At 70.1% G+C, this 55,497-nt stretch carries 52 protein-coding genes, 1 tRNA gene and 2 pseudogenes (2 of these 55 cut by a window edge); 34 read left to right on the forward strand and 21 right to left on the reverse strand.

Annotation, left to right across the window (positions count from 1 at the left end; genetic code table 11):
- On the forward strand, window positions 1-175 hold the end of the coding sequence (locus tag ACGFZF_RS02840) for a peptidoglycan-binding protein (protein WP_393550727.1). 1,151 nt of this gene lie to the left of the window's left edge; only the last 175 of its 1,326 coding nucleotides appear in the window; the start codon falls outside the window, past its left edge; the stop codon is at window positions 173-175.
- Between the two features lie 135 nt (window positions 176-310).
- Complete coding sequence (locus tag ACGFZF_RS02845) at window positions 311-979, forward strand: HAD-IA family hydrolase (protein ID WP_393550728.1); 669 nt, start codon at window positions 311-313, stop codon at window positions 977-979.
- A 123-nt stretch (window positions 980-1,102) separates the two neighbouring features.
- Here the strand turns inward: ACGFZF_RS02845 and ACGFZF_RS02850 are convergent, their stop codons facing one another.
- Window positions 1,103-1,873, reverse strand: a complete 771-nt coding sequence (locus ACGFZF_RS02850; protein ID WP_393550729.1) for an ABC transporter permease — start codon at window positions 1,871-1,873, stop codon at window positions 1,103-1,105.
- A gap of 273 nt (window positions 1,874-2,146) precedes the next feature.
- Here ACGFZF_RS02850 and ACGFZF_RS02855 point away from each other — a divergent pair, with 273 nt between their 5' ends.
- The 4 genes from ACGFZF_RS02855 (at window position 2,147) to ACGFZF_RS02870 (ending at window position 5,931) form a co-directional block, all read left to right on the forward strand.
- Window positions 2,147-2,809 carry an HNH endonuclease family protein gene (locus tag ACGFZF_RS02855; RefSeq protein WP_147977825.1) on the forward strand — a complete coding sequence of 221 codons (663 nt, stop codon included), beginning with the start codon at window positions 2,147-2,149 and terminating at the stop codon, window positions 2,807-2,809.
- A gap of 67 nt (window positions 2,810-2,876) precedes the next feature.
- Window positions 2,877-4,556, forward strand: coding sequence for an alkaline phosphatase D family protein (locus tag ACGFZF_RS02860; RefSeq protein WP_393550730.1), 1,680 nt, complete (start codon window positions 2,877-2,879; stop codon window positions 4,554-4,556).
- A 139-nt stretch (window positions 4,557-4,695) separates the two neighbouring features.
- Window positions 4,696-5,157, forward strand: coding sequence for a DoxX family protein (locus ACGFZF_RS02865; protein WP_393550731.1), 462 nt, complete (start codon window positions 4,696-4,698; stop codon window positions 5,155-5,157).
- Window positions 5,158-5,307: 150 nt separating this feature from the next.
- The gene (locus tag ACGFZF_RS02870; protein WP_356598324.1) at window positions 5,308-5,931 is read left to right on the forward strand and encodes a VTT domain-containing protein; all 624 of its coding nucleotides are present in this window, start codon (window positions 5,308-5,310) and stop codon (window positions 5,929-5,931) included.
- Here ACGFZF_RS02870 and ACGFZF_RS02875 read toward each other — a convergent pair.
- Together ACGFZF_RS02875 and ACGFZF_RS02880 are read right to left on the reverse strand one after the other, a co-directional pair.
- Window positions 5,891-6,139 (reverse strand): DUF2277 domain-containing protein, encoded by a 249-nt coding sequence (locus ACGFZF_RS02875; protein WP_356598326.1) that lies wholly within the window; start codon window positions 6,137-6,139, stop codon window positions 5,891-5,893. The two genes, ACGFZF_RS02870 and ACGFZF_RS02875, sit on opposite strands and share 41 nt — an antisense overlap.
- Window positions 6,140-6,352: 213 nt before the next feature.
- On the reverse strand, window positions 6,353-6,574 hold the full coding sequence (locus tag ACGFZF_RS02880; protein ID WP_393550732.1) for a hypothetical protein: 222 nt from the start codon (window positions 6,572-6,574) through the stop codon (window positions 6,353-6,355).
- 194 nt (window positions 6,575-6,768) lie between these two features.
- On the opposite strand from ACGFZF_RS02880, the gene ACGFZF_RS02885 reads away from it, so the two are divergent.
- Window positions 6,769-7,527, forward strand: a complete 759-nt coding sequence (locus tag ACGFZF_RS02885) for a GntR family transcriptional regulator (protein ID WP_393550733.1) — start codon at window positions 6,769-6,771, stop codon at window positions 7,525-7,527.
- Here ACGFZF_RS02885 and ACGFZF_RS02890 read toward each other — a convergent pair.
- Window positions 7,469-8,278, reverse strand: a complete 810-nt coding sequence (locus tag ACGFZF_RS02890; protein ID WP_393550734.1) for an MBL fold metallo-hydrolase — start codon at window positions 8,276-8,278, stop codon at window positions 7,469-7,471. The genes ACGFZF_RS02885 and ACGFZF_RS02890 overlap by 59 nt on opposite strands.
- 133 nt (window positions 8,279-8,411) lie before the next feature.
- On the opposite strand from ACGFZF_RS02890, the gene ACGFZF_RS02895 reads away from it, so the two are divergent.
- Window positions 8,412-8,861: a lamin tail domain-containing protein gene (locus tag ACGFZF_RS02895; protein ID WP_393550735.1), complete on the forward strand. Its 450-nt coding sequence runs from the start codon at window positions 8,412-8,414 to the stop codon at window positions 8,859-8,861.
- 56 nt (window positions 8,862-8,917) lie between these two features.
- Here the strand turns inward: ACGFZF_RS02895 and ACGFZF_RS02900 are convergent, their stop codons facing one another.
- Complete coding sequence (locus tag ACGFZF_RS02900) at window positions 8,918-9,463, reverse strand: DUF4231 domain-containing protein (RefSeq protein WP_393550736.1); 546 nt, start codon at window positions 9,461-9,463, stop codon at window positions 8,918-8,920.
- A 77-nt stretch (window positions 9,464-9,540) separates the two neighbouring features.
- Window positions 9,541-10,086: a flavoprotein gene (locus tag ACGFZF_RS02905; RefSeq protein ID WP_393550737.1), complete on the reverse strand. Its 546-nt coding sequence runs from the start codon at window positions 10,084-10,086 to the stop codon at window positions 9,541-9,543.
- Between the two features lie 224 nt (window positions 10,087-10,310).
- On the opposite strand from ACGFZF_RS02905, the gene ACGFZF_RS02910 reads away from it, so the two are divergent.
- From ACGFZF_RS02910 to ACGFZF_RS02960, 11 genes and pseudogenes are all read left to right on the forward strand, one after another.
- Window positions 10,311-10,865, forward strand: a complete 555-nt coding sequence (locus ACGFZF_RS02910) for a hypothetical protein (RefSeq protein ID WP_393550738.1) — start codon at window positions 10,311-10,313, stop codon at window positions 10,863-10,865.
- Window positions 10,866-11,403: 538 nt separating this feature from the next.
- The gene (locus ACGFZF_RS02915; protein WP_393550739.1) at window positions 11,404-12,255 is read left to right on the forward strand and encodes a S8 family serine peptidase; all 852 of its coding nucleotides are present in this window, start codon (window positions 11,404-11,406) and stop codon (window positions 12,253-12,255) included.
- Window positions 12,252-12,488, forward strand: coding sequence for a hypothetical protein (locus ACGFZF_RS02920; protein WP_393550740.1), 237 nt, complete (start codon window positions 12,252-12,254; stop codon window positions 12,486-12,488). The genes ACGFZF_RS02915 and ACGFZF_RS02920 overlap by 4 nt, the downstream gene beginning before the upstream one ends.
- 33 nt (window positions 12,489-12,521) lie before the next feature.
- On the forward strand, window positions 12,522-13,442 hold the full coding sequence (locus tag ACGFZF_RS02925) for a hypothetical protein (protein WP_393550741.1): 921 nt from the start codon (window positions 12,522-12,524) through the stop codon (window positions 13,440-13,442).
- A gap of 10 nt (window positions 13,443-13,452) precedes the next feature.
- Complete coding sequence (locus tag ACGFZF_RS02930; protein WP_393550742.1) at window positions 13,453-14,049, forward strand: hypothetical protein; 597 nt, start codon at window positions 13,453-13,455, stop codon at window positions 14,047-14,049.
- A gap of 53 nt (window positions 14,050-14,102) precedes the next feature.
- Window positions 14,103-14,664 (forward strand): annotated as a pseudogene (locus ACGFZF_RS02935) (IS5 family transposase); the annotation flags it as partial.
- A gap of 319 nt (window positions 14,665-14,983) precedes the next feature.
- Window positions 14,984-16,456, forward strand: a complete 1,473-nt coding sequence (locus ACGFZF_RS02940) for an ATP-binding protein (protein ID WP_393550743.1) — start codon at window positions 14,984-14,986, stop codon at window positions 16,454-16,456.
- Between the two features lie 67 nt (window positions 16,457-16,523).
- Window positions 16,524-19,310: a Z1 domain-containing protein gene (locus ACGFZF_RS02945; RefSeq protein ID WP_393550744.1), complete on the forward strand. Its 2,787-nt coding sequence runs from the start codon at window positions 16,524-16,526 to the stop codon at window positions 19,308-19,310.
- Window positions 19,307-20,308 (forward strand): PD-(D/E)XK motif protein, encoded by a 1,002-nt coding sequence (locus tag ACGFZF_RS02950; RefSeq protein WP_393550745.1) that lies wholly within the window; start codon window positions 19,307-19,309, stop codon window positions 20,306-20,308. Before ACGFZF_RS02945 ends, ACGFZF_RS02950 begins: the two co-directional genes overlap by 4 nt.
- Entirely contained in the window at window positions 20,301-22,304 is a 2,004-nt protein-coding gene (locus tag ACGFZF_RS02955; RefSeq protein ID WP_393550746.1) for an AIPR family protein, read from the forward strand. The genes ACGFZF_RS02950 and ACGFZF_RS02955 overlap by 8 nt, the downstream gene beginning before the upstream one ends.
- A 594-nt stretch (window positions 22,305-22,898) precedes the next feature.
- Window positions 22,899-24,872: a DNA cytosine methyltransferase gene (locus ACGFZF_RS02960; protein WP_393550747.1), complete on the forward strand. Its 1,974-nt coding sequence runs from the start codon at window positions 22,899-22,901 to the stop codon at window positions 24,870-24,872.
- 17 nt (window positions 24,873-24,889) lie between these two features.
- Here ACGFZF_RS02960 and ACGFZF_RS02965 read toward each other — a convergent pair whose 3' ends face one another.
- Complete coding sequence (locus tag ACGFZF_RS02965; protein ID WP_393550748.1) at window positions 24,890-26,209, reverse strand: ATP-binding protein; 1,320 nt, start codon at window positions 26,207-26,209, stop codon at window positions 24,890-24,892.
- Between the two features lie 352 nt (window positions 26,210-26,561).
- Here ACGFZF_RS02965 and ACGFZF_RS02970 point away from each other — a divergent pair, with 352 nt between their 5' ends.
- The 3 genes and pseudogenes from ACGFZF_RS02970 to ACGFZF_RS02980 all read left to right on the forward strand — a co-directional run bounded on the left by ACGFZF_RS02970 (window position 26,562) and on the right by ACGFZF_RS02980 (window position 28,225).
- The gene (locus ACGFZF_RS02970; protein WP_393550749.1) at window positions 26,562-26,882 is read left to right on the forward strand and encodes a hypothetical protein; all 321 of its coding nucleotides are present in this window, start codon (window positions 26,562-26,564) and stop codon (window positions 26,880-26,882) included.
- Window positions 26,879-27,089: pseudogene (locus ACGFZF_RS02975) on the forward strand (excisionase family DNA-binding protein). The gene ACGFZF_RS02970 and the pseudogene ACGFZF_RS02975 overlap by 4 nt, the downstream one beginning before the upstream one ends.
- Window positions 27,089-28,225: a tyrosine-type recombinase/integrase gene (locus tag ACGFZF_RS02980; RefSeq protein ID WP_393550750.1), complete on the forward strand. Its 1,137-nt coding sequence runs from the start codon at window positions 27,089-27,091 to the stop codon at window positions 28,223-28,225. The pseudogene ACGFZF_RS02975 and the gene ACGFZF_RS02980 overlap by 1 nt, the downstream one beginning before the upstream one ends.
- A gap of 100 nt (window positions 28,226-28,325) precedes the next feature.
- Here the strand turns inward: ACGFZF_RS02980 and ACGFZF_RS02985 are convergent.
- A tRNA-Val gene (locus ACGFZF_RS02985) sits at window positions 28,326-28,400 on the reverse strand.
- A 165-nt stretch (window positions 28,401-28,565) separates the two neighbouring features.
- On the opposite strand from ACGFZF_RS02985, the gene ACGFZF_RS02990 reads away from it, so the two are divergent.
- The 3 genes from ACGFZF_RS02990 to ACGFZF_RS03000 all read left to right on the forward strand — a co-directional run bounded on the left by ACGFZF_RS02990 (window position 28,566) and on the right by ACGFZF_RS03000 (window position 31,078).
- Entirely contained in the window at window positions 28,566-29,333 is a 768-nt protein-coding gene (locus tag ACGFZF_RS02990) for a DUF4097 family beta strand repeat-containing protein (protein WP_393550751.1), read from the forward strand.
- A 71-nt stretch (window positions 29,334-29,404) separates the two neighbouring features.
- Complete coding sequence (locus tag ACGFZF_RS02995) at window positions 29,405-30,802, forward strand: hypothetical protein (RefSeq protein WP_393550752.1); 1,398 nt, start codon at window positions 29,405-29,407, stop codon at window positions 30,800-30,802.
- A gap of 60 nt (window positions 30,803-30,862) precedes the next feature.
- Complete coding sequence (locus ACGFZF_RS03000; RefSeq protein ID WP_393550753.1) at window positions 30,863-31,078, forward strand: zinc ribbon domain-containing protein; 216 nt, start codon at window positions 30,863-30,865, stop codon at window positions 31,076-31,078.
- A 66-nt stretch (window positions 31,079-31,144) separates the two neighbouring features.
- On the opposite strand, the gene ACGFZF_RS03005 is transcribed toward ACGFZF_RS03000, so the two are convergent.
- Both ACGFZF_RS03005 and ACGFZF_RS03010 read right to left on the reverse strand, forming a co-directional pair.
- The gene (locus ACGFZF_RS03005; protein WP_393550754.1) at window positions 31,145-31,801 is read right to left on the reverse strand and encodes a response regulator; all 657 of its coding nucleotides are present in this window, start codon (window positions 31,799-31,801) and stop codon (window positions 31,145-31,147) included.
- Window positions 31,792-32,946, reverse strand: coding sequence for a sensor histidine kinase (locus ACGFZF_RS03010; RefSeq protein ID WP_393550755.1), 1,155 nt, complete (start codon window positions 32,944-32,946; stop codon window positions 31,792-31,794). Before ACGFZF_RS03010 ends, ACGFZF_RS03005 begins: the two co-directional genes overlap by 10 nt.
- A 110-nt stretch (window positions 32,947-33,056) precedes the next feature.
- Here ACGFZF_RS03010 and ACGFZF_RS03015 point away from each other — a divergent pair, with 110 nt between their 5' ends.
- Window positions 33,057-33,674: a DedA family protein gene (locus ACGFZF_RS03015; RefSeq protein WP_393550756.1), complete on the forward strand. Its 618-nt coding sequence runs from the start codon at window positions 33,057-33,059 to the stop codon at window positions 33,672-33,674.
- Here ACGFZF_RS03015 and ACGFZF_RS03020 read toward each other — a convergent pair.
- The 3 genes from ACGFZF_RS03020 to ACGFZF_RS03030 are packed head-to-tail and all read right to left on the reverse strand — an operon-like array spanning window position 33,637 to window position 38,153.
- Window positions 33,637-34,506, reverse strand: coding sequence for an HAD family hydrolase (locus ACGFZF_RS03020; protein ID WP_393551009.1), 870 nt, complete (start codon window positions 34,504-34,506; stop codon window positions 33,637-33,639). The two genes, ACGFZF_RS03015 and ACGFZF_RS03020, sit on opposite strands and share 38 nt — an antisense overlap.
- Before the next feature lie 11 nt (window positions 34,507-34,517).
- Entirely contained in the window at window positions 34,518-36,959 is a 2,442-nt protein-coding gene (locus ACGFZF_RS03025; RefSeq protein ID WP_393550757.1) for a phosphoribosyltransferase, read from the reverse strand.
- An 18-nt stretch (window positions 36,960-36,977) separates the two neighbouring features.
- Entirely contained in the window at window positions 36,978-38,153 is a 1,176-nt protein-coding gene (locus ACGFZF_RS03030; protein WP_393550758.1) for an HpcH/HpaI aldolase/citrate lyase family protein, read from the reverse strand.
- 179 nt (window positions 38,154-38,332) lie between these two features.
- On the opposite strand from ACGFZF_RS03030, the gene ACGFZF_RS03035 reads away from it, so the two are divergent.
- Window positions 38,333-39,181 carry a TerD family protein gene (locus ACGFZF_RS03035; protein ID WP_393550759.1) on the forward strand — a complete coding sequence of 283 codons (849 nt, stop codon included), beginning with the start codon at window positions 38,333-38,335 and terminating at the stop codon, window positions 39,179-39,181.
- 9 nt (window positions 39,182-39,190) lie between these two features.
- On the opposite strand, the gene ACGFZF_RS03040 is transcribed toward ACGFZF_RS03035, so the two are convergent.
- From ACGFZF_RS03040 to ACGFZF_RS03065, 6 genes are all read right to left on the reverse strand, one after another.
- Complete coding sequence (locus ACGFZF_RS03040) at window positions 39,191-39,928, reverse strand: Tellurium resistance (RefSeq protein ID WP_393550760.1); 738 nt, start codon at window positions 39,926-39,928, stop codon at window positions 39,191-39,193.
- A 113-nt stretch (window positions 39,929-40,041) separates the two neighbouring features.
- Complete coding sequence (locus ACGFZF_RS03045; protein ID WP_393550761.1) at window positions 40,042-41,190, reverse strand: DUF475 domain-containing protein; 1,149 nt, start codon at window positions 41,188-41,190, stop codon at window positions 40,042-40,044.
- Window positions 41,191-41,220: 30 nt separating this feature from the next.
- A complete protein-coding gene (locus ACGFZF_RS03050) occupies window positions 41,221-41,796 on the reverse strand; it encodes a TerD family protein (RefSeq protein WP_356598402.1) in 576 nt (191 codons plus the stop codon).
- Window positions 41,797-41,932: 136 nt separating this feature from the next.
- Entirely contained in the window at window positions 41,933-42,508 is a 576-nt protein-coding gene (locus ACGFZF_RS03055; RefSeq protein ID WP_356598404.1) for a TerD family protein, read from the reverse strand.
- A 172-nt stretch (window positions 42,509-42,680) separates the two neighbouring features.
- Window positions 42,681-43,139, reverse strand: a complete 459-nt coding sequence (locus tag ACGFZF_RS03060) for a peroxiredoxin (RefSeq protein ID WP_393550762.1) — start codon at window positions 43,137-43,139, stop codon at window positions 42,681-42,683.
- Window positions 43,140-43,237: 98 nt separating this feature from the next.
- Entirely contained in the window at window positions 43,238-43,660 is a 423-nt protein-coding gene (locus tag ACGFZF_RS03065; RefSeq protein ID WP_147977839.1) for a DUF3052 domain-containing protein, read from the reverse strand.
- Between the two features lie 400 nt (window positions 43,661-44,060).
- Between ACGFZF_RS03065 and aceE the strand changes: the two genes are divergently transcribed.
- Both aceE and ACGFZF_RS03075 read left to right on the forward strand, forming a co-directional pair.
- Window positions 44,061-46,793 carry a pyruvate dehydrogenase (acetyl-transferring), homodimeric type gene (gene aceE / locus ACGFZF_RS03070; protein ID WP_393550763.1) on the forward strand — a complete coding sequence of 911 codons (2,733 nt, stop codon included), beginning with the start codon at window positions 44,061-44,063 and terminating at the stop codon, window positions 46,791-46,793.
- 167 nt (window positions 46,794-46,960) lie between these two features.
- Window positions 46,961-47,725, forward strand: a complete 765-nt coding sequence (locus ACGFZF_RS03075) for a potassium channel family protein (protein WP_393550764.1) — start codon at window positions 46,961-46,963, stop codon at window positions 47,723-47,725.
- Here ACGFZF_RS03075 and ACGFZF_RS03080 read toward each other — a convergent pair.
- Both ACGFZF_RS03080 and ACGFZF_RS03085 read right to left on the reverse strand, forming a co-directional pair.
- Entirely contained in the window at window positions 47,706-48,098 is a 393-nt protein-coding gene (locus ACGFZF_RS03080; protein WP_393550765.1) for a peptidase inhibitor family I36 protein, read from the reverse strand. The two genes, ACGFZF_RS03075 and ACGFZF_RS03080, sit on opposite strands and share 20 nt — an antisense overlap.
- A gap of 370 nt (window positions 48,099-48,468) precedes the next feature.
- On the reverse strand, window positions 48,469-50,091 hold the full coding sequence (locus ACGFZF_RS03085) for an MFS transporter (protein WP_393550766.1): 1,623 nt from the start codon (window positions 50,089-50,091) through the stop codon (window positions 48,469-48,471).
- Between the two features lie 114 nt (window positions 50,092-50,205).
- Here ACGFZF_RS03085 and ACGFZF_RS03090 point away from each other — a divergent pair, with 114 nt between their 5' ends.
- The 5 genes from ACGFZF_RS03090 to ACGFZF_RS03110 form a co-directional block, all read left to right on the forward strand.
- The gene (locus tag ACGFZF_RS03090) at window positions 50,206-50,847 is read left to right on the forward strand and encodes a TetR family transcriptional regulator (protein WP_393550767.1); all 642 of its coding nucleotides are present in this window, start codon (window positions 50,206-50,208) and stop codon (window positions 50,845-50,847) included.
- Between the two features lie 324 nt (window positions 50,848-51,171).
- Window positions 51,172-52,383 carry an alpha/beta hydrolase gene (locus ACGFZF_RS03095; protein ID WP_393550768.1) on the forward strand — a complete coding sequence of 404 codons (1,212 nt, stop codon included), beginning with the start codon at window positions 51,172-51,174 and terminating at the stop codon, window positions 52,381-52,383.
- Window positions 52,384-52,458: 75 nt separating this feature from the next.
- The gene (locus tag ACGFZF_RS03100) at window positions 52,459-53,322 is read left to right on the forward strand and encodes a DUF4429 domain-containing protein (protein ID WP_393550769.1); all 864 of its coding nucleotides are present in this window, start codon (window positions 52,459-52,461) and stop codon (window positions 53,320-53,322) included.
- 176 nt (window positions 53,323-53,498) lie between these two features.
- Window positions 53,499-54,830 (forward strand): sensor histidine kinase, encoded by a 1,332-nt coding sequence (locus ACGFZF_RS03105; protein ID WP_393550770.1) that lies wholly within the window; start codon window positions 53,499-53,501, stop codon window positions 54,828-54,830.
- Window positions 54,827-55,497 carry the 5' portion of a response regulator transcription factor gene (locus ACGFZF_RS03110; protein WP_356598425.1) on the forward strand. 16 nt of this gene lie beyond the right edge of the window, so the window shows 671 of its 687 coding nt (coding positions 1-671); the start codon lies at window positions 54,827-54,829; its stop codon lies off the right edge, out of view. Before ACGFZF_RS03105 ends, ACGFZF_RS03110 begins: the two co-directional genes overlap by 4 nt.

The following is a 55,497-nucleotide window of genomic DNA, read 5'->3' on the forward strand; positions in this document are numbered from 1 at the left end:
CCAGGACCGGCTGCGGCAGCTCTGGCTGTACAGCGGCCCGTCGGACGGCGAGTACGGCAGGAAGGTCCGCCACGCGGTGGAGGTGTACCAGTCGTACAAGGACATCGACGGGGACGAGGAGGGCGTGTACGGGTCGAACACCCGCCGGGCGCTGGAGGCGGAGACGAGCGGCTGAGGTCCGCGATGCGGACGGATTGGCGGAGCCGCGCCGCTTTTTGTATCGTGAAGGAACAAAGTGGGTCCCGCTCGCATTCCCTGACCGGTGGGCGGGTCCACTTCGTTCTCCTTCCACCCCTTCTGGAGACCGTTGATGCCCGCCAGCACCCCGGCAACGCTCACCGCCCGCGCCCTCCTGCTCGACATGGACGGCACCCTCGTCAACTCCGACGCGGTCGTCGAGCGCTGCTGGCGCCGCTGGGCCGTCCGGCACGGGCTCGACCCCGTGGAGGCGCTCAAGGTCGTCCACGGACGCCAGGGCTACGCGACCATGGCCGTCCTCCTCCCCGAGCGCCCCATGGCGGAGAACCACGCGGACAACAAGGTGATGCTCGCCGAGGAGACGGCCGACCTCGACGGCGTCGTGCCCGTACCGGGCGCCCCCGCCTTCATGACGGCGATCGCCTCCCTCCCGCACGCCCTGGTCACCTCCGCGGACGCGGCCCTCGCGCGGGCCCGGATGGGCGCGGCACGGCTGCCGATGCCGGCGATCCGGGTCACCGCGGAGTGCGTCGGCGCCAGCAAGCCGGACCCGGAGGGCTTCCTCAAGGGCGCGGCGGAACTGGGCTTCGCCCCGGAGGACTGCGTGGTCTTCGAGGACTCCGAGGCCGGGATCCAGGCCGGCCGCGCGGCCGGCATGCGCGTGGTGGGCGTGGGGCCGCGGGCGGCCGCCTTCGGCCCCGACATCCACGTCCGCGATCTCACGGACCTGTCGCTGTCGGTCTCCGAGGACGGCACGATCCGCCTCACGCTCCTGCCGTAGTCGACGGCCTCGGCACGGCGGGTCCGTCACGAGCGGGTCCGTCACGGGCGGGTCCATCACGGGCGGGCGGGAGATGCCCGCCACCCCGTCCACCCCGTCCCGCCCCGCCCCGCCCCGCCCGTCTCACCGGCCGGGCTTCGCGCCCTCGCCGGCGGCCGGCCCGCGCACCAGCCTGCCGCGCGCCACCAGTTCCAGGACCACCGCCACCGCGACCGCCTGGACGACCATCAGCGCCACGAGGACGAAGAGCTGGACGGCGCCCGCCTCCCACGGTGACGCCCCGCCCAGCAGCATGCCGACGAAGGCGCCGGGCAGCGTGACGAGACCGACCGTCCTCGTCTGGTCGAGCCCCGGCAGCAACGCGTCCGCGGCGGCCTCGCGCGCCACTTCGAGGCGCGCCTCCCGCTCCCCCAGGCCGACGGCCAGCCCCGCCTCGACCTCGCCCCACCGGTTCCCGAGTTCGTCCAGCGCGCGCCGCCCGCCGAGGACGGTGGCGGTCAGCGCGCCCCCGATGAGGATGCCGGTCACCGGAATGAGCGCGATGCCGCGCACCGGGACGAGCCCGGTGAGGACGAGCGCGCCGACGACCGGCACCACCCCCGCCGCGATGGGCAGGCCCGCCCACCACCAGCCGGCGCCGGCCCGGGTGACGCGCCGCCCCGCGGTCCACACCGCCACCCCGTACATGAGCAGCAGGAAACCGAGCAGCAACGGCAGGTGCCGCATCACCCACCCGATGACGAGGGACACCGCCACGAGCTGAACGGCCGCCCGCAGGCCGGCGACCAGACTGTCGCGCGGTCTCCCGAGCCGCGCCACCGCGACCACGCCCGCGGCCACCGCGAGCAGAACGGCCAGGACCACCCCGAAAGCGACACCGACGTCGAGAAGCACGCGCCAACCCTAGGGTCCCCGCCGGTGAAGAGCGGCGCCCGCGCGCGGGCATGCGTCGTGGACCAGGTGGGACGTACCGGGCAAGACCCGGCGCCGGCACCCGATCTGGCACTTCGTCAGACCCGCACGACCCCTTGATGTGACGTGCCCATGTCGCCACTCTGTTACCTGGCGCACCCCGCATGGAAACCTCGCGCCGCCACGATGACCGGGCCACCCGGCACCCGCTCGGGGACGGTTCGGCCCAGGTCCCCCCACACCAAGGGAGTTCGCATGCCTCTCGCCAGTGTCTACGCGCGTCGAATAGCCCGCCGCGCCACCGTGCTCGGCGCCACCGCCGCGCTGACCGTGACCGGCCTCCTCGCCACCGCCCCGACCGCCCAGGCCGCGATGCCCACTCCGGTGAGCGCCGCCACCGCGCGCTCGTACCTCGCCTCGCTCACGGTCAAGGCGGAAGGTTCCTCCACCGGTTACAGCCGCGACCTCTTCCCGCACTGGATCACCCAGTCGGGCGCCTGCAACACCCGCGAGACCGTGCTCAAGCGCGACGGCGTCAACGTCGTCACCGACTCCAGCTGCGCTTCGGTGAGCGGCAGTTGGTACTCGCAGTACGACGGCGCCACCTGGACCGTCGCCTCCGACCTGGACATCGACCACATGGTCCCCCTCGCCGAGGCGTGGCGTTCGGGCGCCAGCTCCTGGACCACCGCCACCCGGCAGTCCTTCGCCAACGACCTGACCCGCCCGCAGCTCATCGCCGTCACCGACAACGTCAACCAGTCCAAGGGAGACCAGGATCCGGCGGAGTGGATGCCGTCGCGCACCGCGTACCGCTGCACGTACGCCCGGGCCTGGGTGCACGTGAAGTACTACTGGAACCTGAGCGTCGACTCCGCCGAGAAGAGCGCCCTCCAGTCGGTCCTGAACGGCTGCTGACGCCGGGACCCGTGTGATCCGCCCCGCCGTTCCGTACCGTACGGCGGAACGGCGGAGGGGGATCACGATGACGGCCGGACTCAGGATCGGACCGGTACTGCGGTACGTCGACGGGGTGACGGGCACCTCGGCGACGGTGTGGGTCGAGACGGACCGCCCGTGCACCGCGGAGATACGGTGCGCGGACGGCGCGGGCGGCCGCGCGCGGACCTTCCAGATCGCCGGCCACCACTACGCCCTGGTCCCGGTGACCGGGCTGACCCCGGGCGTGGCGACCGCCTACGAGGTCCTGCTCGACGACCGCCCGGTCTGGCCGGAGCCCGGCTCCGGCTTCCCGCCGAGCACCGTCCGCACGCCGGCCGGCGGACTCCGGGTCGCCTTCGGCTCCTGCCGCTGGGCGGCGAAACCGGCCGCCGGCCACGACCCCGTCGGCCCGGACGCGCTCGACACCCTGGCGACGGCCCTGGTCGCCGACCCGGACCGCGAACGGCCCGACGTCCTGCTGCTCCTGGGCGACCAGGTGTACGCGGACGAGACCTCCGTCGCCACCCGCCGCTGGCTCGCCGCCCGCCGCGACCCGCGCGACGCCCCGGGCTCGGAGGTCGGCGACTACGAGGAGTACACCCGGCTCTACGACGAGTCCTGGCGGGACCCGGAGGTCCGCTGGCTGCTCTCGACCGTCCCCAGTCTCATGATCTTCGACGATCACGACGTGATCGACGACTGGAACACCAGCGCCGCCTGGCTCGCGACGATGCGGTCCACGCACTGGTGGCACGAGCGGGTGGTGAGCGGGCTGATGTCGTACTGGGTGTACCAGCACCTCGGCAACCTCTCCCCCGCCGAACTGGCGGCCGACCCGCTGTACGCCGAGATCCGCGCGGTGCCCGACGGGACCGAGCTGCTGCGCCGGTTCGCGGCGGAGGCGGACGCCGATCCGGCGCGGGTGCGCTGGAGCCACCGCAGGGACTTCGGCCGGACCCGCGTCCTGATGGTCGACACCCGGGCGGCGCGTGTCCTGACGGAGGACTCCCGGGCGATGCTGGACCCGGCCGCGGCGGCCTGGGTGCGCGCCCAGGCGCTGGACGGCCCCGGCACGTACGACCACCTGCTGGTCGGCACCTCGCTGCCCTGGCTGCTGCCGCCGCTGATCCACTACGCGGAGGCCTGGAACGCGGCCCTGTGCCGGGGCGAACGGGGCGGGCCCGCCGGGCGCTGGGCCCGGTTCGGGGAGTGGCTGCGGCAGCGCTCGGATCTGGAGCACTGGGCGGCGTTCCCCGGGTCGTTCGAGGAGCTGACCCGGCTGCTCGCGGAGGCCGCCGACGGCGGATCCCCGGGCGGCCGCGCGCCGGGAGCCGACACCGGGGAGGCGCCGGCCACCGTGTGCGTGCTCTCGGGGGACGTGCACCACGCGTACGTGGCGGAGCCCCGCTGGCCGGACGGCGGCCCCCGGGCCCGGGTGGTCCAGCTGACCTGCTCCCCGCTCCACAACGCCGTCCCCGCGTCGATACGGCTCGGCTTCCGCTTCGGCTGGAGCCGGGCGGGGCGCCGGCTGGGGCGGCTGCTGGCCCGGCACGGCCGGGTGGCCCGGCCCTCGATCGGCTGGCGCAGGACGGGCGGCCCGTGGTTCGGCAACCAGCTCATGACACTGACCCTGCGGGGGCGTTCGGCGGTGCTGACCCTCGATCAGGCGCGGGCGGGGGCAGGGCTGGTGACCGTCGACGAGCGCGTGCTCGACGCGGGGTGACGCTCCCCACAACCGCCCACGTGGCCGAATGTTGAACTTGCAAGTACAGGTGAGGGGTGCCTAACCTGACGGCCTCATCGGTTCCGTCCCCCACGTTCCGTTCCCCCACGAACGGACACGACCGAAGGAGTCCGTCCCCATGAACAACCTGGCGAACCGCCTCCACCGGGCGCAGCCTTACGCGCTCGGCCTGTTCCGCATCGTCGTCGGCCTGCTCTTCGCCTGCCACGGCGCCGCCTCGCTCTTCGGCGTCCTCGGCGGCGCGATGGGCGGAGGCACCGTCGAGACCGGCATCTGGCCGGGCTGGTACGCGGCGGTGATCCAGCTCGTCGCGGGTGTCCTGGTCCTGGTCGGACTGGGTACCCGTACCGCGGCGTTCGTCGCCTCCGGGTCGATGGCGTACGCGTACTTCAAGGTGCACCAGCCCGAGGCGCTCTTCCCGCTGCAGAACAGCGGCGAGGGTGCGGCCCTCTTCTGCTGGGTGTTCCTGCTCCTCGTGTTCACGGGGCCGGGCGCGCTCGCGCTCGACCGGCTCTTCGGGGCCCGGAGCGCGGGCGCCGAGGAGCCGGTCGAGGAGCGGCGCGCGCCGGTCGCCGCCTGACCCCGTCGCCGTCCGGCGCGGCAGGCGTCCCTCCTGCCGCGCCGGGCGTGTGACGCCCGTGCACCACCGGGGCCGGAGACCGCAAGAGCGGTTTCCGGCCCCGGTCGCTGTGTACGGCGCCCGGCCCGCGTAGGCTCTGGCGCTGTGAATGTGCTCGACAGCATAGGGTCACTGCGGTCGCTGACCGCGGGGCCGTGGATCTACGCGGCGGTGGCGACGTCGGTGCTCCTCGACGTCTTCCTGCCGGTGCTGCCGAGCGGAATCCTGGTGATCACGGCCGCGACGGCGGCGGCGACGGCCACGGCGACGTCGACGGACGTGCCCTCCGTCCTGCCGCTGCTGCTGTGCGCGGCCACGGCCTCGGTCCTCGGCGACTACGTCGCCTACCGGCTGGCCTGGCGCGGTGGGGCCCGGCTGGACCGGGCGATCGCCCGCTCGCGCCGCCTCACCCGGGCGCAGGAACGTCTCGGCACAGCGCTGGCGCGGGGCGGCGGCCTGCTCGTCGTGATCGCGCGCTTCGCCCCGGCGGGACGTTCCGTGGTCTCCCTGGGCGCCGGCGCGGCCCGGCGCCGGATCAAGGAGTTCCTGCCGTGGTCCGCCCTCGCCGGCGTGGCCTGGGCGGGCTACAGCGTGGCGCTCGGCTGGCTCGGCGGGCTGTGGCTGGGCCCGACCTGGATCAGCGCGGGCGTCTCCGTGGTCGCGCTGTTCCTCGCGGGCGCGCTGGCCGCCTATGTCATACGGCGTCCGGCTGCGCCTCCGGCCGCGGCCTCCTGACCCCGCGCACCTCGAGGCCGTCGAGCAGCCGGGCGGTCGCCTCCGCGATCTCGTCGACGGCGCGGTCGAACACCTCGCGATTGTGGGCGGCGGGGTGGTGGAAGCCGGAGACCTTGCGGACGTACTGCAGGGCGGCGGCCCTCATGTCCTCCTCGGTCGCCTCTTCGGGGAGGGCGGGCGGGCGGAGCGTCTTGATGCTTCGGCACATGCCTCCAGTGTCGCGCGCGGCACCGACAACCGGCGGCGCGTCGCGTCCGCGAGGGCGGGCGCGCGTACGACCGGGGGGTGACGGGGCCGCGGGCCCCGGGGGCGACCGGGCCCGCCCGGGGAACGCGGCACCGCGGGCCGGCGCGTCACGGCACCGTGTGCCGGGGCAAAGGGAGCACGGCGGCGGAGCCGGACGCGGGCGTGCGAGGGCGCCTCAGCTGAGGCCGCGCCGACTTCGCGCGTTGATCTCCGCGGCCCGTGCCCGCAACTCCCGCATCGGGGTCGCGAGCTGTACCTGGTCCGGCTCGGCCTCCCACGTACTGCCGCCGCTGACGGGCCGGATCAGGAACCGGCCTGCGACGCTGTCCATGTAGAAGCCGACCCGCCCGGTGGCGATATCGCGTACGAGGTCCCCGACCTCGGGCAGTGACTGCACGAATCCCCTCCGTCCCGGAGTCGCAGATCTCTGGAGAGATACAGACAGGGAATCCTGGAGGCCCCTCCCTGTCAACGTATCTCTAGAGATGTCCCCCGATGGATGGATCGCCCGCGCGGGACGGCCCACACGCGTGCACGGGTGCGAAGGAGCGCGCCGTAGGGTGTCCCGCAGACGAAGGGAGTAGTCCACCCATGACTGACCCGGACCGCGGCCGTCGGCCCAAGTACCAGCGCATCGCCGACGAGTTGAGAACCGCCATCCAGGCAGGCGCGTTCGCCCCGGGCGACCGGCTCCCCGGCGAGAACGACCTCATGACCAGCTACGAGGTGGCCCGGATGACGGCTCGGCAGGCCCTGTCCGTCCTGCGCAACGAGGGCCTGGCCGAGGCCCGCAAGGGCGCCGGGGTCTTCGTGCGCGCCTTCCGCCCGCTGCGCCGCCGGGGCATTCCCCGCCTCGCCCAGGAGCACTGGGGCACGGGCCGCTCGGTCTGGTCGGCGGACATCGAGGACCGCGCCCTGGTGGTGGACCAGGTCGAGGTCCGCGAGGCGGCGGCGAGCACCCGGGTCGCCGACGCGCTCGGGCTGACGGCCGACGCACAGGTCTGCGTCCGCAGCCGCCGCTTCGTCCTCGACGACAAACCGGTCCTGCTCTCCGTCTCCTACCTGCCCGCCCGCCTGGCCCAGGGCACCCCGATCTCGACGCCCGACACGGGCCCGGGCGGCACGTACGCGCGGCTGGCCGAACTCGGCCGGCAGCCGGTGCACTTCCGCGAGGAGATCCGCTGCCGGATGCCGACGGCCGACGAATCGTCCCGCCTCGCGCTGGAGTTCGGCACGCCCGTGATCCTCATCGGCCGGACGGCCTTCACCGCGACGGGTGAGGCGGTGGAGCTCAACGAGATGACGCTGGACTCGGCGTCGTACGTCCTGGAGTACGAATTCGACGCGTGACGGCGAAGACGCGGCCGGGCGCGGCGTGGGCGACCTCGCCCCCGAACGTCCCGGCCGCCTCCGCCACGGCCTGCGCGGGCTCGGTGCCCGGTCCGACGTGGGTCACCACCAGCCGCCCGGCGCCGGCGTCGGCGGCGCTCCGGCCGGCCTGCGGCGCGGAGTGGTGCCCGGGCAGGTCGCCGTCGGCCTCGCAGACGAACAGCTCGCAGTCGCGCGCGAGTTCGACGAGGGCGGGGCACGGCTCGCAGTCCCCCGAGTAGGCGATCCGGCGGCCCTCGGCGTCCTCGACGCGCAGGGCGAAGGCGGGCAGCCCTCCGTGCTCCACGGACCGGCTGTGCAGGGTGAGCCCGCCGACGCGGGCCTCGTGCCCGTCGCGCAGCTCCTCGACCGCGAAGGTGTCCTCGACGGGGCTGCGCAGGGGGCCGTTGGTGAGGAAGCCGGCGAGCCGGTCGGCGATGCCGGGCGGCCCGTAGAGCGGCAACGGGGCGTCGCGCCGGACGTCGGCGTACCGGAGGCCGTAGTAGGCGGTGAGCAGGTCGGCGCTGTGGTCGGCGTGCAGGTGCGAGATCCACACCGCGTCGAGCTCCCCGAGCCCCGTGTGGCGCTGGAGCTCCCCGAGCGACCCGCTGCCGGCGTCCACCCACACCCGCGCGCCCCCGCCCTCGACGAGATAGCCGGAGCAGGGGTTGCCGGGCCGGGGGTAGGGCGTGGCGGATCCGAGCACGGTGATCCGCAGAGCGTCGTCGGCCATGCCCGGATTCTAGGGGGCGACGAGGATTCGTGTACGTATTCCGGAAGTTGTGCTTGAAGCGTGAACGTCGTGCGTATTCTGTGTCTTCGCCGGGGTCGATTCGGTGACCGCCCGGCAGAACTGAGGGACATTCATGCTCCGTACGCGCTCCGTCGCCGCCGCCGCCGCGGCGGCGGCCGCCGGCCTCCTCCTGCTGCCGTCCCCGGCGCAGGCCGCCGGCTCGGTCCACGTCTACAAGATCTACTACGACAGCCCGGGCTCGGACACCCGCTCCAACACCAGCCTCAACGGCGAGTACGTCCAGATACGCAACACCACCTCGGCGGCGGTCAGTCTGAAGGGCTGGACGGTCACGGACGCGTCGAACCACAAGTACACCTTCGGCACCTTCACCCTCGGCAAGGGGAAGACGGTGACGATCCGCACGGGCCGCGGCACGAACACCTCGGCGACGCTCTACCAGGGCCGCGGGGCGTACGTCTGGAACAACGACCGCGACACGGCGACGCTCCGCACGTCCTCCGGCCGCTGGGTCGACAACTGCTCGTACAACTCGACCCGGGTCGACTACAAGATGTGCTGACCCGCCCCCTGACGGCGCGCCCCCGGCCAAGCCCCTGGCCGGGGGCGCGCCCACGCTCAGCCGCCGTCGGGCTCCTGGCGCGCCGCCGGTACGCCGTGCTGCTGCACGTCGGCGTCGACCTGCCCGCCGAGGGTCATGACGTTGAGGGTCGCCGAGTTCTCGCTGGCGATGGCCTTCTCGACCCGCGCCACGAGCAGGGTGAAGCAGTCCCGCTCGGGCAGCCGGTGGTAGGGGCCCACCCTGGTCTCGAAGTAGATCCGTTCATGCCCCAACAGCTGTTCGGTGGAGCGGTAGTTCTTCCACTGCTCGCGATACCGGTACACACTCTCCAGCGACACCGACGCGACCACGACGAGGCTGAGCGCGGTCGCCGTGATCCGCGCGAACGACAGATCCAGGTTGACCAGTACGGGCACGAGCGCGCCCCCGACGACCGAGACCGTCCGCATCCGCAGATGCATGGCCTTCATCCTGGTCGCCTTGCGGTCGTACCACTCCTGGTACTGGAGCAACCGGCTCTCCACATACGCCTGCGGGGTCATGTCCCCGCCGCCGGGCCGCACTTCGATCACCGGGCCGTCCCCGTCCCCCACGTCTGACATGCCCGGAGTACATCGCCGCCGCTCCGCGCCGTCAACCGGAACCGGCGAAACCACGCCGTCCGAGTCCGTCACCTCGGTCACACGTGGAGACGCGGCTCGCGCAGGGCGTCGAGGGCGGTCCGCCAGGGATAGGCCGCCGCGTTCGCCTGACCCGACCCGTCCAGTACGGCACCGCCCTCGCCGAGCAGGACCCGCACCCCGGCGGCGCGGAGCGTGGCCACGGACTGCTCGAACTGCGGGTGCGCGGCGAGCGCGGGGTTCAGGCACGGCATGACCGCCGTGGGGGTGCCCTTCCCGATCGCCTCGGCGACCACGGCGACGACGAAGGACGACGTCAGCCCGAGTGCCCAGGCGTTCACGCTGTTGAAGGTGGCCGGGGCGAACAGGATCGCGTCGGCCACGGGCCACGGCTCCGGATCGCCGGGCAGGCCGTGGTCCCAGCGGACGGGGTGCCCGGTCAGCGCCGCGAGCCCGTCGAGCGATCCGCCGAGCCACCGGGCCGCGGTCGGGGTCAGCCCGAGGCAGACGTCCCAGCCGTCGGCCTGCGCGTCCTCGATGACCCGCGCGATGTCGCGGACGGGCGCGGCGGCGCTGGAGAACAGGTACAGGGTCCGAGTGCTCATCCCCCTATCCGATCACACACGACGTCCCCCACCTCGAACGGAGTCGAGGGGAGCGCTCCCGACGGGCTGGTGACCGGCGTTGCCCGGGCCCGCCCTGCGGTCACCGCGGGATCGTGCTCGTGCCGCCGTCTCCGCTCTCCGCCCGGCCGAACCGACGTGTCGGTCGGATCGCCTAACGTGTCGGCTCACGAGAAGCGACCGCCGCACCGCGCGAGGGGGAGACGATGGGGACCTACCGGCAGACCGTCGTGGACCTGGACGCCTCCGCGGACGAGGCGGCCGCGTGGGGCCTGCACGGCCGGAACTGGCTGGAGACGCAAGGGTTCGTCCGCCCCGTGCCGTGGCAGGACGGGATCGTCCGTCTGGCCGGCCCGCGCTGGCGCGAGGCCGTCGATCTGGTGCCCTGGGACCGGCGCGCACGGATCCGGGAGTCGGAGGAGGAGCCGGGCGACGAAGTGCGCGTCATCACGGGCCGTACGGTCTTCGTCGCCGGTCCGGGGGATCCCCCGGCGGCGATCTGCCCCGGCTGCCGTACCCCCGACCCCGCCTGGCCCCACTCGGCCATCGACACCTGGTACACCACGGGCGCGGCAGACCTCGGCTGCCGGGCCTGCGCCCGCCTCTCCCCACTCCCCGACTGGGAGTGGACCGATGACTACTTCGCCTTCGCCCACCTCGGCTTCCAGTTCGACGACTGGCCGCCACTGCACCCGCGCTTCACCGCCGCCCTCGGGCAGGCGCTGGGCCACCGCATCCGGGTGCTCACGGGGAAGATCTGAGCCCGGGGGCGAATGCCGAGCGCCCGGGCACGCGAAGCGGGGGTGGGGCGCTGGGAACGGCGGTCCGTTCGTACGCCGGTCAACAACCAAAAAGTGCCAACGAGCCCCGGCCGCCGTAGGCTTGAGTTACTTGGAACGACCACCGAGGGAACGGCCACCCCGACCTCGGGTTGCGGACGGCTCACCGCCGCCGACCTGGTCTCCCCGCATCGCTGCGAGCGAGGTGGAACTCGTGATTCCGCTGCTTACCGCCGAATTCTCATCCTACCGAGGCACCCACACGTACCCCGTGCACCACCAAGGGTCTGCCGGCGGGCAGGACATCAGCCCCATGGGAGGCCATTACGAGGACTGCGCCTCGATCGGGCAGATGTGTGCCGGCTTCTGCCCCTCTTCCCCGGACCCCGGAAACTGCTACTGCAGTTGCGCTCAGATCACTGCGCACTGCCTCCACTCCCCGGCGCCGCCTTGCCACCTGTCCTGAGTAATCCGGACCCCCCGCGGGCCGACGGCTCCCGACCAGCCGGAGGTGAGTTCTGTGAGCGACTCCAACTGGTCGCACCTCACCGGCCTCGACCGCGCCATGGCGTCCTCCGCGGGAGATCCCTCCGTCGTCGTCGGGCTGCTGGACGGGCCCGTGGACGCTCGTCATCCGGGCTTCGCCGAGGGATCCCTCGTCGCCCCGGCCCCACCACCGCCCGACACCTCCTCGGCCCGGCACGGGACGGCCGTGGCAGGGGTCCTCGCCGCTGACAGGAACGGCACCGCACCGGGCATCTGCCCAGGCTGCCGGGTGTTCGTCCGACCGATCTTCGATCCTGACGGGCCGGCCACCTCCCGACCGCGTGACCTGGCTGACGGCATCGAGGAGTGCGTCGTGGCAGGCGCGCGGATCATCAACATCAGTGCAGGTTTCAAGCAGGGCGGCTTTCCCGTCGAGGTCCTCGGACACGCCCTGGACCTCGCCGGGCGGCGGGGCGTCATCGTGGTGGTGGCGGCAGGAAACCAGGGCCGGGTCAGTGGCTCGCCCCTCGTCTCCCACCCCCACGTCGTTCCTGTCACCTCGTGCGACGGAGCCGGGAGACCTCTCCCGAACGGCAATCTGTGCGCCTCCGCGGGGCGCCGCGGAGTGCGTGCCCCGGGAGTGGAGGTGGAGACCCTTGCGCCGGGGGGCGGAGTGCTGCGGCTGAGCGGTACCAGCCTGTCGACCGTGCTCGTGACCGGCGCGCTGGCCCTGGCATGGTCGGTCGCCCCCGCGGCGCCGGCCGCCCTCCTCCTCCAGGCGCTGTCAGGTCCCCCGTCCGCCAGGCGGCGGATCGTTCCGCCGTTGCTGAACGCGGTCACCCTTGTCCGGGCCGCGTCGTCGACAGTTCCGGAGCCGTGGCCATGAACGCAGACGGATCGCCGAAGGCGGTAGGGCGCGAGGCCAAGGCCTCCCCCACGACAACCGATGCGCGAACCCCCCGTTTCCGGGTGCGCCTGCCGGGTTTCGTCATCGAGGAGGACGTCGGCCTCGGCGACGCGATCAAGAGAGCGACGGCGTCGGCAGGGATCACACCCTGTGGCAGCTGCCGCGAAAGGGCGGCCGCCCTCAACCGCTGGATGCGCTTCACGTCTCGCTAGCGAATCCCCCTCACCACCCCTACGGGAGAACTGATGGACCTCGACGCAGACGCTGCTTCCCACGAGCCGACGGCCACACCTGCGGCGGCGGAGGACAGTCCGCTCAGCCCGATGACCGCGGAGCCGACCGAGGTGTCAGCCCCGCATGTGCCGCTCGACACGGGGGCTCCACCGGAGAGGGCCCGCCCGTTCGTGTACGCGATCGGGCGGATCGACGCGCGCTTTCCCAGCCTGAGCATCGAGAAGGAGTTCGCCCAGGCCACCGGCCGCGCGGAGACCGCGAGCCTGACCAACCGTCAGGCCGCTCAGAGCGTGCTGTCGGATCCGGCGAACCGCTACCTCGCCCGCAGGATGTGCTGGGTGTTCACGATCGAGGGCATGGACACCTACCTGCTGGTCCCCCGGGACGAGACGGACCTCGATCTGCTCCTGGGCGCACTGCGCCCTTCACCCTCCCGGTCGGACACCGACGTGGCGATCGGCACGCTCGGCCCCTTGGCGCCGTCCGAGAAGTGCGGCGGTCTCGTCGTCCCCATGGTCATCTTCGACCAGATCTACTCCTTCGACACGGAGTCCTTCGTCGCCCAGATCCCTCCTCCTGACGGAGTCGACGCAGGCGCGTTCCAGGAGACCGCGAGCGAGTTGTTCAACAGGATCACCCAGCTGGCTGACAATGCCGGAAATACCGACGAACACCGCGCCCTCAACTACCTGACGATGCGCTATCCGGAAATCTACGCGGAGACCGCCAGGCAGCATGCCCGGAACTCGTCCCTGACGAACGTGGAAGCTTTCCCCTCACCTTTGTCAGGCGTACGAACCGTGATCACCGCCGTGTTCACCTACACCCACCGGAGCACCAACTTCGTGGAGAAGTTCGCGGCGCAGGTGGACACCACCGAGGTGTTCCCGTTTCTCGCGACACCCGGTTTCAGCCCCTACTACGACCACTGAAGAAGCAGCGATGACGACCGGCCGAGAGTCCTCAGGCGAGAAGACCGCGCGCGCGGCAAGGGCCGCCGCGTTGCTGCAGCGGCCCCCGAATGCGCCTCAGCCGGACAGGGCGGACATCGCCGTCGACTGCACTGCGTACTGGGACGCCGCCCAAGCCTTCTACGAGCAGGGGCAGGTGGCCTACACGGCGAACGACTACAAGGCAGGGGACTTCCACGTATCGGTCGGTGACGGTTTTCGACGGCTGGCGCTCCTGTGTTCGACCATCGACGCTCGGGATCCCACGCTCGCCGGGGCGCCCTCAGCCGGCGACGTGCCTGATTCCCCCCTGTCCCTCACCGATCTCCTCGGCCGCCTGAACGAACTCCAGGAGCTCGCCACGGAGAGGGGCCGGCCGACCCGCCCGGGCGGACTGCCGGCAGCGCTCGAACACGAACACCACTGCCTGCAGTTCGCGCGAGCCGCCTCGTTCTACGCCTCCCGCGCGGCGCAGGCTTTCGCCGCCGGCGATGTCCTGTCGGGCAACCACTACCTGCACGAGGCTCAGGCCCACTGGATTCTGTTCAATCTCTGCATGAGCTCCACGCAGGCCACGGCGCGCAGCTAGGACATGTCCGGCCGATCATGTGACTTCTCCGTGCCCAAGTCGTTTCTGTGAGCATGGGGCGGGGCGATCTGAGTGATGCCGAGTGGGAACGGCTGCGGCCGTTTCTGCCAGTCAGCAACGGGCGTTGCGGCCGGTGGCGGGATCACCGGCAGGTGATCGACGGGACTCTGCACCGGGTGCGGACCGGGGTGCAGTGGCGTGACCTGCCCGAACGCTTCGGACCGTGGAAGACCGTCTACGAACGCCACCGCCTGTGGTCGGCCGACGGCACCTGGGAACGTCTGCTCCAGCAGGTCTAGGCCGCGGCCGACGTCGCAGGCGAGATCGACTGGGACATCTCGGTCGACTCCACCATCGTCCGCGCGCATCAGCACGCCGCCGGCGCCCGCACCGACCCACCGCCGGCCCCGGGACCAAAAAGAGGGCCGCAGGCATGGAACACCAGGACGAGACGCCGTGGCAGAGCCTTCTCGCCCGCCTGGTGGAGGTGGTGCGGGAGGTGAGGGCCTGGGCCGCTCGCGGGGCGGGTTCACCACCAAGCTCCACCTGAGCGCGGACGGCCGCTGCCGCCCCCTGTCCCTGATCGTTACCCCAGGTCAGCGCCCGAATCAGCCCTAAATGATCGCAGCTTCCCAACTGAGGGCTCGGGCGCTGTCGTCACGGGCCGGCCGTCACGGCTTGCCCTGGTCGACTGCACCAGTAGCGTGGCTGAGGCCGGTGGGGGTGCGACATGTACACGGGTGCGTGGCCGGTCGGCGTGCCCGTCGTCGTGACGGACGGTCATCGGCTGAGTTGCAGGCGTCGCACGGGGGTGCGCCCATGGTCGTCCTCCGACCTCAGGCTCACCTTGCGAACAGAAGCTCCACAATCGGCTACGAGGAGATATCTTCATCACCCAAACGTCTGGGACTGGAAGGGCAGGGCCAAGTACCGCATGGCGTATGACCTCGCACCTCCCGAGCCCGCTGGGATGGTGGCCTCCCTGAGTTCGCTGGGCTACTCACTCCCTGATGCCGTCGCCGACTTGGTGGACAACAGCATCTCGGCCAGCGCGGAAACGATCGATGTGGAGTTCACCTGGGACGGGCGCTTCTCGTGGATCGCCGTAGTTGACGATGGTCATGGCATGTCGGAGGACGCCTTGGTCACCGCGATGACCGTCGCGGCCCGCTGGTCAGCAACAGACCGCACTTCCAGGGACCTGGGCCGGTACGGAGTGGGGCTGAAATCGGCTTCCTTTTCCCAGTGTCGCCTGCTGACAGTCAGCACCGCGGAAGTTGACGGCCCTTGGCGCTCGCGGACATGGGACCTGGGCGTGGTCGAACAGACCGGTGAGTGGCGCTTGCTCCGACAGCCGCCGGCCGAGGCCGAGAAGGCCTTGGAGCAACTCACCGCGGGACGGTCCGTCGGCACGATAGTTCTGTGGCAGCGGCTCGCCGGATACGGGGAGATCACCGCGGCCGATCGCAGGACCCAGCGGCAGTTCTACGATGAGGCTGAGAAGGTCCGTGGCCACCTCGGACTCGTCTTCGCCCGGTTCCTCTCCGGCTCGGCCGCGCTGACATTGCGTGTCACGGGCCTTGCCGTCGAGCTGTGGGACCCGTTCCTGTCCAATCATCCGTCAGTGCTGCATCACCCGGTGGAGAACCTGCCCCTCGAAGGGCACAAGGTCAGGGTCGAGCCGTACGTACTGCCGGGGCTGCAGCGGCTGACCTCTGCCGAGGCGGAGCGTGCCGGAGGTCCTAAGGGGTGGCTTCGGCAGCAAGGCTTCTACGTGTACCGCCGAAACCGCCTTCTTCTCGCGGGAAGTTGGCTGGGCATACGTGGGCTCCGGCGCGAGGAGAAGTACAACCTGGCCCGCATCGCCGTCGACATTCCGGCGGAGACCGACGCCCAATGGCAGGTTGATGTCCGAAAGGCGACGGTGGTGCCGCCGGTCGTGCTGCGCCAGCATCTTCAGCGCATAGCGCGCACGGTTCGGTCCGCCGCAGCCGAGACCGTCCGCAACCGGGGTCAGATAGCGGCACGGCAGCGCGCCGAGAACCTGTCATTCGCGTGGAACGTGCGGCGGGACGAGAACGTGGTCCACTGCCGGATCAACCGGAAGCACCCCTTGGTGGAGGCGGTACTACAGGAGGGGGGCGGCGATCCGGCGAACATCCAGGCGCTGCTGCGGTTGCTGGAGGAGACAGTGCCTGTGCCGGCGCTGCGAGTGCTGCACGAGACCGACACGGCAGATGATCCCGAACCCTTCGGTGGTCCGGGGAGGGCCACCGAGGAGGCGATCAAAGTGGCTCAGCGCATGTTCGATGTGCTTGTTGCCCAAGGCCGCTCTCCGGATGAGGCACGACAGGCCATCCGCACGACGCAACCATTCGACCAACTGAACGGATTCTGGAACAAGTGACCGCCCGGTCGGGGCGTACCCTCCTGTTTCCGTCCGTCAAGTCACATATCTCCAGGGGGAGGAATTCATGAATCCGGCAGTCAGCAAGGACCTGTCCTTTGCGCTGAAGGTGGCCATTCAGTTTCTTCCGGAAGACCGGCAGGCTACGTCAGACGAGGTGACCAAGGCTGTTGAGACGGCCAAGATGGTCGCCGGCCTCAATGGTGTAACGGTGGAGGCAGTCGATCTGCGCAAGCTGGTCGAGTCCCGCACCACCATCTTCCAAGAGAGTTCAGCAGGGCTGAGTGACAGTGAGAACCACGTCCGATGGCTGCCCGATGCCAAGAACGACCGTTCGTGGGCCTTCTGGACCCGGTATGAACGCTTTCTGAAGCATTCGCGAGGCATGCCACTCCAAGTGGTGAACAGCATCGACCGGACGACGGACGAGGTTCTCGGGGAGTTGGAGGATCCGCACCGGCCCGGCTCATGGCGTCGCATGGGGCTGGTGATCGGCCAAGTCCAGTCCGGGAAGACCGGCCAGTTCATCGGTCTGGCGGCGAAGGCTGCCGACGCCGGATACCGGCTGATTGTCGTCTTCGCCGGCGTCCTCAACGACCTACGTGCCCAGACCCAACTCCGCGTTGACGAGGGCTTGCTGGGCTTCGACACCCAATACCAGCTCCGGTCCGACCAAGAGGGCGCCGACCGCTACATCGGCGTCGGCGCCATGGCCGGTGAGCCTCGTCTTCACGTCGCATCGCTGACCAACAGCACCGAGAAGGGCGACTTCGACCGGAAGACCGCCTCCAAGGCGAACCTACCGATCGGCAACTTCCCCGTTGTTCTGGTAGTCAAGAAGCACCCGAAGATCATCGACTACCTGCGCACCTGGGTCACGGAGGTCCACGGCGTCGAGGACCCCAAGACGGGTCGCAAGATAGTGCAGGACATCCCGCTCTTCGTCATCGACGACGAGGCCGACAACGCATCCGTGAACACGGCCGGTGACGGTGCGGACCCCACCAGCATCAACGCCGCTATCCGCAAGCTGCTGACCAGTTTCGACAAGTCGTCCTACGTCGGCTACACGGCGACCCCCTATGCGAACATCTACATAGACCCGGATGCTGACCACGACAGCCTCGGCGGCGACCTGTTCCCCGAGAGCTTCATCCGTACATTGCGCGCGCCGTCCAACTACCTCGGTCCGGAGCGCCTGTTCGGTCTGCGTGCCTATGCGGAAGAGGAGGACATCGACCCACTGCCGCTGGTACGCCATGTCGACGACACCGAGAACTGGGTGCCCGAAAAGCACAAGTCCGGCTTCACAGTGACCGCCGAGCTGCCGGATTCGTTGCGGCGCGCCATTCACTCATTCGTGCTGACCTGCGCCGCCCGCCGCGCGCGGGGGCAGGTGGATGTCCACAACTCGATGCTGGTGCACGTCACCCGCTTCACGAAGGTCCAAGGGCAGGTCCGAGACCAGATCGACGACTACGTGAGGCTGCTCCGGAATGGTCTAAGGGACCGCTATGGAGCCGCGTCTCGTGCGCACATGAACGAACTGCGGCTTATGTGGGAGAGGGACCTCGAGCCCACCACCGCTTTCTTCACCGCGGACGAGGCCGAACGGCTGTCCTGGGAGCAAACCGCCGCCGAAATCCTCCCCGCGATCCAGAAGCTCGAGGTCAAGGCCATCAACGGGGTGGCCAAGGACGTACTCGACTACTACTCGAACCGCCACACAGGCATGTACGTCATCGCTGTCGGCGGGCAGAAGCTATCGCGTGGCCTCACCCTTGAGGGTCTTTCGGTGAGCTACTACCTGCGCTTCGCCAAGACCTACGACACCCTGCTGCAGATGGGCCGCTGGTTTGGCTACCGGCCCGGCTACGAAGACCTGTGCCGGCTTCATACGTCTCCGCAGTTGGTGGCGGCCTACGAGGAGATCACAGCCGCGACCGATGAACTCCGCCGGGACATCGAGGAGATGGCGGCGATCGGTTTCACGCCCCGTGAGTTCGGTCTCAAGGTTCGCACCTCCTCCTTGGGCCTGAGCATCACAGCTGCCAACAAGATGCGTCAGGGCACGCGGGTGCGGCTCAGCTTTTCCGGCGAACTCGCTGAAACGACCATTTTTCCTCTCACCAACGGGAACCCAAAGCACAACTTCGACAGCCTGCAGACATTCGTCGGCATGCTTTCGGCGCACACTGCACCGGAGGTCGACCCGAAGACTGGCAGTCTCGTGTGGTCGGACATCCCTGCAGAATTGGTGGCGTCCGGCTTCTTCGACCCCTACAAGTCCGCGCCGGAGGCTAACCGGATCCGTCCTGACGCCATCTCTGCCTACATCCAGCAGTGCGCCAAAGCCGGAGAGCTCGGCCGGTGGGCCGTCCGGATCGTCTCCCGACGGGGAGCGGATATGTCCGTCGACCTCGCGGAATACACTTTGGGCGCGGTCACACGAGCGGCCTCTAAGACTGCACGCCCGGACTCCACGAAACACACCATCAAGCGCATCCTGAACCCCAAGGACGAGTCGCTCGACCTCGACCCAGAGCAGTACGAGGCTGCTTGGGAGGCGACGAAGAAGGCCGCTGAAGGGCGCAAAAACCGCAACGGCGGACCGCTTGCACCGACCCTGCCCACAGGTGAGCCGCTTCGTTGGCAGCGCCGCCCCGACCAGGCTCACCTGCTCATCTACCTGATGGAGCCGCCGGAGGCGAACCCCGTTGTACCACTGATCGGGTTCGCCGTCAGCTTCCCCTTCTCCAAGGCCTACACCGCGACCGAGTACGTCGTGAATGCTCCCTGGTGGAAGGACGACTCGGACGACCTCGGTGACGAGGACGGGGCGGAAGACGCGTGATCAACGAAGCACTGTGGCAGGAGCTGGAGGCACCGCAGCCAAACCGAGGGCGTTCCACCCGGCGGTTGTTCCCTGAGAGCGGGCACGACATCCATGTTGGCGTGTCCCAGCCGGGGCGGCAACGCATGCTGCTGGTGAGAGGCGGTTCACGGGCGGTCGACCGTGCGCGCCCACTCCTTGCCGGCCTGCGGGAGACTCACGGCCTGAGTCTGTCCTGTAGTTCGGTGAGCAGTCGCGAGTTCGAGCTCCAGATCTCCCTGACCGCCGGTGAGCTGCGGGAGGTTTTCACCCCCCTCGCAGAAGACATCGCGCTTACCTCGAAAGACGCGTCACCGGAGACAGTTCTCGAGCGGGCGGTCCGACGTTTCACGCACTGGCAGCAGCTCATGCGCAGTGTCGGAGCGCACGGTCTGGGCAGAGAAGCCCGGCTGGGGCTCTACGGGGAGCTGCGCTGGCTTCGCCACCTGCTCGCTGTCCTCCCGACGCATGTGGCGGTGGAGGCATGGACCGGACCGGAAGGCAGCAACCAGGACTTTCAGCTGGCGCACGTCGCCATCGAGGTCAAAACGACTACTAAGAAGAACCCGAACACCGTCCGGATCGCCAACGAACGGCAACTCGACGATCGCGGCGTCAGCCGCCTGGTGCTCGTACACCTGGTACTCGACGAGCGCCGGGGCGGCCTAGGCGAGAGTCTCAACTCAGTGGTGGACGATATCCGCACGGCCGCCAGCGGCACCTCGGCATCCGCCCTGTTCGAGAACCGTCTGATCCAGACCGGCTATTTGCCGCACCAGCGGGACCTTTACGATGAACCGCGCTACACCCCTCGTCGAGCCGACCTGTGGACCGTCGGCAAGGGATTCCCGCGCATCGTGGAGACCGGCCTTCCCGACGGGATCGGCAACTGCGCCTACGACATCAGCGTGATCGCGCTTGAGAAGCACCGCACCACGACCGATGAGGTCACCGAGGTAATCAGAGGAACTGATGGCTGAGCTGCCCCTTGCCGACTACGCCCGTACGCTCACGGGCGACATACAGACTTTGGCAGAAGCGGAGGACGGCTCCATCCCGAGGACGTTCACCCGTTGGGTTCTGGAGCAGTTGGAGGAGTCCGGCTTTGTCTCCAACATGACCGTCGCCTACCACAGCGGGCACGGCGTCATGGTGTACGGCTTCGGATACAGCGACGACCGCTCGGTCCTCGACCTCTACACCACGGCTTTCAGCCTCGACCCCATGGTCGACAGGCTGACCAAGGCCGACGTGACAAGGCACTACCGCAGGCTGCTCGCCTTTCTGCAAAAGGCCGGCAGCATCCGGGGCAACTTCGATCAGCCCACCGAGGTGCACCAACTGTGCGAGGGCGTCGAGAAGCTGCTTTCCAACGCCTCCAAAGTACGCCTCTTCCTGTTCAGCAACTGTGAATCGGCGGCCCGCACGCAGCCGGAGCCCACCGAGTTCCAGGGCCTCCCCGTCGAGCATCACCTCTGGGACCTCGCCCGGCTCTACCGCCACCAGACGTCCGGTGCCGCTAGCGAGCCGATCGTTGTGCAGTTCGACCCGCCGATCAACTGCCTGTCGGTGCAGAGCGTCGAGCCTAATCTCTCCGTCACCCTCGCGGTCGTTCCCGGACGCCACTTGGCCGAGCTGTACGAGGAGCACCGCACGCGTCTCCTCGAACTGAACGTGCGCGCGTTTCTGCAGGCCCGCAGCACGGTCAACCGGGGAATCCGCCTTACCCTGCTCAATGAGCCGGGGCGGTTCTTGACCTACAACAACGGCATCACGGCAACAGCGACCGCCGCGGAATTTGTCGAGGACGCTGAAGGCAGGCGTGTCGGCATCCGCAGTCTCACTGGCCTCCAGATCGTGAACGGTGGGCAGACCACCGCCACCCTCCATCACGTCTTCAAACGGGACAAGAAGGACCTGGACGGTGTAAGCGTCCAGATGAAGCTGACGCTGATGGGCTCGGACGACCTGATGGCAATCGTCCCAAGCATCTCGCGGTACTCGAACACCCAGAACAAAGTCACGCTGGTCGATCTCTCGGCCAACGACAAGTTCCATGTCGAATTCGAACGGGTCAGTCGCACTCTGTGGGCGCCGCCAACCACCCCCGGCGGACCGCAGACACGCTGGTTCTACGAGCGGGCCCGTGGCTCGTACGCGGTGGAAGAAGCGAAGCAGCAGACATCCATCGTCGCTCGGCGCAAGTTCAAGGCCGAGAATCCAGCCGCCCAGCGATTCGCCAAATCTGACCTAGCCAAGTTCGTGAACGCTTGGAGCGGACTGCCGCACCTCGTCAGCCGCGGAGCGCAGAAGAGCTTCGCCGCCTTCCAGGCCAACGTCAAAGAGCAGCCCCCAGTCATCGATGCGGATTACTGCCGCCGAACGATCGCCATGGGCATCCTCTTCAAGGAAGTCGACAAGGTGGCCAAGGCGCACGACGCTGGAAGCCACAAGGCTCTGATCACGGCCTACACGACAGCCCGTCTCTGCGAAGAGACCGGTCGGCGTATCGACCTCGACCGCATCTGGCGGGAGCAGCAGGTTAGCGACGCGATCGTCCAGGCCGCCCATGATCTGTGTCCGCTGATCATGGACATGGTCATCCAGGAGGGCAAGCACGTCACCGAGTGGGCGAAGAGCAGCAAGTGCTGGGAGGAGGTCTCCCGCATCCCTTGGACTGTTCCGGAGGAACTGGCCGAGGAGCTGTTGGCGAGGCCTGTCGAGTTCGCGGTGGACACCCGGGAGGAAGAGGAAGAGCAGCTCTCCAGGCTCAAGCAGATCGAGCTGAGCGAGTGGGAGATGCTGGCCGACTGGGCACGGGAAACGCGTGCCCTAGAGCTGGCCGAGCAGCAGATCGCCACTACGATCGCTGCCAAGCTTGCGACCAAGGCCACCATCACGGCGGCCCAGGTCAGGAAGGCCTTGGAGGTCTACGACAACGCGATCGAAGAGGGCTTCAGCGCGTTCGCGCCATAGGACTGCGCCTGAGCCTGAGGGCCGGCTCCCGAGACGGAACGCTTTGGGGTCAGGCCCTCGCCAGCCTTGATCAGGGCGCGGCTTGGCCGTCGTCCTCCTCGCTGGAGGCCTGGCTGTACAGATCGGCTTCCAAGCGTTCGCCGACGCAGTGCTCGCACAGCGGGCACTGCGCGCGGCCGGGCTGTCTGACTTGCAATACGCGGGACAATCACACCAAGAGCGGCCGAACGCCGCGACGGCTCCTTGCCTGACCGGCAGAGAGGAAATCGACGCCGCAGAGAGAAGCTCCTGGACGAATCCGACAGACACTGGCTTTGGAGCTCTCCGAGCAGCAGCTTGCGGCGACGATCGCTAAGAAGCTGGCCCCGCGAAGGCAAGATCAGGCCCCGGCGGGCGTGCCCCGGAGGTGCGCAGCAGGCGCTCAGCGTCGGTAGCAGTCTGCTCGCTACCCTCCAGCGCTGGCCCCGTGCGACGGACCCAGCGCCCCTCCTTAGCAGGTCCGAGGATGGCGTCAGCGGTGCGGCACAGCGCGGTCCCGCCATCGCGTCCGAAGTAGCAAAGGTAACCTGTGTTGGTGTTTTCTCAGGAGGCGTCATGACGGAGATCGCGGAATCCTCGCGCAGCCCATACAAAGTGAAACTGGTACGGGGTCCGTTCCTGCGCCTGGAACCGCACCCGGAGGAGTGCGGGGATGACACGGCCTTCTTGCACTACGCCGAGCAGCTGCGTTCGGAAGGAAAGCTGCTGGCAGCCGACCTGTTCTGCGGAGCCGGCGGTCTGAGTTACGGCCTGCAGTCTGCCGGGTTCCGTGTCGTCCTGTCCGCCGACCACGACCGTGAGGCTCTGGAGACGCACCGGCACCACTTCGGCGGGCTCACCTTGGACTGGGACCTGGGCGATGCGGACCGTGTCAAGCATGTGGCCGAGCTAGTCAAGCAGGCCGGTATCACCCTGCTCTCCGGCGGGCCACCATGCCAGCCGTTCTCCAAGGCGGGACGCTACAAGATCAGACATCGCGTGCGAGAAGGGCAGCGTGACCCCTATGACGAGCGCCGGGACCTTTGGCGCTCATTCTTGGAGGTTGTCCGTCTCGCCCTGCCGCCTGCCGTCGTCATGGAGAACGTTCCAGACATGGCACTCGACCGTGAAATGTTCATTTTGCGGACGATGGTCCATGAATTGGAGTCCCTGGGATACGCCGTCGAGGAGCGTGTCGTTGATACCTGGCGCTATGGCGTGCCGCAGTTCCGACAGCGGCTGATACTAGTAGCCCTGCGCGACGGGCATCATTTCGAATGGCCCGATGAGACTCCGGACAAGGTCACGGTATGGAACGCCATCGGGGATCTGCCTGAGGTCGAGGGTGGTTGGCGCCCAGAGGGTGGCGCGCACGGATGGAAAGAGTACGCACAACCCCTCACCCGCTTCCAAAAGAAAATGCGCCAGCAGGTACCGAGCACAGACGCGGGCAAGGTTTTCGACCACATCACGCGACCAGTTCGAGAAGATGATGAAATCGCATTCGAGTCCATGTCTACTAGCACCCGGTACTCGGACCTCCCCGAGGAATTGAAGCGTTATCGGGACGACATTTTTCGCGATAAATACAAGCGTCTTGACGAAGACGGCCTGTCGCGAACTATCACAGCCCATATCGCTAAGGACGGATACTGGTACATCCATCCCCGGCAGAACCGCACACTGACCGTTCGCGAAGCGGCCCGCTTGCAGACGTTCCCGGATGGATTCCGCTTTGCGGGCCCCCCCTCAGCCGCATTCCGGCAGGTCGGTAACGCTGTGCCTCCGTTCCTAGGCGAGCATCTCGGCGGTGCAGTCATGGCTGCCCTAGACGAAGCGCGACCTGCCGGGCCGACCACCCAGCACATCGCCGAAACCTTGGCCACCTGGTTCACAAGCCTGTCGCATCGCAATCTCCCATGGCTCACGGCCTCATCGCGCTGGCAGGTCATCTCTGCAGAGATCCTGCTGGACAGAATGCCACCTCAACAGTCCCGCCCCCTCTGGCCATTGCTAGCGCGCTGGACCACGCCTAACGACACACTCACCGCAGAGAAGGAACTACTTGAGATTTCCCGATGGATCGGTCGGGAGAAGCGTGGCGAGCAACTTCTCGCTGTAGCCACCGAACTCGTCGGCGCTCCTCACATGCTTTCCGATGATGAGTTGCTGCCCAAAGTTGCCGGCATCAGCCAGGCCGTGGCCGACCTGGCCATTCTGACCGTACCCGTCAGCGCTAACGACGATCAGGCGGATGGAGGCGATGATTCCGAGTCGGAAGAACCAGTGCTCGCACGCCAGGGGGTTCTTCGTGTCGCTGCGCGGATGTCCGGTGAAGACGTCCACCGGCGCAACCGTCTGACCGACGGACGCCTAGCCGTGGCACGCCTGATCGGTTACGGCGCAAACGCCCGCAACGCGCATCTGGGACTGCTCGAGCTCGCCACCAGCCTCTGCCGACCCGCTGACCCGCTGTGCGTCGAATGCCCGCTGCAGAAGCTATGCGCTGGCTCTAAAGCCGAAGAGCAGAAACAACAACTTCTCTACTGAGAGCACCGGTTGGTGGCTCACGTGTTCAATCCCAGCACCTGAGCCACCGCAGGGGCTTCCCTCTCAAGGACCGCCACGATGCGCAGCAAGGCTGCGTACTCCCCCGCTTGCATCGACGCGGCACGAAGCGCTAGCCCGGCATCTTTCATCGCGGCCGCTTCCTGTGATTCAGGACCATTCCATGCCGCCTGACGAGGCAAAGAGGGAACAGCAGTTCCGATTCCTGTGCCACGAGCAGTGTTGCGGTACGCCTCGTCCGCTCGGCTGCACAACTCGTTGATCGGCCGCTCAAGCATCTGGCGCAGCTGAATCGGGACGGTTACGCGAACCTTAGCAACGTTGATATTGAATGCGCCGTCTAGATCTGTGTCAAAGTCCAATGAAGCGCGAGCCAACTTGGTGTGTTCGTCGATGCCACGAATGCCGTTCCAGCCACCCCATTGCACGAGGCGATCTGCTCGATAGATGTAAAGTCCCTGCTGGCGGTTCCACTTCAATGGACCTGACAGGCGCTCAAATTGTTCTGGTGAGCTAAAATTCTCCTTGGCGGGCAGCACGTAGCGATTCATTTGCACAGTTCCGCTGACTTTCCCTATGGTTACTTCGAACCGTTGGCTGGGAAGGTCCGTGCGTGCAGGCTCGTGCGGGGCGAAGGGGTTCCACGGCTCAACCTCTTCACCGTTGACCGTGATGATGATCCTTCGTCCGCTGCCAGTTCCCTCAAGGAAGCGGTGAAAGACCATACCGAGGTGCGCAGCCGTGCGTTTGGCCATGGCATCCAGTCTCCGACGCGCCCAGCCGCCTTCGGGTCGGCTTTCTGGCAGAACCCGGTCCAGCTTGTCCCAGACGACCACCGTGCCGGTTGCCTCAGTGAGGTAGGCAACTGCACGATGAGGCAGGCCCTCACGCCCGGGGCGCAGAACCACCCATTGGTCCGATTCCGAGACCACGTCGAGATCGAGGGTACGGATGTACAGACGAGGTACATTGACCGACGTTCGCGTAGCAACGCTGACAGCACGGCACTGGGACAGCGATGCTGTTTTCAACCCCAGCCCGTAGCGCCCAAGTTCCCCTTGCGCGTAGTCGCGTCTACTCCCGTACCGGAGCGCTTCCGTCAACTGACTTTCACTCATGCCAGCGCCGTCGTCAGCAATCAGAACGTACGAGTCGGGGCCGTCAAACTCTATGAAGATGTCTACATGATCGGCGCCTGCAGAAACGCTGTTGTCGACAAGATCTGCAACGGCGGCAGGGAAGTCGTAACCGATATCCCGCAACGACTCGGTGAGACGAGCCGCGGAGGGGGTGATGCTCTCAAACTTCGGTGGAGTCATAGATCAGGTGCTCCGAGACGTAGACGAGGGCGTCCAGGATCCCACACCACACCATCAGACATGCCGTGGGCCCGGGTTGCGAGGACTCACCGTAGTCGCGGGACCGGGACGAGACCGATGCCGGCGGGAAAACGGCTGGTCGGCAGCGCTCCGAATGGGAGAGCACTGACCGCCCCCCATCAGGGCACATCACGGTCGGCACTTCACATCGCGCAGAAAGCAGAGATCCCCCTATCCGCGAAGCGCACTTGCCGCGATCCGTCTTCGACGGCTGAGTGAAGTCTTCGCCGTCAACGGGAGTTAGGACTTGTCCGGCCGATCATGGGTGCGGGCTGTCGGGCATGATGCCCGGGTGAGCATCATCGTGAAGTTCTTCGTGGCGCCGGACGACACGTCAGCGAGCCTGGCCCTCCAGTCTGGGCCGGGACGGGCATTCGAGTCGCTCTCCTTCGGCAACTTCGATCCCGAAGAGGCCGTGGTCGAGTGGGAATGCCTTCTGACCGGCGGCACCTTTGAGGAACTCGTCGAAGCCGGTGAGCCTCGCATCGTCGCCGGCCAGGGCAGTGACAGGTGCGTCGTCTTCGCGCTCTCGCCTCGCCTGTCCACTGCGCTCGCGGACGCCACGCACTCCAGGTTGAGGGACCAACTCGCTTTGGAAGGAGCGATTGCATGACAGACCGACTGCTGACCGTGGGCCAGGCCGCCGAGCTCCTGGGCACCACTGAGCGGTTCCCTCGTCGGCTCATCGCCGAACGCCGGATCGTGTTCCTCAAAGGTAGGGCGTCATGTCCGCATCCCCGAAAGGGCCTTGGAGGAGTTCGTCGCTGCCCATACCGTCCAGCCGATCGTCGCTCGTCGCCGATTCGGGGCGGTGGCCTGATGGCGAACACCAAAGGGAAGCGTCGTCGTTTCGGTGCAGTGCGCAAGCTGCCGTCGGGGCGGTTCCAGGCTCGCTACCAGGGGCCGGACGGCCTGACACGATCGGCTCCCGAGACGTTCGCCTCGCAGACCGATGCCGATCGGTGGCTCGTCCGCAAGGAAGCGGAGATCATCGACGGCAAGTGGAAGAACCTGGACGACAAGGTTCTCTTCGGGGTGTACGCCGACGCCTGGTTCAAGGAACGCGACTACGCGGCGACCACCCGCGAACGTAACGGCAGCGCGCTGCGACTTCACATCCTGCCGACTTTCGCGGACGTTGTCCTGAGTGAGATCACGACACCGCAGATCCGCCGCTGGCGTGCCGGCCTCCTGGAGTCCGGTGTCGGTGAGCCGACGGTCGCCAAGGCGTACCAGATCCTCCGCGCCATCATGAACACCGCGGTCGACGACGAGCTGATCCAGCGCAACCCCTGCCGCATCAAGGGCGCCGGAGCAGCCAAGACGGCCGAGCGGCCGTTCCTCGACGTCACCGAGGTCTTCCAGCTCGCCGACGCCGTGCCGGCGCGCTTCCGGGTGCTCATCCTGCTGGCGGCCTTCACCGGTCTCCGCTTCGGAGAGCTCGCCGCGCTTCAGCGCCATGACGTCGACCTCGACCGGCGAACCGTCGCCGTACGGCGTTCGCTGGCCGAGACCCGTACCGACGGCATCCTGGTCAAGACGCCCAAGAGCGCGGCCGGTGTGCGCACCGTCGCCTTCCCGGCCTCGCTGGCGGAAGTTCTGGCCACTCATCTCGCCGTCTACGCCGAGCCTGGTCGGACCGGGCTGGTCTTCACCGGAGCCCGCGGTGGGCAGCTGCGCCGGAACAACTTCCGCCGACTGTGGCTGCGGGCCCTGAAGACCACCGGGCTCAAAGACGTCCACTTCCACGATCTGCGCCACACCGGGAACACCCTCGCCGCGACCGGCGGCGCCACGACGCGTGAGCTGATGCAGCGGATGGGGCACTCGTCGGTGCGGGCCGCGCTGATCTATCAGCACCTGGTGAACGGGCGTGACCACGCCATCGCCGCCCACGTCGACGAGCAGATCAAGAAAGTCCGGCCGGGCGAGTCCGGCGACGCTTCTGGCACGTAACTGGCACGGCGCCCCTCCCCCGCCTCCACGGCCGAAGAACGAACAAGGCCCAGGCTCCCGGTTCAGTACCGGTGACCTGGGCCTTTGTCGTGCTACCTGCTGGTGGGCGCGGACGGTTTCGAACCGCCGACATCTGCTTTGTAAGAGCAGCGCTCTACCCCTGAGCTACGCGCCCGTGCAAGGAAGCAACAGCGTACATGGCCCACGGGTGGGTCCCGCAAACCGATACGGGGCGGGGGGTAGCCCCACCACGGGACGGTGGGTCGCCGGATCGTCGGGGGGTGTGAGGCGTCCCTATCGTGGGGGCACAGTCAGCGCTTCACCTGGGGGTTCGATCGTCATGGCAGCTCGCCGCCGCATCCGCATGCTCCTCGCCTCGGGCGGGGCCGTCGTCGTCGCTCTCGGGGTGGCGGGGTGCGGGTCCGCGGACGTCGAGGGGGCGCCCGTGGAGTCGAAGAACTTCGCCCTCTCCGGGACGACCCTCACCATCGACTCCGACGACTCCGACCTGGAGATCGTGCCCGCCGACGTCCAGGACGTCCGCGTCAGCCGGCAGGTCGACGGGTGGGTGTTCATGGGCGACGGCCCCGACGCGACCTGGCGGATGGCCGACGGCCGGCTCACCCTCCGGCTGAACTGCGACGCGCTCGCGTCCAGCTGCGGGGCCGTCCACCGCATCCAGGTGCCGCGCGGTGTCTCCGTGAATGTGGAGGACGACAACGGCAAGGTGACCGCCGAGGGCTTCGCCACCCCTCTGAAGATCCGGTCCGACAACGGTGACGTCGTCGTCCGCCGCGCCACCGGCGCGCTCGACCTGGGGAGCGGCAACGGCAATGTCGTCGTCGAGGACGCCTCGAACTCCACCGACGTCGCCGCCCGCACCGACAACGGGGACGTGCGGCTCGCGCTGGGCGCCGTACCGAGGCGGGTCGAGGCGGTCACCGACAACGGCAACATCGACATCGCGCTGCCCCGTGCCACCTACGACGTGGACGGTCGAAGCGACAACGGAGACGTCCGGATCGACGTGCCGACCGCGAAGGGCGGCGGGCACGTCGTGACCGCGCGCAGCGACAACGGAGAAGTCACCGTCCGTGCGGTGAACTGATCGGCCCGTGTGTTCGTCCTTACCCGGTGGGAGAATGAACCGAACCGGACACGGCGGACACGGGAGTGGGAGTGGCGGCGACTCACACGAGGGGCAGTGCGACGCGTGCCGTGTCCGGGGAGCGCCCGGCGGCCTCCGCGGGGGCGGGTCGCGGCGTGCTGCGGCTCATGGTGGCGCTGCCGCTGCTGGGTCTCGCGCTGCTGCCCGGCGCCTTCGCCGGTGGTGGCACGCGGCGCTGGTTCGGCGGGCGCGGGGAGAGTCAGCGGGCCGAGGCCCAGGCCGCGAAGGACGACGCCGCCGCCGCGTTCTACGAACTCGACACCGCCCAGCGCGATCTGCGGATCTCGATCGAGACCATCACGGCCGTCGACGACTCGCCCGGCGCCCGCCGGGCCGTCGAGGAGTTCGGCGCGCTGGGGCGGCGGATCGACGAGGTGAGCCACGCCTACATCACGGCCGTCGACGCCCACGATCTCGACCGGGACGAGCTGGACGCGGCCACCGCCGTCCGGGCCCGCGGCGAGCTGACCCGCGCCAAGGACGAGCTCGTCCGGGTCAAGGGGGAGCTGGAGCGCTTCGAGCAGGGCCTCGGGCCGCTGCTGGACAAGGCCGAGACGCAGCTGGCCCGGCTCGCCCCCGCCGTGGAGCGGGCCCGGCAGGCGCTGCGGGGCGCGAGCACCGCGCTCGACGCGGTACGGGAGTCCGGGCTCCGTGCCGACGACCTCGCCGCCCGGCTCGCGGCCCTCGGGCCCGAGCTGACCCGGCTCAACGAGGGCGCCGGCCGGCACGGCGTCGCCGAGACCCTCCAGCGCGCCGACCAGGTCCTGCGGGACGCGGAGGCGGTCCGCACCGAGGCCGAGCGGCTGCCCGAGCGGGCGGCCGAGACGGACAAGCGCCTGGTGTCGCTGCGTACGCGCGCCCAGGCCCTCACCACCCGGGCCGGTGCCGTCGAGCCGGTGCTCTCGGAGCTCCGGCGCCGTTTCTCGGCCGCCTGCTGGCAGGACCTCCAGCACGTTCCGGACCAGGCCGCCGAGACCGGGCGGCAGGCCGAGGAGAAGCTGCGGGAGGCCGCGGCGGCCCGGGCCGAGCAGCGGTGGCCGGATGCCACCAGCCTCCTCGCCACCGCCCGGGCCCTGCTGAACAGCACCGACGAGGCCGTGTCCGCCGCCGGCGACCGGCTGCGGAGGCTCGACGCGGTCGCCAAGGACCCGAAGCAGGAGATCGACCGCACGCGGTTCGCGGTGCGCGACGCCCAGCGCCTGGCCATGGACGGCCGCACCACCCCCGATCCGCGGCACGCCCGCCCGCTCGACGACGCCGTCGGCCGGCTCGATCGCGCCGTCGAGGGTCTGGACAGCGGCCGGCACCCCGACTACTGGCACTTCCTGACCGAGCTGGAGGCCGTCCGCGCGACCGCCGCGCGCGTCGTCGAACAGATCCGTGAGGAGCGGGGCGCCGGCCACCACTGAGACGCTCCCTGGACGGCCTCGCACGTGTGCCGGGGCCGTGGCGCCCGCTAGCCTGGGCCCATGCCTCGCTACGAATACCGCTGCCGGACCTGCGGCGACACGTTCGAACTGAACCGGCCGATGGCCGAGTCGTCCGCGCCCGCCTCCTGCCCCGACGGGCACGACGACACCGTCAAGCTGCTCTCGGCCGTCGCCGTCGGCGGCACCGCGAAGGGCGGCGCCGCGCCCTCCGGCGGGGGTGGGGGCGGCTGCTGCGGTGGCGGCTGCTGCGGCTGACCGCGCCGGCGCCCGACGGAGCACCCCGGCCGCCGGCCGTACGGCCGTCCCGGCCGGGGCGCGCCCTCAGCTGCCCAGGTACCGGAGGACCGCCAGCACCCGCTTGCTGTAGCCCTCGCCGCCCTCGCCGCGGCCGGTCAGCTCCAGCTTGTCGAAGATCGCGTTGATGTGTTTCTCCACGGCGCTCTGAGACACGTGCAGCCGGGCCGCGATCGTCGCGTTCGTGTGCCCCTGTGCCATCGCCGCAAGCACCTCGCCCTCGCGCGGGGTCAGGCGGGACAGCGGGTCGGTGTGGGAGGAGCGGACGAGCAGGCGGCGGACGACCTCCGGGTCGAAGGCGGTGCGGCCCTCCCCCACCCGTTCCAGGGCGTCCAGGAACTCGTCGACCTGCGCCACCCGGTCCTTGAGCAGGTAGCCGACCGCGCCCGTGTCGCCGGTGAGCAGCTCGGTCGCGTAGCGCCGCTCCACGTACTGCGAGAGCACGAGCACCCCGACCTCGGGGCTGCTCCGCCGGATCTCCAGGGCTGCCCGCAGGCCCTCGTCGGTGTGGGTCGGGGGCATCCGGACGTCGGCGACGACCACGTCCGGCGGGTCCGCGCGGACCGCGGCGAGGAGTTCGACCGCGTTGCCGACGGCCGCCGTCACCTCGTGGCCCTCCTCCACCAGGAGCCGCACGAGCCCCTCGCGCAGCAGGGTCGAGTCCTCCGCGAGGATCACACGCACGGCAGCTCCGCCCTGATGACCGTCGGGCCGCCGACGGGGCTGTCGACCGCGAGTCGTCCGTCCAGGGCAGCGGCCCGGCTCGCCAGGCCAGCCAGGCCGCTTCCGGAGGCGTCCGCCCCGCCGGTTCCGTCGTCGCTCACGCGTACGTTCAACTCCTGCTCCTCCAACGAGACATGGATGTCGATGCGGGTCGCCCCCGCATGCTTGGCGACATTGGTGACGGCCTCCGAGACGACGAAGTAGGCGACGGTCTCGACCGCTCTCGGCAGGTGCCGCGGCACCTCGTAGACGAGGCCGACGGGGAGCGGGCCGCGTTCCGCGACCGTCTCCAGGGCGGCCCGCAGGCCCGACTCGTCCAGCACGGCCGGGTAGACCCGCCAGGCCACCTCGCGGAGTTCTGCCAGGGCGCGCCGGCTCTCGTCGTGGGCCTGGAGGAGCAGTGCGTCGGCGCCTTCCGGATCGCGGCCGCGCAGCCGGCGGGCCCGGCCGAGGAGCATGCCGAGGGCGACGAGCCGCTGCTGCACCCCGTCGTGGAGGTCGCGCTCGATGCGGCGGCGCTCGTCGTGCACGGCGTCCATGACCTCCGCGCGGCTGGTGGCGAGTTGGGCGATCCGCGCCTCCAGTGCCTCGGCGAGGCTGGGGCCGAGGAAGCGGCGGGCCAACTGGCCTTCCAGGGAGGCGACTCCGAGGGCGCCCTGGACGGAGAGGAAGAGCAGGAAGAGCCCTCCGAGGCTGCCGAGGGCGACCAGTCCGGGGAAGGCGATGTCGGTGACCAGCCAGCCCCAGAGGATGAAGGTGCCGAACCCGATCCCGTAGCCGGCGCAGACGAGGACGACGCCGCCGAGGACTCCGAGCGTCCAGCGGGCGCAGAGGTAGCGGAGGGCGGCCGCGTCGTCCTGGCCGCTGGGGAGCCGGACGTCGAGGAAGCGGTCGAGCCGTCGCCGTTCCAGGGCGACGAGGCCGCGGGCGGCGGCGGCGGCGCGGCGCAGGACGGCGCGCCGGCCGTGCGGCCAGGGAAGGACGGGCAGCAGGGCGAGGACGGTGGCGACCAGGCCGAGGAGCTCGGCCACGGCGGTGGCGGCGCCGAGGGCGAGCCCGGCGGCCGTCCGCAGCAGGCGCGCGGTGTGCCCGGCGAGAGTACTCATGATCGGTCACGCTAGCCGCAGGCGCCGTGTGTGCGCACTGCGGTTGTCCACACCTTGTCGTGCGGTCGCCATCAGTCCGCGGTGGGCTCCCGATTCCTAGCGTGGAGGCCATGGAGACCTGGATCAACGACCTCATGGAGACGCTCGGCGCCCCGGGTGCGGGCATCGCCGTAGCGCTGGAGAACCTGTTCCCGCCGATTCCGAGCGAGGTGATCCTGCCGCTGGCGGGGTTCGCCTCGGCGAACGGGCGGATGGACCTGATCGCCGCACTGCTGTGGACGACGCTCGGTTCGGTCGTCGGCGCGCTGGCGCTGTACGGGGTGGGGGCGCTGTTCGGCCGGGAGCGGACCCTCGCGATCGCGGCGAGGCTGCCGCTGGTCAAGGTCGCGGACATCGAGCGCACGGAGGCGTGGTTCCTGCGGCACGGCACCAAGGCGGTGTTCTTCGGCCGGATGGTGCCGATCTTCCGCAGTCTGGTGTCGGTGCCCGCGGGCGTCGAGCGTATGCCGCTGCCGGTGTTCCTCGTCCTGACCACGCTGGGCAGCGCGTTGTGGAACACCGCCTTCGTGTCGGCCGGTTACGTGCTGGGTGACAACTGGGAGGAGGTCACCGGGTACGTGTCGGTCTACTCGAAGGCGGTGCTCGTGGTCGCGGCGGGCGCGGTGCTGTGGTTCCTGGGGCTGCGGTTGCTCAGGCCCGGTCGGGGAGTGCGGCGGGGGAACCGTTGAGCGAGGTGACGGTCTGCGGGGGCACGGTCGAGCGGTGGGCCCGTACCGCCGCGAGGAGGCGGCGCAGGATCTCCTCGCCGGCCGCGACACCCCGCTCGCCGAGGGCGTCGAGGTGGGGTGCGGTCCACTGCGTGTCGGCGAGTTCGCCGTGTCCGGGGCGCCAGGCCCGGTCGGCGGCGAGGAGCAGGTCGGCGTCGAGGAGGGAGTCGCCCGCGGCCAGGGTGAGGGTGGCGCCGGCGCGGCGGGCGACCTCGCGCATCGCGGCGCTCTTGGTGAGCGGCTTGGGCACGGCGTAGACCTTGCGGCCCTGGAGCGACACGGTCCAGCCGCGGCCGTCGGCCCACTCGCCGAAGCGCCGGAGCCACTCGTCGGGCAGGCGCTCGCGCTCGACGACGAGGTAGGCGAAGAGGTCTTCGGCGACCCGGTGCTTGCGCACCCAGGAGAGGTCGGTGGTGGCGGTGAAGTAGGCGCGGATCTCGGCGAGGGGCGCGCACTCGTCGGCGAGCCGGCGCACGACCGCCGCGTGCCAGTCGGGGTCGCTGACGCCGTCGACGAGGATGTGGCCGCCGTTGGCGCAGATCGCGTACGTCGGGGCGGGTCCGGGGAGCTGGATGCGCTGGTACTGCTTGCGCGTGCGGGTCGTGGTGGGGACGAAGACGGCCTCGGTGGCCAGCTCCTCCAGGAGTACGGCGGCGTCCTCGGTCATGAAGGACAGCGGCTTGCTCTCGTGCACCTCGATGCTGAGCAGCCGGGGCGCCTGCGCGTCGGGCATGCCGAGGGCGAGGGCGGCCGTGGAGTAGATGAGGGTCCGGTCGAGGTCGCTGGCGACCATGATGGTGGCGCTCACTGGGAGACCACCGCCTTCCCGTCGGCGCCGGTGGCGCCCCGCGTGTACTGAGGGTGGATCAGTCCCACGCAGGTGTACGGGAGTTCGTCGACCTCCTCGACGGGCACCCCTCGCTGTTCGGCGAGCAGGCGTACGTGGGCGAGGTCGGCGCCGGCGCCGCGCTGGGCGAGGATCTTCCAGGGGACGCGGCGCAGCAGGACCCGGGTGGTCTCACCGACACCCGGCTTGACCAGGTTGACGTCGTGGATGCCGTACTCCTCGCTGATCCGCTCGACGGCTGCCCAGCCCTCCCAGGTGGGGGTCCGGTCGGCGCTCAGCAGCTCCTTGACCTCGGCGTCGACGGAGTCGGCGACCTCGTCGAAGCGTACGGTGACGGCGTCCAGGAAGTCGTTCGACACATCGGCGCCGGCCAGCTCGCGGTAGAACTTCCCGCCGTGGAAGTCGTCGGGGCCGACCAGGTCGGCGCGCAGCACGGTGCGCGATATGAGGCCGGAGACGGTGGAGTTGAGGCAGGCGGAGGGGATGAGGAAGTCCTCGCGGGTGCCGTAGGTGCGCACGCAGGAGCCGGGGTCGGCGAGGACCGCGATCTCCGGGTCGAAGGCCGGGCCGCCGTGCTTCTCCCGGTGGGCGTCCAGGGCCTCGGCGAGTTCGCGGGTGATGGCGCCCTTGCCGGTCCAGCCGTCGACGAAGACGACGTCGGCGGGGTCGTGGTGGGCGGCGAGCCAGCGCAGTGCGTTGGTGTCGATGCCGCGGCCGCGGACGATGGAGACGGCGTAGTGCGGCAGGTCGAGGCCGTGGCGCGCCTGGGCCCAGCGGCGCATGAGGACGCCGACGGGGGTGCCGGCGCGGGCGAGCGAGACGAGGACGGGGGTGCCGGGGCGTTCGGCGAGCACGGTCTCGGTGACGGTGCCGACGGCGCGGGCGATCCGGGCGGCGGAGGTCTCCAGGGCCGCCTGGAACAGCTCCTGGTACCGGGCGCTGGGCTGGTACTCGACGGGCAGCGACTCGGCGTAGTGGGCGCCGCCGCTCTGGATGGCCTCCTCGCGCTCCTCGGTCGGAGCCTCCAGCTCGACGTCCGAGAGGTCCTGGAGCAGCCAGCCGACCTCCTCGGGGGCGTACGAGGAGAAGGCGGGGCCGCGGAGGGGCTCGGGCAGCATGGAGCTCCTTTCGGGAGCTTCGGTGGCGGGAGCGGGCACGTACGAGGGGACGACGGCCAGGACCACGTGCGGGACGTGGGCGGCGAGCTGGGCCAGCAGGCCGTCGGGGGCGTGCAGGTCGGGGGTGTCGGCGACGGAGTCGACGACGGCGACGACGGCGTCGAAGCCGGCTCCCGCGACGTTGTAGGCGTAGCGCTCGCCGGGTCCGTCGGCGGGGGCGTCGTGGGCCGGGAAGACGAGCCGGGTGCGGATGGCGTAGCCGGGGTCGTCGACGGCGAGGACGGGCGAGCGGGTGGTGGTGGAGTACGCGACGTCGTGTCCGGTCCGCTCCAGTTCGGTGCCGAGCCGCAGCGGGGCGTACATGAGCTCCTCGAAGCCGAGGACGAGCACGCGGGGCCGCGGCGCGCCGGGGGCCTGGGGCAGCGCCTCGGCGACCTGGGCGGCCAGTGCGGGCAGGGCGGCCTCCAGGCGGGCGCGGTGCTCGGGGGTGAAGCCGTGGCGGCCGCCGTCCGGGACGCCCTCGGGCCAGTCCAGGACGACGCGGGAGGCGGCGGCGCGGGGCGCGGGGGCCGGGGCGGGCGCGGTCTCGTGGCGGGCGACGAGCTCCTGGCCCTTCTCCAGGACGCCGTCGGGCAGGGTGACGGTGCCCGCGGCGAGGGTGAGGAGGTCCACGCGGGCGCCGATCTCGGCGGCGAAGGCGGTGAGCCGGTCGCGGTCGGCGGGGGTGCGCATGTCGACGAGGGCGACGATCACGTAGCGGTCGCGCGGGTAGCGCGCGTGCAGGTCGCGGATGGTGTTGAGGACGGTGTTCCCGGTGGAGAACTCGTCGTCGACGAGGACCAGGGGTCCGTCGCCGGCGAGCAGCTTGGGGTCCTCGGGGAGGAGCAGGTGCGAGGTGGCGTGCGAGTGGGACTCCTCGAAGCCGCCGGCGGGGGCGACACCGTCCACCGGCCGGCGGGTGGAGTGGAGGTAGGGGGCGAGGCCCAGGCCGTCGGCGACGCTGTGGCCGAGGCCGGTCGCGGTCTCCGCGTAGCCGAGGACGACGGAGCGCGCCGCGTCCTCGTCGCCGAGCAGGTCGCGTACCCGTACGCCCAGGGCGTGGCCGGCGTCGCGGACCACGGAGGGGCGCTGGGGCACGTGCTTGCCCAGCACGTTGGAGACGAGCAGATGGGCTCGCCTGGGGTTGCGGCGCAGTGCGAGGCCAAGGAGGCCCGGAAGCTGCTCGTCGCCGTTCAGTTCGACGCCGAGCCGCTCTGCGACCCACGTTCCCGACCACACCACGTCTTGGTTCACCTTCCGTCAGCCGGACAGTCCGGCGGTGAGCAGATCCACGAAGCCGACGTCCTCCTTGGCGACGCCGAACACCTCGGCGCGCAGGAGGGTGCGCTCGGCCCACGCGCGATGCGGCTTCACTTCATTCATTTTGTTCGTATATGCCGACCGCAGCACCCCGCCGCCGCCCTGCTCCGGACGCAGGATGTCCTGGGCGTCACTGAACTCCTCGTGGCTGACCACGGAGAGTGCGTGGACCGGGGTGACGTGGGTGGGGTGGATGCAGGTCTTGCCGAGCAGTCCGTTGGCCCGGTCGAGTTCGATCTCGCGGAGCAGTCCGTCGAGGTCGTGCTCGATGAGGGCGGTGCGCAGGTCCTCGGCGCGGCCCTCCAGGAAGGGGCTGCGGCGCAGCTGGGGCTTGAACATGCGCTCGCCGAGCCGGAAGTACTCCCAGACGGGGCCGGTGATCGTGAAGCCGGTGCCGTCGGACCGGCCGAGGACGTTGACGACGTCGGCGATGACGTGGGCGACGAGCCGGACGTCGTAGGCCGTCATGTCGGGCGAGCGGCGCAGTCCGTACGCGGAGCAGAAGTCGGTGACGCCGAGGCGCAGGGCCAGGACGCGGTCGCGGTGCTCGTTCACGAGCGTGGCGATGCCGGCGAGGGTGGCGGCGCGGGTCTCCAGGTGCAGGAGCTCGGGCGACTCGAGGACGGGCATGGCGAAAAGTCGCCGTCCGCAGGCGGTCTCGGCGGTGGTGAGGGCGTCGAGGAAGGCACGCCCGCGGGGCTCGTCGAACTTCGGCAGGACGAAGCCAGAGAGCAGGCGGACGGTGTCGCCGAGGCGGGCGGTCAGGTCGGGGATCTGGCCGGGCTCGCGGACCCGGATGAAGAGCAGCGGCAGGTCCTCCGGAGCACCGGTCTCGCCGGTGGCGAGCTGGGCGAACTGCTCGACGAGGTTGGCCTCGGCGGCCTCGACGTCGGCGTCCGCGATGGAGTCCTCCAGGCAGAGCACCATGGAGACGACCCCGCGGGCGGCCTGTTTGCGCACGTCATCGGCGAGGCGCGGCCGGGTGGCCGGGCTGTAGAGGGTGGCGCCCAGGGCGACGGCGAGGATGTTCGCGGGCGAGTCGGCCGTGAACTCGGCCGGCTCCTGGTGGAACAGCCCTGCCCGCGCGGCGGACGGGATGTGCCCGAAATGACGCAAGATAACTCCCCCGACTGCTGCTGCGGGCCCTGAAGACATGTGGCCGGTAATAGTACGTAGGTGTGGGTGTCCTTAGTTCCCTTCGCGCATGAAATCCAGGTAACTCATCCGCATCCACTGCATCTCCCCCGGATCGGTACGGGCCCCCGCGTTGTCCCTGGCCGGGCGGGGAAGGCAGGATGACGCCCATGACGCACGCGATGCTGAAGGGCTCCAACGTCCCTCTCGACACCGCGGCCGTACGGGCCGTGCTCCGCTGGACCCCGGGCCCCGGGGTCCCCGACGTGGATGCCTCGGCCCTGCTCCTCGGCGCAGACGGGCGGGTGCGGTCCGACGAGGACTTCGTCTTCTACAACCAGCCGCGCCACCCTTCGGGCCTGGTGCGGCGGCTGCCGAAGAAGCGGGTGGCCGAGGGCCTGACCGACACGGTCGAGGCCGATCTCGGCGGACTCGACCCCTCGGTCGACCAGGTGGTGATCGCCGCCTCCTCGGACGGCGACACCTTCCGTTCCGTCCGTGACCTGCGGATCCTGGTGTACGACGCGGTCTCGTCGGAGCAGGACCCGCTCGCCGTCTTCGACGTGACGGCGGAGACGGGCGAGGAGACGGCGATCATCTGCGGCGAGCTGTACCGGCGCGGGGACGCGTGGAAGTTCCGCGCGGTGGGACAGGGCTACCCGACGGGTCTCGTGGGGCTCGCCACCGACTTCGGGATCTCGGTCGACGAGGCCGCGGACGAGGCAGCGGCGCTCGCGCAGGACCCGGACCCGGGGCAGGACCTCGACGCGACCGTGGCGCACGTGCCCGGCCCGTCGCCGGCTCCGGCCGCCGTGCCGCCCCGGCCGTCCGCTCCCCCGGCCTACGGCTACCCGCAGCCCGGCGAGGGCACCGGTCCCGCGTACGGCTACCCGCAGCCGGCCTCGCCCCAGCCCGCGTACGGCTATCCGCAGCCCGCGGCGGCCGCCGCGCCCGCCCCCGACCCGAATTTCCGGATGCCGCCGATGGGCCCGCAGTTCGTCCGTCCGTAAGTCCACGGGTCACGCCTTGGTCTTGTAGCCGCGTCCCCACTGCAGGCCCCAGCCGTACAGCCGGTCCAGTTCCGCCTGGAAGCCGTAGACGAACTTGACCTCGCGGCGGACGACCAGCTCCTCCTTGACCCGCTCCACCGTGAAGACGGCGCAGGAGCGGGCCTGCGGGGCGCGCTCGTCGAGTTCGATCTCGACCCGCGGGCCGTTGCTCGGGTAGAGCGTGACCTTCGCGTGCGTGCGGTCGAAGGCGGGCGTCTGGTCGTAGATGTAGACGAAGAACAGCAGCCGCTTGATCGCGTCCCGGTGGTCGAGGTTGACGAAGATCGTCTCGCCGGACGAGCCGCCGAAGCGGTCGTCGCCGCTGAGGTTCACGTACGGCGGCGAGTTCAGGGAGCCGAAGAAGCCGCCCAGCGGCTGTACGACGCCCTTGCTGCCGTCCGCGAGCTCGTACATGCAGCCGAGGTCCAGGTCGACGTTGACCACGCCCTGGGTGTGCGCCTGGACGACCTCGGGCTTGAAGAGCTTCGAGGGGTGGCGCAGCAGCCGGCCGCTCTGCCGGGAGCGGCCCTCGATGTCCGAGGTGCGCATCCGCCAGGAGAGGTTGACCCGGAGGTTGCCGGTGGCCGCGCCCTGCTTGGTGAGCGAGACCGCCGGACGGCGCTTGGTCAGTTCGATCGCGTTGGTCGAGGCGCTGCCCGAGTCGAACTGCGCCACCCTGCCCGGAAACAGGCCGTCCCAGAAGGCCATGCGTCCCCACCCCCCACTCGTGACTGGTCCCCGCCGACAGGGCGGGGACACGCGACGGGGCGGCCGGGTGCACCGGCCGCCCCGCAGTGAAGCGTTCCTCGTTGCCGGGGGTGTCACACCCCGGACGAGACCTCGGTCTTGTCGTCCGAGGCGTCAGCTTTTCCCTCGGCCGCCGCGATCGCCTTGTTGCGGCGGACGGAGGACCAGAAGGACCAGCCGATCAGTGCGACACCGATGAGGCCGGTGACGACCTCGGGGATCTCGTACTGGATGGTGACCATGAGGATCACGGCGAGCGCGCCGATGGCGTAGTGGGCGCCGTGCTCCAGGTAGACGTAGTCGTCCAGGGTGCCCTGGCGGACCAGGTAGACCGTGAGCGAACGGACGTACATGGCGCCGACGCCGAGGCCGAGCGCCATCAGGACGATGTCGTTGGTGATGGCGAAGGCGCCGATGACGCCGTCGAACGAGAACGACGCGTCGAGGACCTCGAGGTAGAGGAACATGAAGAAGGCGGCCTTGCCGGCCAGCTGCACGGCGGAGACCTTCTTGCCGCTGCGCTTGGCCTCCTCCTCCGCCTCGTGCTCGCGCTCTTCCTCCTCCTCGAGCTTGTTCTCGAAGTAGCCGGAGAGACCGCCGACCACGAGGTAGGTGATCAGACCGGCGATGCCGGAGATGAGGACCGTCTGCGCCTTGTCGACGTGCGCGCCACCGTGCTGGTGGGCGTGGGTCGCGAAGGTCATCGAGCTGACCAGCAGGACGATGAGGGCGATGCAGACCGACAGCATGTCGACCTTGCCCAGCTTGGCGAGCGGACGCTCGATCCAGCGCAGCCACTGGATGTCACGGTCCTCGAAGATGAAGTCGAGGAAGATCATCAACAGGAACATGCCACCGAAGGCCGCGATCGACGGGTGTGCGTCGGTCACGAGCTCCTGGTAGCGGTCGGCATCGTTGAGTGCCAGGTCGACGGCCTCGATGGGCCCGATCTTGGCGCTGATGGCGACGATCACGACGGGGAAGACCAGCCGCATGCCGAAAACGGCGATGAGCACACCGATCGTGAGGAAGATCTTCTGCCAGAAGGCATTCATCTTCTTCAGGATTCCGGCGTTGACCACCGCATTGTCGAAGGACAGCGAGATCTCGAGGACGCAGAGGATCGCGACGATCCCGAACGCTTCCCACCCCCCGTAGAGCACCGCTGCGACCAGGCCGAGCGCCGTAATGGCAAACGACCAGCCGAAGGTTTTCAGAACCACTGGCTACCCCATCGTGTTATGTACGCGGCTTTACGAAACGTTGACCCCGAAGTCTAGAGCGATGCCCCGGAGCCCGGACGCGTACCCCTGTCCCACCGCCCGGAACTTCCACTCGCCCCCGTAGCGGTACAGCTCGCCGAAGATCATCGCGGTCTCCGTCGAGGCGTCCTCGGAGAGGTCGTAGCGCGCGAGTTCCTGTCCGTCGGCCTGATTCACCACGCGGATGAAAGCATTGCTGACCTGGCCGAAGGTCTGGCCCCGATTGTCGGCGTCGTGGATCGAGACGGGGAAGACGATCTTGTCGCAGTGGGCCGGCACCCGGTTGAGATCGACGATCAGCGACTCGTCGTCGCCGTCACCCTCGCCGGTGAGGTTGTCGCCGGTGTGTTCGACGGAGCCCTCGGGGCTCTTGAGGTTGTTGTAGAAGACGAAGAACTCGTCCCCGAGCACGCGACCCGCCTGGCACAGCAGCGCGCTGGCGTCGAGGTCGAAGGGCGCGCCGGTGGTGGAGCGCGCGTCCCAGCCGAGGCCGACCAGCACCTGGGTCAGGTTGGGTGCGGCCTTGGAGAGGGAGACGTTGCCTCCCTTGGCGAGCGTGACGCCCATGATGTGGTTCCTCCCCGGTGAGAACTGCTGCGTGCGGGCCCGTGCGCGCGCGACCGGCCGGTGACGCGCGTACGGCCGATGAGGCACGTCCGGCGCCGCACGGAGAGTGCGGCGCCGGACGGGGTCGGTGCGTGGCTCAGACGTTGACGCCGAAGTCCTGCGCGATGCCGCGGAGCCCGGAGGCGTAGCCCTGGCCGACCGCGCGGAACTTCCACTCCGCGCCGTTGCGGTACAGCTCGCCGAAGACCATCGCGGTCTCGGTCGAGGCGTCCTCGGAGAGGTCGTACCGGGCGATCTCGGCACCGCCGGCCTGGTTCACGACGCGGATGAACGCGTTGCGGACCTGGCCGAAGGACTGCTGGCGGTTCTCGGCGTCGTAGATCGACACCGGGAAGACGATCTTGGCTACATCGGCGGGCACCGTGGCCAGGCTGACCTTGACCTGCTCGTCGTCGCCCTCGCCCTCGCCGGTGAGGTTGTCACCGGTGTGCTCGACCGAGCCGTCGGCGCTCTTCAGGTTGTTGAAGAACACGAAGTCCTGGTCGTTGCGGACCTTGCCCTCCGCGCTGACCAGAATGGCGCTGGCGTCGAGGTCGAAGTCCGTCCCGGTGGTGGTGCGGACGTCCCAGCCGAGACCGACGGTGACGTCGGTCAGGCCAGGGGCCTCCTTGGTCAGCGAGACGTTGCCGCCCTTGCTGAGGCTGACTCCCACGAGTCCCTCCATGTGGTTTTCAGGGGCAGCGCCCCCGTCGTGCGTTGGCATCGGATCAACGAGTGGATCCTAGTGACGGGTTCCCGGCCTGGACAGGCGATTCGCCCCGATGTTCCGCAGGTGTCGACGGCTGCGGGGCGGGCCGGGGGGCCGTCCGGTGGACCGGCGGGCCTCAGAGGGTGTCGAGGGCCTTGAGGTAGTCGTTCAGGTCGCGGGCGTCCGGCAGGGCGTTGACGACGCTCCAGCGGACCACGCCGTCCTTGTCGATGATGAAGGTGCCGCGCACGGCGCAGCCCTTCTCCTCGTCGAAGACGCCGTAGGCGCGGGACGCCTCGCCGTGCTTCCAGAAGTCGGAGAGGAGCGGGTACTCCAGGCCCTCCTGCTCGGCGAAGATGCGCAGGGTGTGGATGGAGTCGTTGGAGACGGCGAGCAGCTGGGTGTCGTCGTTGACGAACTTCGGCAGGTTGTCGCGCAGCTCGCACAGTTCGCCCGTGCAGACGCCGGTGAAGGCGAAGGGGTAGAAGAGCAGGACGACGTTCTTCTCGCCCTTGTAGTCCGAGAGCCGGACGGTGCGGCCGTGGTTGTCCTTGAGCTCGAACTCGGGGGCCTTGGTGCCGACCTCGATCGCCATGACGTACGCGTCCCTCCACTGGACCGAACAGGTGAGGCACCAGCCTACGCAAGGGACCCCCGCCGGCGGTGCCGGCGGGGGTCCCTGCTGCTGTGGGGTCAGCGCTTGGGCGCCACCAGGCGGCTCCCCGCCCAGTCCTTGGCGACGCTGACGCTCTTGGTCTGGGAGAGACCGGCGGTCTGCGCGGCATCGCTGATGTCGCTCGGCTCGATGTAGCCGTCGCGGCCGGTCTTCGGAGTCAGCAGCCAGATCACGCCGCCGTCCTCCAGAAGACCGATGGTGTCCACCAGTGCGTCGGTGAGGTCTCCGTCCTCGTCGCGGAACCAGAGCACGACGGCGTCGGCGACGTCGTCGTAGTCCTCGTCCACCAGGTCCGACCCGATGATGGACTCGATGCCTTCACGGAGATCGAAGTCGACGTCTTCGTCGTAACCGATCTCCTGGACCACCTGTCCGGGCTCGAACCCCAGCCTCGCTGCCGGGTTGGTCCGCTCCTCCGCGTGGTCCGCGGTCGCGCTCACGGCTTGCCTCCTGATCATGTATCGGAAAATGCTTCGGCCACGCGCGTACGCGCGGCGCTGGCCGTAGTCCACACGGGCTGGGCGGATCGCGCAAGTACCCGGCCGTCGAGACCGCCGAAACGGTGACGTTTGGGGCCGTCTCGCCGCAACTTCCGGGCCGGATCCACTCCGCTCCGTGACACGGCACACACTCTTCGCCCTGGTTTGTGGTCTCGTGCGGCTTCAGTCTGCCGAACGCGCGGACGAAACGCATGCGCGGGATGGGCGTAAGGTTGCGATTTGACCCCACCAGGCGCCCCACGGGGGTTACCCCTCGGTAGAGATGACGTTTGACACCGACGGGGTACACGATGGACTTCCCGGCCTCCCCGTGGGCTCCACCGAACAGCGAAGGAACAGCGTGGCTTCCGGATCCGATCGCAACCCGATCATCATTGGCGGCCTTCCCAGCCAGGTCCCGGACTTCGATCCCGAAGAGACCCAGGAATGGCTCGACTCCCTCGACGCCGCCGTCGACGAGCGGGGCCGGGAGCGGGCCCGCTACCTGATGCTCCGCCTGATCGAGCGGGCGCGCGAGAAGCGCGTCGCCGTGCCCGAGATGCGCAGCACGGACTACGTGAACACGATCGCCACCCGGGACGAGCCCTTCTTCCCCGGCAACGAGGAGATCGAGCGCAAGGTCCTCAACGCGACCCGGTGGAACGCGGCCGTGATGGTCTCGCGCGCCCAGCGCCCGGGCATCGGGGTCGGCGGCCACATCGCCACCTTCGCCTCCTCGGCCTCGCTGTACGACGTCGGCTTCAACCACTTCTTCCGGGGCAAGGACGAGGGCGACGGCGGCGACCAGATCTTCTTCCAGGGCCACGCCTCCCCCGGCATCTACGCCCGCGCCTATCTCCTCGACCGGCTGAACGAGTCGCAGCTCGACGCCTTCCGCCAGGAGAAGTCGAAGTACCCGAACGGCCTGTCCTCCTACCCGCACCCGCGGCTGATGCCGGACTTCTGGGAGTTCCCGACCGTCTCGATGGGCCTCGGCCCCCTCGGCGCGATCTACCAGGCCCGGATGAACCGGTACATGGAGGCGCGCGGCATCGCCGACACCTCCAAGTCGCACGTCTGGGCGTTCCTCGGCGACGGCGAGATGGACGAGCCGGAGTCGCTCGGCCAGCTGTCCATCGCCGCCCGCGAGGGCCTGGACAACCTGACCTTCGTCGTCAACTGCAACCTCCAGCGCCTGGACGGGCCGGTCCGCGGCAACGGCAAGATCATCCAGGAGCTGGAGTCGCAGTTCCGCGGCGCCGGCTGGAACGTCATCAAGCTGATCTGGGACCGCTCCTGGGACCCGCTGCTCGCCCAGGACCGCGACGGCATCCTGGTCAACAAGCTGAACACCACGCCCGACGGCCAGTTCCAGACGTACGCGACGGAGACCGGCGCGTACATCCGCGACCACTTCTTCGGGGACGACCAGCGGCTGCGCTCGATGGTCGAGGGCATGTCGGACCACCAGATCCTGCACCTGGGCCGCGGCGGTCACGACCACAAGAAGATCTTCGCGGCCTTCGCGGCGGCCAAGGCCCACAAGGGCCAGCCGACCGTGGTGCTGGCGCAGACCGTCAAGGGCTGGACGCTGGGCCCGAACTTCGAGGGCCGCAACGCGACCCACCAGATGAAGAAGCTGACGGTCGACGACCTCAAGCGCTTCCGCGACCGGCTGCACATCCCGATCACGGACAAGCAGCTGGACGAGGGCTACCCGCCGTACTACCACCCGGGTCGCGACTCGGAGGAGATCCAGTACATGCACGACCGCCGCAAGGCGCTGGGCGGGTACGTCCCGACCCGGGTCGTGCGGGCGAAGCCCCTGGACCTGCCCGAGGACGCCACCTACGCGGCGGCCAAGAAGGGCTCGGGGCAGCAGTCGATCGCCACCACGATGGCCTTCGTCCGCATCCTCAAGGACCTCATGCGGGACAAGGAGATCGGCAAGCGTTTCGTGCTGATCGCCCCCGACGAGTACCGCACCTTCGGCATGGACGCGTTCTTCCCGAGCGCCAAGATCTACAACCCGCTGGGCCAGCAGTACGAGGCCGTGGACCGCGAACTGCTCCTGGCGTACAAGGAGTCGCCGACCGGCCAGATGCTGCACGACGGCATCTCCGAGGCGGGCTGCACGGCGTCGCTGATCGCCGCGGGTTCGGCGTACGCCACGCACGGCGAGCCGCTGATCCCGGTCTACGTCTTCTACTCGATGTTCGGCTTCCAGCGGACCGGCGACCAGTTCTGGCAGATGGCCGACCAGCTCGCGCGCGGCTTCGTGCTCGGGGCGACCGCCGGCCGCACGACCCTGACCGGCGAGGGCCTCCAGCACGCGGACGGCCACTCGCAGCTGCTCGCGTCGACGAACCCGGGCTGCGTCGCCTACGACCCGGCTTTCGGCTACGAGATCGCGCACATCGTCAAGGACGGCCTGCGCCGGATGTACGGCCCCGAGGCCGAGGACGTCTTCTACTACCTCACCGTTTACAACGAGCCGATCCAGCACCCCGCGGAGCCGGCGGACGTGGACGTCGACGGCATCCTCAAGGGCATCCACCTCCACCGTCGCGGCGAGACCGGCTCGATCCCCGCGCAGATCATGGCCTCCGGTGTCGCGGTGCAGTGGGCGGTCGAGGCGCAGCGGATCCTGGCCGAGGAGTGGAACGTGCGGGCCGACGTCTGGTCGGCGACGTCCTGGAACGAGCTGCGCCGCGAGGCCGTGGACGTCGACCGGCACAACCTCCTGCATCCCGACGAGGAGCAGCGCGTCCCGTACGTGACGCGGAAGCTCTCCGGAGCCCAGGGTCCCTTCGTGGCGGTCTCGGACTGGATGCGCTCCGTCCCCGACCAGATCTCCCGCTGGGTCCCGGGCGCCTACACCTCGCTGGGCGCGGACGGCTTCGGCTTCGCGGACACGCGCGGTGCGGCCCGCCGCTACTTCCACATCGACGCCCAGTCGATCGTGCTGGCGGTCCTCACCGAGCTGGCCCGTGACGGCAAGGTCGACCGCTCGGTCCTGAAGCAGGCCGTGGACCGCTACCAGCTGCTCGACGTGGCGGCTGCGGACCCGGGCGCCGCCGGCGGCGACGCCTAGGTATCGCCCGGGCAGGACCTGCGTTCCGTCCGGGGACCTCCGCGCGGACGCGCGCCCGCCGAGGGCCTTCCGCGCCGGGCATCCGCCCGGACGGTCGCGAGACGAGCGTCACGCCTGGTGAGGGGCGGTGGGACCGATGGTCCCGCCGCCCTTCGGCGCTCCCTACGATGCCTCGCATGAGGGAACACTGGGAGGCGCGGACCCAGACGCCGCTGCTGGCGCTGGCGGTGGCGTTCGGCATCGCCTACGCCGTACGGATCGTGCTGCCCGACGCGGATCCGTGGGTCCACTCGGTCTGCTCCCTGACCGAGTGGATCGTCTGGGTGGCCTTCGCGCTGGACTACCTCGTCCGCCTGGCCCTCGCACCGGCGAAGTGGGCCTTCGTCCGCGGCCATCCGCTGGACCTGCTGGCGGTGCTGCTGCCGCTCGTGCAGCCGCTGCGGCTGCTGCGTCTGGTCTCCACACTCCTCCTGGTGGGCCGGCGGGCCCGGATGGCCCCGCAGATAACGCTCACCACGTACGTGGCGGGCGCGGTGGTCGGGCTGATGATGTTCGGCTCGCTGGCCGTCCTGCACGTGGAGCGCGACGCGCCGAACGGCAACATCAAGACCCTCGGCGACGCCGTCTGGTGGTCGTTCACCACGATGACGACCGTGGGCTACGGGGACCACGCGCCGACGACGGGGCTCGGCCGGATCCTGGCGGTGGGTCTGATGCTCTCCGGGATCGCGCTGCTCGGTGTGGTGACCGCCAACATCGCCGCCTGGTTCATCTCCCGCTTCGACCGGGACGACGAGGCCGAGCGCCGCCAGACCGAACTGCTCGAAGCGCTGACGCGCGAGGTGAAGGAGCTGCGGGCCGAGGTCGCGCGCCTGGCGGCGCCGACCGGGGTGCCGCCGCAGGGCGACACGGCTACCGCTCCCAGATCTTGAACGCCCGCACCTGGTGGGGCGACTGCGGCACCCAGGTGCCACCGCCCGGATAGGTCTCGAAGGCGCCGGTCTCCGCGCACTCCGCCGACTGGAAGGTGGTGACCGGTCGCCCGGTGCGGTTGGCGAGGGACTGGGCGGTCGTACCGGCCGGGAGCGGGACGCAGCTGTCGATGTCGGTGTCGGACAGCTCGCGGGCCAGGGCCCTGCCCCGGAACTCGGTCCTGGGCCAGAGACAGAGCTGGCCGGGCCCGCAGGCGCCGAGCCGTGGCCCCGGCGCCGCGGTGGTCACGGCACCGGCCGTGGCCGCGGGCAGGGCGGTGAGCAGGGTGGCCGCCGCCAGGGCGGCGACGGTGAGAACGGTCTTCGTACGCATGATGCTGAACCCCCGGAATCGTCACTCTCTGTAATCAGAACTCTGCGGCAGTGACTCTCCGCTTGGGAAGGGGGGCCCGCGCAGGTCCACCCGGACGGGTGACGACCCCGCCGGGCGGGCGACGTCCCGGGTGACGCCGGCCGGACGCCGACGCCCCGCCGAAGGGGCGCGGCTCGCGCCGGGCGCCACGACCCCGCGCACAGGACGGCGGCCCTCCGATCCGCCCCGCCGGACAGGGCGCGGCCCCACCGACGAGCACTCCGGACAGCCCACGGCCCCGCCGGACGAGGTCCGGCGGGGCCGTGGGCGTCTCCGCGTCCGCGCCTCCGCGAGGGGCGGCGCGGACGTCGGTGTGCGACGTGCGGGGCGGTCAGATGTGGGCGGCGCCCGCGCCGGCCTCCGCGTTCTCGCCGCGCTTGGTGAGCGTGGCGACCAGGGCGGCGACGACCGCGACGATTCCGGCGACGGTGAACGCCAGGCCCATGCCGTCCATGAACGTGTCGTGGATGACGCCGCCGATCTTGTCGGACAGGTCGGGGGTCATACCGGGCGCCTTGGCCAGCTCCGGCGGGACCATGCCGAACTCGGCGGCCTGTTCCAGCCGCGGGTCGGCCGGGACCGGGATGCCGGCGTCCTTCCAGTTCTCCGCGAACGCGCCGGAGACCTTGGAGGACATGACGGCACCGAGCACGGCCGTGCCGAGCGCGCCGCCGACCTGCATCGCGGCCTGCTGCAGACCGCCGGCCACGCCGGAGAGCTCCAGCGGGGCGTTGCCGACGATGACCTCGGTGGCGCCGACCATGACCGGGGCGAGGCCCAGACCGAGCAGGGCGAACCAGAGGGACATGGCGAGGGTGCCCGTCCCGGAGGTGAGCGTGATCATGCCGAACATGGCGACGGCGGTGCAGACCATGCCGCCGACCAGCGGGATGCGGGGGCCGAACTTGGTGATGAGCGCACCGGCCAGCGGCGAGGAGACGATCATCATCGCGGTCAGCGGAAGCAGGTGCAGGCCGCTGTCGACCGGGCTGAGGCCCTTCACGCCCTGGAGGTAGAAGGTCACGAAGAACAGGCCGCCCATGAAGGCGAAGGCCATGAGGACCATGAGGACCACACCGGCCGACAGCGGCACGGAGCGGAACATGCCCAGCGGGATGAGCGGCTCCTTGACCTTGGTCTCCCAGAGGGCGAAGAGCAGGAAGAGCAGGATCGCGCCGCCCAGGAAGCCCCAGGTGTTGCCGCTCGCCCAGCCCCAGGAGTCACCGGCCTTGATGATGCCCCAGATGAGGGAGCCCATGGCGCCGGAGAGCAGCAGGATGCCGAGGATGTCGAAGGAGCGCGGGGCGTTCTCGGCGCGGTGATCCTTGAGGATCACCAGGCCGAAGAGGAGCGCGACCACGCCGACGGGCACGTTGACGAAGAAGACGGACTGCCAGCTGACGTGCTCGACGAGCAGGCCGCCGACGATCGGGCCGCCGGCGGTGGAGGCGCCGATGACCATGCCCCAGATGCCGATCGCCATGTTCAGCTTCTCGGCGGGGAAGGTGGCGCGCAGCAGGCCGAGCGCGGCCGGCATCAGCAGGGCACCGAAGAGACCCTGGAGCACGCGGAACGCGATCACGAGGCTGATCGAGTCGGAGAGGCCGATCGCACCGGACGCGGCGGCGAAGCCGGCGATGCCGATGAGGAAGGTCTGGCGGTGGCCGAACCGGTCACCCAGCTTGCCGGCGGTGATCAGGGCGACGGCGAGGGCGAGCAGGTAGCCGTTGGTGATCCACTGGACGTCGGCGAGCGAAGCGCCGAGGTCCTTCTGGATGGCGGGGTTGGCGATGGCGACGATGGTGCCGTCGAGGGCCACCATCATGACGCCGATCGCGACGGCGAACAGAGTCAGCCAGGGGTGGCCGCGCAGTCCCTTCGCCGGAGCCGGCGCGGGGCTCCGGTCGCCCCCCTGACCCTGCGGGGCCTTTTCCACGGTGATCTGACTAGTCATGCCGGAAGGCTAATGTCAGCGACTGACAATTGACAAAGCCATTCACGCGTCGGTAACTGACATGTTGCTCACAGGTACGCTGAGCAGCACGAAGCGTCGGAAAAAGGGCGGAAAATGGACCATGGCGTGACGGCTTCCGGCCTGCGGGAGCGGAAGAAGCAGCGGACACGCGACGCCTTGCTGCGCGTGGCCCTGGAGCTGTTCACGACCAAGGGGTACGAGCACACCACCGTGGACGAGATCACGGAGGCGGTGGAGGTCTCGCAGCGCACCTTCTTCCGGTACTTCGCGTCCAAGGAGGAGGTCGCGTTCGCCGTGCAGCAGATGGTGGAGGAGCGCTTCGTCGGGGCACTCGCCGAACGGCCCGCCGAGGAGGGGCCGCTCGACGCGATGCGCAACGCGGTGCTGAGCTCCTGGGACACCATCGGCGAGGCGGTCATGGAGGTCATCCCCGTCGAGCTGTACCTGCGGACCTACCGGATGATCGAGTCGACGCCGGCGCTCCTCGCCACCCACCTGCGCCGCTCCACCGAGATGGAGGAGAGCATCGCCCGCCTGATCGCCGAGCGCGAGGGCCTCGACGTGGACACCGACCCGCGGCCCCGCATCGCGGTGGCGGCCTTCAGCGGCGTGATGCGGGTGACGGGCCAGCTGTGGGGACGGGGTACCGACCTGACGCTGGAGGCGATCCGCGAACTGACGGAGCGCTACCTGGACCAGCTGGGCCCGGCCCTGGCCCCGCACTGGCGGTCGTAGCGCCTGCCGGCGGGCGCGAGGGGCGCGGCCGTCCACGGTCCCCGTCCGCCGGTCCGGGGTCGCGACCGCCTCCCCGCGGCCGCGCTCCTCCTCCGCCGGTCCGGGGTCGCGACCGCCTCCCCGCGCCCTCGCCCCTCGCCCGCCGGCCACGCGAGGCCGTCGTATGCGGCCGAGCGCCGCTCCACGGACACCGCCCGCCGGGGCGCGCCCGGCCCTGCGGGGCGTGCGCCCGCGCGTACCGAGCGTCACCCCACCTCCTGGGCTCTGTGATCCCCGTCACCCGCCTGCCCGGCGCGCCGGGCGCGTCTCCTAGGGTGTCCCGCAGTGACTTCCTTCGACTCCTCCCCCACCCTTCCGGTCTGGCGCATGCTGCTCGCGCTGGCCGTGGTGTTCGTGCTCCTGGCGACCACCGGCTGGACGACGATCCGGCATCAGCGCGGGCCAGGGGATCCCCGGGCGCTCGCGCTCAGCGCCTGGGCGCGCGACCGCGTCGGTCACCGGGCCCTGCCCGACCCGACCGCCCCGGCCCGGACGATCGCCTCGTTCTTCGGCTCGATAGGCCCGTCCCTGGGCGCCCGGCTCGCCGACGCGCACCCGCTGGTCGTCGGCAACCTCAACGGCGCGCCGGTCACCCTGCGCTACCGCGCCAACCGGCTGTCCCTCACCCGCGCGCTCGCCGCGGAACGGGGTCGCGTCGACGACCCTCGGCTGAACGCGAGCGGCCGCCACGAGGCACTGCGCCGGGTGCACCGGTTCATGTCGCTGATGCGGCGGGACCGGCAGATCCTCGCCTTCGACCCCAGCGGCGCCGGGCGGACGGCCGAGGTGCTCGGCGACCTGGACCGGGCCCCGCGGGTGTCGGTGATCGTGCCGGGCGTCGACACCAACCTCCTCACCTTCCAGAAGAGCCGGCGCAAGTACTCGGCCCCCGCCGGGATGGCGGAGTCGCTGTACGCCGCCGAGCGGAGCGCGGCACCCGGCTCGGACACCGCCGTCATCGCCTGGGCCGACTACACCGCGCCCGTCGGGGTCGGCATCGACGCGGCGATGGGCCGGCTCGCCGAGAACGGGGCCGTGCGGCTGGTGGAGATGACCGACGCGCTCCCCGGCACCTCGCGCGTCAGCCTGTTCTGCCACAGCTACGGCTCCGTGCTCTGCGGGGTCGCCGCGCGCCGGCTCCCGACCCGGGTCACGGACGTCGCGGTGGCCGGATCTCCCGGCATGCGGGTGGAGAGCGCGGCCGGCCTGTCCACCCGGGCCCGGGTCTGGGCGATGCGGGACGCGGACGACTGGATCCAGGACGTGCCGAACCTGGAGGTCGGCGGGGTCGGGCACGGCGCGGACCCGGTGGCGCCGGAGTTCGGGGCGCGGCTGCTGTCCGCGGCCGGGGCGACCGGCCATGCCGGCTATTTCGAGCCGGGTACGGAGAGCCTCGACAACTTCGCCGCGATAGGCGTCGGTGCGTACCAGCGCCTGACCTGCGCGAGCGCCGACAGCGCTTGCCGCCGTGGAATCTCCGGCGCGGAAGTGAACTGACGCGCGTAGAGCGCACGGCATCGCGCCCTCACGCGGGGGGCGACGCACAGGCGTCGGCCGCATACGATGAGGCACATGGGTGATGTGCTGGCCGGAATTCATGCCACCTGGGAGTTCGAGAGCGACGCCGTCGTCATCCGCTTCGAACGGGGGATCCGCGCACCGAGACTCTTCCAGGCGCTGCGCGAAAGACGTATCCCGCACGAGGCGTTGGCGTCGGTGACCCTCGCCCCGGGCAAGCGGGGCACCGTCGTGCTGCACGCCGTGCCGCGGCCGGGATCCGATCCTCTGATGGAGGCGGCGGCGGGCCAGCTGAAGGACGTCTGCGACCCGTACCGGCTGGTGCTGCCCGCCGAGCGCGAGACGCTGGCCGAGTACTACCGGGACGAGCTGCGGTCGGTGCTGGCGGACCGGCCGGGCGGCGCGGACGACGGGCCGGCCGACGGATTCCTGGTGGCGGCCCCGGAGGGGCCGCAGTCCTTCAAGGCGTACGACGGGAAGGCGACGTTCGACGGGAAGGCGGAGGTCGCGTTCCGCTGGTTCTGGACCGGCGCGTCCTCGGAGAAGTGGAAGGCGGGCGACCAGACCTTCCCGGTACGGGAGCTCAGCGGGATCGAGTGGCGCTCGCCGGACGTGTTCGACGGGTACCTGCGGCTGCTGCCCCGCAACGGCGAACCGCAGCACGCGCAGGCCGACCGGGACCCGGCGGCCGTCGTCTTCGGCCTCGGCTACGGCCCGGTCCACGAGTCGCTGCCGTTCGCGGCGTCGGTCCTCGCGGCGATCCGGGGCGCGGGGCGGGCGACGCCCCTGGAGGCCGAGCGGCGCGACCCGGCGGGAATCGCCGAACGGATCCGGCAGCTGGGCGACCTGCACCGGGCGGGCCTGGTGACGGACGAGGAGTTCACGGCGAAGAAGGCGGAGCTGCTGGCCGAGCTGTGACGGGGCGGGACCGGACGCGCGGGACCCGGAGCCGGGACCGGACGCGCGGGACAGGGAGCCGGGACGGGACGGGACGGCGCCCACGGAGGCCGGCCCGTCATACCCCGGTACGAGACCGGGACCGGCCCCTCGGTATGACGCGAGGAGCCGGCCCCGCTGCCTAACCTGAACAGGCCATGAGTACCGAACCCGCCACCTTCCGCGCCCGCGTCGCCCGACTGCTCACACCCGCCGGGGATTCCCTGCAGGCCGTCGGAGTCGCCCTCGCGACCCCGACCCGGCCGGGCGCCCCGCTGCTCGCGACGGCCTCGAAGCGGTGGCTGCGACTGCTGCCGTACGTCGTCGCCCTCGCCTTCGTCGCCTCGCTGCTCCCCTCCACCATCACCGTCCTCGTCAACGACTACGAGGTCGGCGGCGCGTCGGCGGGCGCGCTCGCCGTCGCCCAGACCGCGCCGCTGCTGCTCGCCGTCACCCGTCCGCTCCAGGCGTGGTGGATCATCGGGGCGGCCGACATCGCCGGGGCCTTCGTGACGCTGGGCGCCGACGGGCTCGACGGCCGCGCCTGGCCGTGGACACCACCGGTGGTGGTCGGCTATCTGGCGCTGATGCTCGCCCTGGGGCTGCGCGAGTCGCGCCGGGCCCTGTTCGGGGTGTGGCTGCTGACCGGAGCCGCCGGTCTCGGCCTCTTCCTCATCGCGCCGAAGCACACCAACGGCGTCCAGGTGCTCCTCTTCGTGCTGAGCGGGGTGGTCCTCCTGCTCACCGCGACACTGCGCGAGCGGGGGGACGCCCAGCGGCGGCTGGTCGAGCAGGAGACCATCAGCGAGGCTGAACGCGCCCGCCGGACCCTGCTGGAGGAACGGGCCCGGATCGCACGGGAACTGCACGACGTCGTCGCGCACCACATGTCCGTGATCACGGTCCAGGCGGACTCCGCGCCGTACCGCATCCCCGAACTCCCGGACGCCGCACGCGAGGAGTTCACCTCGATCGCGGCGAGCGCGCGGGAGTCGCTCGCCGAGATGCGCCGGCTGCTCGTGGTGCTGCGCAACGAGGGGACGGAGGGCGAACGCGCTCCGCAGCCGGGGCTCGCCCGGGTGCAGCAGCTGATCGAGGCGACGGTACGGGCGGGGGTGCCGGCCGAACTCTCGCTGGCGGCCGATCTCGGCGACGTGCCGCAGGCGGTGGACCTGTCCGCGTACCGGATCGTGCAGGAGGCGCTGGCCAACGTGGTCCGGCACGCGCCGGGCGCGGCGACCCGGGTGTCGGTGCGGTCCGACGACGGGGCGGACGGCGGAGAGGGCGGACGCCGGCTCCTGGTGCTCGTCGTCAACGGGCCGGCACCGGAGCGCACTTCGCCCCTGGAGGGTTCCGGCACGGGGCACGGGCTGGTCGGCATGCGGGAACGCGTACGGTTGACCGGCGGCACGCTGGACACCGGTCCGCTGCCGGACGGCGGCTTCCGGGTGGCCGCGCGCCTCCCGCTGACCTCGAAGGACACCTCGTGACCATCCGCGTGATCATCGTCGACGACCAGGCCATGGTGCGGGCGGGATTCGCCGCGCTGCTCGCCGCGCAGGCCGACATCGACGTGGTCGGCGAGGCGCCGGACGGGCGGCAGGGCGTGGACGTGGCGCGGTCCACGCATCCGGACGTCGTGCTGATGGACGTGCGGATGCCGGAGATGGACGGCCTGGCGGCGGCGCGCGAGATCCTGAACCCGCCGCCCGGCGTGGTGCACCGGCCGCGGGTGCTGATGCTGACGACCTTCGACGTGGACGACTACGTGTACGAGGCGCTGCGCGCGGGCGCCTCGGGCTTCCTCCTCAAGGACGCGCCGCCGGCGGACCTGATCGCCGCCGTGCGGGTGGTGGCGGCCGGCGAGGCGCTGCTCGCCCCGTCGGTGACGCGACGTCTGATCGCCGACTTCGCCGCGTCCCGCCCGGCGCCGCGCGCGGGCCGGGCCGCGCTGCGGCTCAACGGGCTGACGCCGCGTGAGACCGAGGTACTGGAGCTGATCGCCCGCGGGCTGTCGAACCAGGAGATCGCGGACCACCTGGTCCTCGCGGAACAGACGGTGAAGACCCACATCGGCCGGGTCCTGGCCAAGCTGGACCTGCGGGACCGCGCGCAGGCGGTCATCTTCGCGTACGAATCGGGCCTGGTCACCCCGGG

It is taken from the genome of Streptomyces sp. NPDC048338, assembly GCF_043201055.1.
In the GTDB taxonomy this organism is placed as follows: Bacteria; Actinomycetota; Actinomycetes; order Streptomycetales; family Streptomycetaceae; genus Streptomyces.

What these genes read in the sequence shown, in the direction of transcription:
- ACGFZF_RS02920 (WP_393550740.1), top strand. Translation starts at nt 12,252, where the DNA reads ATGAACGCAGACGGATCGCCGAAGGCGGTAGGGCGCGAGGCCAAGGCC.
- ACGFZF_RS02865 (WP_393550731.1), top strand. Translation starts at nt 4,696, where the DNA reads ATGAACAACCTGGCGAACCGCCTCCACCGGGCGCAGCCTTACGCGCTC.
- ACGFZF_RS02955 (WP_393550746.1), top strand. Translation starts at nt 20,301, where the DNA reads ATGGCTGAGCTGCCCCTTGCCGACTACGCCCGTACGCTCACGGGCGAC.
- ACGFZF_RS02855 (WP_147977825.1), top strand. Translation starts at nt 2,147, where the DNA reads ATGCCTCTCGCCAGTGTCTACGCGCGTCGAATAGCCCGCCGCGCCACC.
- ACGFZF_RS03000 (WP_393550753.1), top strand. Translation starts at nt 30,863, where the DNA reads ATGCCTCGCTACGAATACCGCTGCCGGACCTGCGGCGACACGTTCGAA.
- ACGFZF_RS02910 (WP_393550738.1), top strand. Translation starts at nt 10,311, where the DNA reads ATGGGGACCTACCGGCAGACCGTCGTGGACCTGGACGCCTCCGCGGAC.
- ACGFZF_RS02905 (WP_393550737.1), bottom strand. Translation starts at nt 10,086, where the DNA reads ATGAGCACTCGGACCCTGTACCTGTTCTCCAGCGCCGCCGCGCCCGTC.
- ACGFZF_RS02990 (WP_393550751.1), top strand. Translation starts at nt 28,566, where the DNA reads ATGGCAGCTCGCCGCCGCATCCGCATGCTCCTCGCCTCGGGCGGGGCC.
- ACGFZF_RS03085 (WP_393550766.1), bottom strand. Translation starts at nt 50,091, where the DNA reads ATGACTAGTCAGATCACCGTGGAAAAGGCCCCGCAGGGTCAGGGGGGC.
- ACGFZF_RS02845 (WP_393550728.1), top strand. Translation starts at nt 311, where the DNA reads ATGCCCGCCAGCACCCCGGCAACGCTCACCGCCCGCGCCCTCCTGCTC.
- ACGFZF_RS03040 (WP_393550760.1), bottom strand. Translation starts at nt 39,928, where the DNA reads ATGGCCTTCTGGGACGGCCTGTTTCCGGGCAGGGTGGCGCAGTTCGAC.
- ACGFZF_RS03060 (WP_393550762.1), bottom strand. Translation starts at nt 43,139, where the DNA reads ATGGCGATCGAGGTCGGCACCAAGGCCCCCGAGTTCGAGCTCAAGGAC.
- ACGFZF_RS02965 (WP_393550748.1), bottom strand. Translation starts at nt 26,209, where the DNA reads ATGACTCCACCGAAGTTTGAGAGCATCACCCCCTCCGCGGCTCGTCTC.
- ACGFZF_RS03010 (WP_393550755.1), bottom strand. Translation starts at nt 32,946, where the DNA reads ATGAGTACTCTCGCCGGGCACACCGCGCGCCTGCTGCGGACGGCCGCC.
- ACGFZF_RS02895 (WP_393550735.1), top strand. Translation starts at nt 8,412, where the DNA reads ATGCTCCGTACGCGCTCCGTCGCCGCCGCCGCCGCGGCGGCGGCCGCC.
- ACGFZF_RS03090 (WP_393550767.1), top strand. Translation starts at nt 50,206, where the DNA reads ATGGACCATGGCGTGACGGCTTCCGGCCTGCGGGAGCGGAAGAAGCAG.
- ACGFZF_RS03100 (WP_393550769.1), top strand. Translation starts at nt 52,459, where the DNA reads ATGGGTGATGTGCTGGCCGGAATTCATGCCACCTGGGAGTTCGAGAGC.
- ACGFZF_RS02875 (WP_356598326.1), bottom strand. Translation starts at nt 6,139, where the DNA reads ATGTGCCGAAGCATCAAGACGCTCCGCCCGCCCGCCCTCCCCGAAGAG.
- ACGFZF_RS03050 (WP_356598402.1), bottom strand. Translation starts at nt 41,796, where the DNA reads ATGGGCGTCACGCTCGCCAAGGGAGGCAACGTCTCCCTCTCCAAGGCC.
- ACGFZF_RS03075 (WP_393550764.1), top strand. Translation starts at nt 46,961, where the DNA reads ATGCCTCGCATGAGGGAACACTGGGAGGCGCGGACCCAGACGCCGCTG.
- ACGFZF_RS03015 (WP_393550756.1), top strand. Translation starts at nt 33,057, where the DNA reads ATGGAGACCTGGATCAACGACCTCATGGAGACGCTCGGCGCCCCGGGT.
- ACGFZF_RS02930 (WP_393550742.1), top strand. Translation starts at nt 13,453, where the DNA reads ATGACGACCGGCCGAGAGTCCTCAGGCGAGAAGACCGCGCGCGCGGCA.
- ACGFZF_RS02980 (WP_393550750.1), top strand. Translation starts at nt 27,089, where the DNA reads ATGGCGAACACCAAAGGGAAGCGTCGTCGTTTCGGTGCAGTGCGCAAG.
- ACGFZF_RS03080 (WP_393550765.1), bottom strand. Translation starts at nt 48,098, where the DNA reads ATGCGTACGAAGACCGTTCTCACCGTCGCCGCCCTGGCGGCGGCCACC.
- ACGFZF_RS03035 (WP_393550759.1), top strand. Translation starts at nt 38,333, where the DNA reads ATGACGCCCATGACGCACGCGATGCTGAAGGGCTCCAACGTCCCTCTC.
- ACGFZF_RS03020 (WP_393551009.1), bottom strand. Translation starts at nt 34,506, where the DNA reads ATGGTCGCCAGCGACCTCGACCGGACCCTCATCTACTCCACGGCCGCC.
- ACGFZF_RS02940 (WP_393550743.1), top strand. Translation starts at nt 14,984, where the DNA reads ATGGCGTATGACCTCGCACCTCCCGAGCCCGCTGGGATGGTGGCCTCC.
- ACGFZF_RS02945 (WP_393550744.1), top strand. Translation starts at nt 16,524, where the DNA reads ATGAATCCGGCAGTCAGCAAGGACCTGTCCTTTGCGCTGAAGGTGGCC.
- ACGFZF_RS02925 (WP_393550741.1), top strand. Translation starts at nt 12,522, where the DNA reads ATGGACCTCGACGCAGACGCTGCTTCCCACGAGCCGACGGCCACACCT.
- ACGFZF_RS02885 (WP_393550733.1), top strand. Translation starts at nt 6,769, where the DNA reads ATGACTGACCCGGACCGCGGCCGTCGGCCCAAGTACCAGCGCATCGCC.
- ACGFZF_RS02900 (WP_393550736.1), bottom strand. Translation starts at nt 9,463, where the DNA reads ATGTCAGACGTGGGGGACGGGGACGGCCCGGTGATCGAAGTGCGGCCC.
- ACGFZF_RS03105 (WP_393550770.1), top strand. Translation starts at nt 53,499, where the DNA reads ATGAGTACCGAACCCGCCACCTTCCGCGCCCGCGTCGCCCGACTGCTC.
- ACGFZF_RS02890 (WP_393550734.1), bottom strand. Translation starts at nt 8,278, where the DNA reads ATGGCCGACGACGCTCTGCGGATCACCGTGCTCGGATCCGCCACGCCC.
- ACGFZF_RS02960 (WP_393550747.1), top strand. Translation starts at nt 22,899, where the DNA reads ATGACGGAGATCGCGGAATCCTCGCGCAGCCCATACAAAGTGAAACTG.
- ACGFZF_RS02860 (WP_393550730.1), top strand. Translation starts at nt 2,877, where the DNA reads ATGACGGCCGGACTCAGGATCGGACCGGTACTGCGGTACGTCGACGGG.